This is a genomic window from Nocardioidaceae bacterium, from assembly GCA_018672315.1.
Lineage (GTDB): Bacteria > Actinomycetota > Actinomycetes > Propionibacteriales > Nocardioidaceae > TYQ2.
The window spans coordinates 3489179-3546849 of record CP076053.1 but is presented as its reverse complement, the minus strand read 5'-3'; the positions used below and the strand labels follow the sequence as shown (position 1 = coordinate 3546849).

At 71.0% G+C, this 57671-nt stretch carries 50 protein-coding genes, 1 tRNA gene, 3 rRNA genes and 1 pseudogene (1 of these 55 cut by a window edge); 43 read left to right on the top strand and 12 right to left on the bottom strand.

The genetic code is table 11. The features are described from left to right. From KLP28_16995 to cmk, 23 genes are all read left to right on the top strand, one after another. Positions 1–679, top strand: the 3' portion of a protein-coding gene (locus tag KLP28_16995; GenBank protein QWC87068.1) for an alpha-hydroxy-acid oxidizing protein. 386 nt of this gene lie to the left of the window's left edge; 679 of the gene's 1065 nt are visible here — the last part of the coding sequence; the start codon falls outside the window, past its left edge; its stop codon occupies positions 677–679. A 462-nt stretch (positions 680–1141) separates the two neighbouring features. Continuing rightward, positions 1142–2664: ribosomal RNA gene (locus tag KLP28_16990) — 16S ribosomal RNA — on the top strand. Positions 2665–3055: 391 nt separating this feature from the next. Beyond that, a 23S ribosomal RNA gene (locus KLP28_16985) occupies positions 3056–6174 on the top strand. A 143-nt stretch (positions 6175–6317) separates the two neighbouring features. Next, a 5S ribosomal RNA gene (rrf, locus tag KLP28_16980) occupies positions 6318–6434 on the top strand. The 16S, 23S and 5S rRNA genes sit together here, the layout of an rRNA operon. A gap of 383 nt (positions 6435–6817) precedes the next feature. Continuing rightward, a complete protein-coding gene (locus KLP28_16975; protein ID QWC85179.1) occupies positions 6818–7561 on the top strand; it encodes a hypothetical protein in 744 nt (247 codons plus the stop codon). Further along, entirely contained in the window at positions 7539–8609 is a 1071-nt protein-coding gene (locus KLP28_16970) for an HAD-IIA family hydrolase (GenBank protein ID QWC85178.1), read from the top strand. Before KLP28_16975 ends, KLP28_16970 begins: the two co-directional genes overlap by 23 nt. Before the next feature lie 93 nt (positions 8610–8702). Continuing rightward, positions 8703–8942, top strand: coding sequence for a hypothetical protein (locus KLP28_16965; GenBank protein ID QWC85177.1), 240 nt, complete (start codon positions 8703–8705; stop codon positions 8940–8942). A gap of 3 nt (positions 8943–8945) precedes the next feature. Next, positions 8946–9815 carry a TlyA family RNA methyltransferase gene (locus KLP28_16960; GenBank protein ID QWC85176.1) on the top strand — a complete coding sequence of 290 codons (870 nt, stop codon included), beginning with the start codon at positions 8946–8948 and terminating at the stop codon, positions 9813–9815. Positions 9816–9868: 53 nt separating this feature from the next. Continuing rightward, positions 9869–10819 (top strand): NAD kinase, encoded by a 951-nt coding sequence (locus tag KLP28_16955; protein ID QWC87067.1) that lies wholly within the window; start codon positions 9869–9871, stop codon positions 10817–10819. Further along, positions 10812–12524, top strand: coding sequence for a DNA repair protein RecN (gene recN / locus KLP28_16950; protein QWC85175.1), 1713 nt, complete (start codon positions 10812–10814; stop codon positions 12522–12524). Before KLP28_16955 ends, recN begins: the two co-directional genes overlap by 8 nt. Before the next feature lie 88 nt (positions 12525–12612). Further along, positions 12613–13845 carry a hypothetical protein gene (locus KLP28_16945; protein ID QWC85174.1) on the top strand — a complete coding sequence of 411 codons (1233 nt, stop codon included), beginning with the start codon at positions 12613–12615 and terminating at the stop codon, positions 13843–13845. After that, the gene (locus tag KLP28_16940; GenBank protein ID QWC85173.1) at positions 13842–14870 is read left to right on the top strand and encodes a copper transporter; all 1029 of its coding nucleotides are present in this window, start codon (positions 13842–13844) and stop codon (positions 14868–14870) included. The genes KLP28_16945 and KLP28_16940 overlap by 4 nt, the downstream gene beginning before the upstream one ends. Before the next feature lie 120 nt (positions 14871–14990). Then, on the top strand, positions 14991–16700 hold the full coding sequence (locus KLP28_16935; protein QWC85172.1) for a CTP synthase: 1710 nt from the start codon (positions 14991–14993) through the stop codon (positions 16698–16700). Between the two features lie 41 nt (positions 16701–16741). Next, positions 16742–17338, top strand: a complete 597-nt coding sequence (locus tag KLP28_16930) for an NUDIX hydrolase (GenBank protein QWC87066.1) — start codon at positions 16742–16744, stop codon at positions 17336–17338. Between the two features lie 59 nt (positions 17339–17397). Next, positions 17398–18315 (top strand): site-specific tyrosine recombinase XerD, encoded by a 918-nt coding sequence (gene xerD / locus KLP28_16925; protein ID QWC87065.1) that lies wholly within the window; start codon positions 17398–17400, stop codon positions 18313–18315. 299 nt (positions 18316–18614) lie between these two features. Next, positions 18615–19547 (top strand): ParA family protein, encoded by a 933-nt coding sequence (locus KLP28_16920; GenBank protein ID QWC85171.1) that lies wholly within the window; start codon positions 18615–18617, stop codon positions 19545–19547. Further along, positions 19532–19876: a hypothetical protein gene (locus tag KLP28_16915; protein QWC85170.1), complete on the top strand. Its 345-nt coding sequence runs from the start codon at positions 19532–19534 to the stop codon at positions 19874–19876. Before KLP28_16920 ends, KLP28_16915 begins: the two co-directional genes overlap by 16 nt. A gap of 55 nt (positions 19877–19931) precedes the next feature. Continuing rightward, positions 19932–20753, top strand: a complete 822-nt coding sequence (locus tag KLP28_16910) for a segregation/condensation protein A (GenBank protein ID QWC87064.1) — start codon at positions 19932–19934, stop codon at positions 20751–20753. After that, positions 20750–21355, top strand: coding sequence for an SMC-Scp complex subunit ScpB (gene scpB / locus KLP28_16905; GenBank protein QWC85169.1), 606 nt, complete (start codon positions 20750–20752; stop codon positions 21353–21355). The genes KLP28_16910 and scpB overlap by 4 nt, the downstream gene beginning before the upstream one ends. Next, the gene (locus tag KLP28_16900; protein QWC85168.1) at positions 21352–22143 is read left to right on the top strand and encodes an rRNA pseudouridine synthase; all 792 of its coding nucleotides are present in this window, start codon (positions 21352–21354) and stop codon (positions 22141–22143) included. Before scpB ends, KLP28_16900 begins: the two co-directional genes overlap by 4 nt. 132 nt (positions 22144–22275) lie before the next feature. Further along, positions 22276–22665 (top strand): chorismate mutase, encoded by a 390-nt coding sequence (gene aroH, locus KLP28_16895; protein ID QWC85167.1) that lies wholly within the window; start codon positions 22276–22278, stop codon positions 22663–22665. Then, positions 22658–23776 (top strand): prephenate dehydrogenase, encoded by a 1119-nt coding sequence (locus KLP28_16890; GenBank protein ID QWC85166.1) that lies wholly within the window; start codon positions 22658–22660, stop codon positions 23774–23776. Before aroH ends, KLP28_16890 begins: the two co-directional genes overlap by 8 nt. Before the next feature lie 82 nt (positions 23777–23858). After that, a complete protein-coding gene (gene cmk, locus KLP28_16885; GenBank protein QWC87063.1) occupies positions 23859–24515 on the top strand; it encodes a (d)CMP kinase in 657 nt (218 codons plus the stop codon). A gap of 17 nt (positions 24516–24532) precedes the next feature. Here cmk and KLP28_16880 read toward each other — a convergent pair whose 3' ends face one another. After that, complete coding sequence (locus tag KLP28_16880) at positions 24533–25465, bottom strand: SDR family NAD(P)-dependent oxidoreductase (GenBank protein ID QWC85165.1); 933 nt, start codon at positions 25463–25465, stop codon at positions 24533–24535. A 143-nt stretch (positions 25466–25608) separates the two neighbouring features. Here KLP28_16880 and der point away from each other — a divergent pair, with 143 nt between their 5' ends. After that, a complete protein-coding gene (der, locus tag KLP28_16875; protein QWC87062.1) occupies positions 25609–26970 on the top strand; it encodes a ribosome biogenesis GTPase Der in 1362 nt (453 codons plus the stop codon). A 125-nt stretch (positions 26971–27095) separates the two neighbouring features. Here the strand turns inward: der and KLP28_16870 are convergent, their stop codons facing one another. Then, positions 27096–27431, bottom strand: coding sequence for a Rieske (2Fe-2S) protein (locus tag KLP28_16870; GenBank protein QWC85164.1), 336 nt, complete (start codon positions 27429–27431; stop codon positions 27096–27098). An 811-nt stretch (positions 27432–28242) separates the two neighbouring features. Here KLP28_16870 and KLP28_16865 point away from each other — a divergent pair. The 3 genes from KLP28_16865 to KLP28_16855 all read left to right on the top strand — a co-directional run bounded on the left by KLP28_16865 (position 28243) and on the right by KLP28_16855 (position 31411). Next, positions 28243–28319 (top strand) — tRNA-Pro (locus KLP28_16865). A gap of 168 nt (positions 28320–28487) precedes the next feature. Then, entirely contained in the window at positions 28488–30152 is a 1665-nt protein-coding gene (locus tag KLP28_16860) for a carboxypeptidase-like regulatory domain-containing protein (protein QWC85163.1), read from the top strand. A 44-nt stretch (positions 30153–30196) separates the two neighbouring features. Beyond that, positions 30197–31411: an aminotransferase class V-fold PLP-dependent enzyme gene (locus KLP28_16855; GenBank protein QWC87061.1), complete on the top strand. Its 1215-nt coding sequence runs from the start codon at positions 30197–30199 to the stop codon at positions 31409–31411. Here the strand turns inward: KLP28_16855 and KLP28_16850 are convergent. Beyond that, positions 31404–31586, bottom strand: a complete 183-nt coding sequence (locus tag KLP28_16850; protein QWC85162.1) for a hypothetical protein — start codon at positions 31584–31586, stop codon at positions 31404–31406. The two genes, KLP28_16855 and KLP28_16850, sit on opposite strands and share 8 nt — an antisense overlap. 451 nt (positions 31587–32037) lie before the next feature. Between KLP28_16850 and kdpA the strand changes: the two genes are divergently transcribed. The 5 genes and pseudogenes from kdpA to KLP28_16825 all read left to right on the top strand — a co-directional run bounded on the left by kdpA (position 32038) and on the right by KLP28_16825 (position 39677). After that, positions 32038–33690 (top strand): potassium-transporting ATPase subunit KdpA, encoded by a 1653-nt coding sequence (gene kdpA, locus KLP28_16845; protein ID QWC87060.1) that lies wholly within the window; start codon positions 32038–32040, stop codon positions 33688–33690. Beyond that, complete coding sequence (gene kdpB / locus KLP28_16840; protein QWC85161.1) at positions 33687–35807, top strand: potassium-transporting ATPase subunit KdpB; 2121 nt, start codon at positions 33687–33689, stop codon at positions 35805–35807. Before kdpA ends, kdpB begins: the two co-directional genes overlap by 4 nt. 9 nt (positions 35808–35816) lie before the next feature. Continuing rightward, positions 35817–36434, top strand: coding sequence for a potassium-transporting ATPase subunit KdpC (gene kdpC / locus KLP28_16835; GenBank protein QWC85160.1), 618 nt, complete (start codon positions 35817–35819; stop codon positions 36432–36434). A 52-nt stretch (positions 36435–36486) separates the two neighbouring features. Further along, positions 36487–38982: pseudogene (locus KLP28_16830) on the top strand (DUF4118 domain-containing protein). After that, on the top strand, positions 38979–39677 hold the full coding sequence (locus tag KLP28_16825; protein ID QWC85159.1) for a response regulator: 699 nt from the start codon (positions 38979–38981) through the stop codon (positions 39675–39677). The pseudogene KLP28_16830 and the gene KLP28_16825 overlap by 4 nt, the downstream one beginning before the upstream one ends. On the opposite strand, the gene KLP28_16820 is transcribed toward KLP28_16825, so the two are convergent. From KLP28_16820 to KLP28_16800, 5 genes are read right to left on the bottom strand one after another with little or no spacing between them, the layout of a single operon-like run. Continuing rightward, complete coding sequence (locus tag KLP28_16820; protein ID QWC85158.1) at positions 39659–40411, bottom strand: class I SAM-dependent methyltransferase; 753 nt, start codon at positions 40409–40411, stop codon at positions 39659–39661. The genes KLP28_16825 and KLP28_16820 overlap by 19 nt on opposite strands. Further along, entirely contained in the window at positions 40408–41214 is an 807-nt protein-coding gene (locus tag KLP28_16815; GenBank protein QWC85157.1) for an ABC transporter ATP-binding protein, read from the bottom strand. The genes KLP28_16820 and KLP28_16815 overlap by 4 nt, the downstream gene beginning before the upstream one ends. Then, complete coding sequence (locus tag KLP28_16810) at positions 41211–42230, bottom strand: ABC transporter substrate-binding protein (GenBank protein QWC85156.1); 1020 nt, start codon at positions 42228–42230, stop codon at positions 41211–41213. The genes KLP28_16815 and KLP28_16810 overlap by 4 nt, the downstream gene beginning before the upstream one ends. A 22-nt stretch (positions 42231–42252) precedes the next feature. Beyond that, a complete protein-coding gene (locus tag KLP28_16805; protein ID QWC85155.1) occupies positions 42253–43422 on the bottom strand; it encodes an iron ABC transporter permease in 1170 nt (389 codons plus the stop codon). Positions 43423–43470: 48 nt separating this feature from the next. Continuing rightward, positions 43471–43983, bottom strand: coding sequence for a nucleoside deaminase (locus tag KLP28_16800; GenBank protein ID QWC85154.1), 513 nt, complete (start codon positions 43981–43983; stop codon positions 43471–43473). 48 nt (positions 43984–44031) lie between these two features. Between KLP28_16800 and KLP28_16795 the strand changes: the two genes are divergently transcribed. Then, on the top strand, positions 44032–44622 hold the full coding sequence (locus KLP28_16795; GenBank protein ID QWC85153.1) for a hypothetical protein: 591 nt from the start codon (positions 44032–44034) through the stop codon (positions 44620–44622). A 5-nt stretch (positions 44623–44627) separates the two neighbouring features. After that, on the top strand, positions 44628–45284 hold the full coding sequence (locus KLP28_16790) for a hypothetical protein (protein QWC85152.1): 657 nt from the start codon (positions 44628–44630) through the stop codon (positions 45282–45284). A 17-nt stretch (positions 45285–45301) separates the two neighbouring features. Here KLP28_16790 and KLP28_16785 read toward each other — a convergent pair whose 3' ends face one another. Continuing rightward, entirely contained in the window at positions 45302–46432 is a 1131-nt protein-coding gene (locus KLP28_16785; GenBank protein ID QWC85151.1) for a DUF3500 domain-containing protein, read from the bottom strand. Between the two features lie 87 nt (positions 46433–46519). Here KLP28_16785 and KLP28_16780 point away from each other — a divergent pair, with 87 nt between their 5' ends. Further along, entirely contained in the window at positions 46520–46840 is a 321-nt protein-coding gene (locus tag KLP28_16780; GenBank protein ID QWC85150.1) for an antibiotic biosynthesis monooxygenase, read from the top strand. Between the two features lie 37 nt (positions 46841–46877). On the opposite strand, the gene KLP28_16775 is transcribed toward KLP28_16780, so the two are convergent. Together KLP28_16775 and KLP28_16770 are read right to left on the bottom strand one after the other, a co-directional pair. Next, positions 46878–47909 carry a DUF21 domain-containing protein gene (locus KLP28_16775; protein ID QWC85149.1) on the bottom strand — a complete coding sequence of 344 codons (1032 nt, stop codon included), beginning with the start codon at positions 47907–47909 and terminating at the stop codon, positions 46878–46880. After that, a complete protein-coding gene (locus KLP28_16770; protein ID QWC85148.1) occupies positions 47909–49483 on the bottom strand; it encodes a DUF21 domain-containing protein in 1575 nt (524 codons plus the stop codon). Before KLP28_16770 ends, KLP28_16775 begins: the two co-directional genes overlap by 1 nt. A 124-nt stretch (positions 49484–49607) precedes the next feature. On the opposite strand from KLP28_16770, the gene KLP28_16765 reads away from it, so the two are divergent. The 6 genes from KLP28_16765 to KLP28_16740 are packed head-to-tail and all read left to right on the top strand — an operon-like array spanning position 49608 to position 55569. Continuing rightward, positions 49608–51431: a DUF429 domain-containing protein gene (locus KLP28_16765; protein QWC85147.1), complete on the top strand. Its 1824-nt coding sequence runs from the start codon at positions 49608–49610 to the stop codon at positions 51429–51431. Beyond that, complete coding sequence (locus KLP28_16760; GenBank protein QWC85146.1) at positions 51428–52120, top strand: endonuclease; 693 nt, start codon at positions 51428–51430, stop codon at positions 52118–52120. Before KLP28_16765 ends, KLP28_16760 begins: the two co-directional genes overlap by 4 nt. A 47-nt stretch (positions 52121–52167) precedes the next feature. Next, a complete protein-coding gene (locus KLP28_16755) occupies positions 52168–53742 on the top strand; it encodes a peptide chain release factor 3 (protein ID QWC85145.1) in 1575 nt (524 codons plus the stop codon). A 1-nt stretch (position 53743) separates the two neighbouring features. Continuing rightward, positions 53744–54343: a DUF4198 domain-containing protein gene (locus KLP28_16750; GenBank protein ID QWC85144.1), complete on the top strand. Its 600-nt coding sequence runs from the start codon at positions 53744–53746 to the stop codon at positions 54341–54343. Further along, positions 54340–54762, top strand: coding sequence for a DUF309 domain-containing protein (locus tag KLP28_16745; protein ID QWC85143.1), 423 nt, complete (start codon positions 54340–54342; stop codon positions 54760–54762). The genes KLP28_16750 and KLP28_16745 overlap by 4 nt, the downstream gene beginning before the upstream one ends. 60 nt (positions 54763–54822) lie before the next feature. Next, a complete protein-coding gene (locus tag KLP28_16740; GenBank protein ID QWC85142.1) occupies positions 54823–55569 on the top strand; it encodes a hypothetical protein in 747 nt (248 codons plus the stop codon). Between the two features lie 15 nt (positions 55570–55584). On the opposite strand, the gene KLP28_16735 is transcribed toward KLP28_16740, so the two are convergent. Beyond that, the gene (locus KLP28_16735; GenBank protein ID QWC85141.1) at positions 55585–56448 is read right to left on the bottom strand and encodes a Cof-type HAD-IIB family hydrolase; all 864 of its coding nucleotides are present in this window, start codon (positions 56446–56448) and stop codon (positions 55585–55587) included. Between the two features lie 41 nt (positions 56449–56489). Between KLP28_16735 and KLP28_16730 the strand changes: the two genes are divergently transcribed. Together KLP28_16730 and KLP28_16725 are read left to right on the top strand one after the other, a co-directional pair. Then, complete coding sequence (locus tag KLP28_16730) at positions 56490–57230, top strand: fused MFS/spermidine synthase (GenBank protein QWC85140.1); 741 nt, start codon at positions 56490–56492, stop codon at positions 57228–57230. A gap of 25 nt (positions 57231–57255) precedes the next feature. Beyond that, positions 57256–57660: an HNH endonuclease gene (locus KLP28_16725; GenBank protein QWC85139.1), complete on the top strand. Its 405-nt coding sequence runs from the start codon at positions 57256–57258 to the stop codon at positions 57658–57660. Positions 57661–57671: the final 11 nt, after the last annotated feature.

Below are 57671 nucleotides of genomic sequence, written 5' to 3'. Positions count from 1 at the left end.
CACCGTGACCGCCGACGTCCCCCGGCGCGCCGTCGCCGCGGGTGCCCGCGCATTGGTGCTCACCGTCGACACCCCGGTGGTGGCCCGCAAGGCCGACGAGCGCATCTGGGACGTCGCCGATCCCACGTGGTCGGGCGCCGAGATGCCCGGACGGGGGACGCCGAGCCGTGACGGGGAGACCGACCCGGCCCGGCGCAAGGCGAAGGATCTCGCGTGGGACGACGTCGAGGAGCTCTCGGCGCTCGGCGTACCCGTGGTGCTCAAGGGTGTGCTGCACCCTGGCGACGCCGCGCGGGCTGCCGAGCGGGGCGTGGCCGCCGTGTGGGTCTCCAACCACGGTGGTCGACAGCTGGACCAGTCCCTGTCGACGGCCCGCGCCGTGCGCCCGGTGGCCGAGGCCGTGCGGAGAGTCCGGGCGCGCACCGGGTCCACGACGCAGGTGTACGTCGACGGTGGTATCCGTACGCCCGCGCACCTGCTCGCGGCGTTGTGCAGCGGCGCCGACGCCGTGTTCCTCGGCAGGCCGGCGTACTGGGCACTCGCGGCCGACCCGCTCTCCGACGACGGCGTGCGACGGCTCCTTGCCGCGACACGCGCCGGGCTGGCTGAGGCGATGACGCTGCTGGGGGCCCCCACCGTGGACGTCCTGAGCAGCGAGCACCTCGCTGACCTGCACTGATGTGGCAACCACGGCTTCTTCGACCGCCCCACGTGCCGCGCTGTGAGCCAGCGCACCCGCCCCCGGTTTGCGTAGGCCGCCCCGCCCGTCCTAATGTTTCACCTGTCGCCGAGAGCGGCGGGACGCAAGGCCAGAAGGCCGGGCGGCCGGCCCGGAGACACAACCCGCAGCATCACTGCCGGGTCGGGTCGCTCCTCATGAGCGATCAGCCAGCGGGATGCAGCCAAGCAGGTGAAGCGTTCGGTTTGCGCCGGACGACGAACACCGGTAAGTTTGGTCGGGTTGCCTCGGATGGGGTCCACTGGTGGTGGGGTCTGGCGGGGTGTCTGATTCTTGAGAACTCAACAGTGTGCTAAAAGTCGACGAATTAGTTTGTATTTGCCTCGTCGGTTCTCGCTCTTTGGAGTGTTGATCGGCGACTGTTGTATTCGATCATATGCCGCGTTTGTGGTTATGGTTTTTTCAACGGAGAGTTTGATCCTGGCTCAGGACGAACGCTGGCGGCGTGCTTAACACATGCAAGTCGAGCGGTAAGGCCCCTTCGGGGGTACACGAGCGGCGAACGGGTGAGTAACACGTGAGCAATCTGCCCTTCACTCTGGGATAACCATCGGAAACGGTGGCTAATACCGGATATGACCACTCCCGGCATCGGGTGGTGGTGGAAAGTTCTGGCGGTGGAGGATGAGCTCGCGGCCTATCAGCTTGTTGGTGGGGTAATGGCCTACCAAGGCGACGACGGGTAGCCGGCCTGAGAGGGTGACCGGCCACACTGGGACTGAGACACGGCCCAGACTCCTACGGGAGGCAGCAGTGGGGAATATTGGACAATGGGCGAAAGCCTGATCCAGCAACGCCGCGTGAGGGATGACGGCCTTCGGGTTGTAAACCTCTTTCATCCATGACGAAGCGCAAGTGACGGTAGTGGAAGAAGAAGCACCGGCCAACTACGTGCCAGCAGCCGCGGTAATACGTAGGGTGCGAGCGTTGTCCGGAATTATTGGGCGTAAAGGGCTCGTAGGCGGTCAGTCGCGTCGGGAGTGAAAACACGAGGCTTAACTCCGTGCCTGCTTCCGATACGGGCTGACTAGAGGTATGCAGGGGAGAATGGAATTCCTGGTGTAGCGGTGAAATGCGCAGATATCAGGAGGAACACCGGTGGCGAAGGCGGTTCTCTGGGCATTACCTGACGCTGAGGAGCGAAAGTGTGGGGAGCGAACAGGATTAGATACCCTGGTAGTCCACACCGTAAACGTTGGGCGCTAGGTGTGGGACTCATTCCACGAGTTCCGTGCCGCAGCTAACGCATTAAGCGCCCCGCCTGGGGAGTACGGCCGCAAGGCTAAAACTCAAAGGAATTGACGGGGGCCCGCACAAGCGGCGGAGCATGCGGATTAATTCGATGCAACGCGAAGAACCTTACCTGGGTTTGACATATGCGAGAACCTGTTGGAGACAGCAGGCTCTTTGGACACTCGTATACAGGTGGTGCATGGTTGTCGTCAGCTCGTGTCGTGAGATGTTGGGTTAAGTCCCGCAACGAGCGCAACCCTCGTCTTATGTTGCCAGCACGTCATGGTGGGGACTCATAAGAGACTGCCGGGGTCAACTCGGAGGAAGGTGGGGATGACGTCAAATCATCATGCCCCTTATGCCCAGGGCTTCACGCATGCTACAATGGCCGGTACAAAGGGCTGCGATACCGTAAGGTGGAGCGAATCCCAAAAAGCCGGTCTCAGTTCGGATTGGGGTCTGCAACTCGACCCCATGAAGTCGGAGTCGCTAGTAATCGCAGATCAGCAACGCTGCGGTGAATACGTTCCCGGGCCTTGTACACACCGCCCGTCACGTCACGAAAGTTGGCAACACCCGAAGCCGGTGGCCCAACCTCTTTGAGGGGGGAGCCGTCGAAGGTGGGGCGAGCGATTGGGACGAAGTCGTAACAAGGTAGCCGTACCGGAAGGTGCGGCTGGATCACCTCCTTTCTAAGGAGCACATCTGGCATCGGCGTTCCCGTGTGGGGGCGTGTGGTGTCCAGGTTTCCCGCATTGCGGCAGCGAGTGTCTGTCGGTGCGGGGGGCTCAGTAGTGGAATCGTCGACTATTCACGTCGTGCCTCGTGTGGCGCGGTCTTGTCAGTACTACTCGTGCGGTTCGTCCGTGTGGGTGTGGAACCTCGGGGTCGTTCGTCCGGTGGGGTGGGTGTGGGCACACTGTTGGGTCCTGAAGGATCAGGCGTTTGTCTGGTGTTTCAGTGCGGGCCTTACGCATGTCGCTGATGTGGTGTGTGGGGGTGTCGTTTGTTGTTTGAGAACTTCACAGTGGACGCGAGCATCTTGTAGCAATATTTGTTTGATGTCTTTAGTGGTGTGTTGTTTGACAAGCTACTAAGGGCACATGGTGGATGCCTTGGCACCAAGAGCCGATGAAGGACGTAGGAGCCTGCGATAAGCCCTGGGGAGTTGGCAACCGAGCTGTGATCCGGGGATGTCCGAATGGGGAAACCCAGCTGGAGTCATGTCCAGTTACCTCTGCTTGAACACATAGAGCAGTTGGAGGGAACGTGGGGAAGTGAAACATCTCAGTACCCACAGGAAGAGAAAACAAGAGTGATTCCGAAAGTAGTGGCGAGCGAAATCGGATGAGGCCAAACTTGCATCGTGTGATAGCCGGCAGGCGTTGCGGTGTGAGGGTTGTGGGGCCGATTTGTCTGTGCTGCCGTACAGGCGCGGAGTAAGAAATCCAGGATGAGGTCGAACCGGGTTGGGAAGCCCGGCCGTAGAGGGTGAGAGCCCCGTAGACGTAAGTTCTGGACTCCGGATCGTGACCCCAAGTAACACGGAACCCCTGAAATTCCGTGTGAATCTGGCGGGACCACCCGTTAAGCCTAAATACTCCTTGGTGACCGATAGCGGACAAGTACCGTGAGGGAAAGGTGAAAAGTACCCCTGGCGGGGAGTGAAATAGTACCTGAAACCATGTGCCTACAATCCGTCGGAGCGCGCATTCGTGTGTGTGACGGCGTGCCTTTTGAAGAATGAGCCTGCGAGTTAGCGTTGTGTTGCGAGGTTAACCAGTGGTGGGAAGCCGTAGCGAAAGCGAGTCCGAACAGGGCGTTTGAGTAGCACGATCTAGACCCGAAGCGGAGTGATCTATCCATGGGCAGGTTGAAGCGCGGGTAAGACCGCGTGGAGGACCGAACCCACCAGGGTTGAAAACCTGGGGGATGACCTGTGGATAGGGGTGAAAGGCCAATCAAACTCCGTGATAGCTGGTTCTCCCCGAAATGCATTTAGGTGCAGCGTCGTGTGTTTCTTGCCGGAGGTAGAGCACTGGATGGTCTAGGGGGCCCACAAGCTTACCGAAATCAACCAAACTCCGAATGCCGACAAGTGAGAGCGCGGCAGTGAGACTGCGGGGGATAAGCTCCGTAGTCGAGAGGGAAACAGCCCAGACCATCAGCTAAGGCCCCTAAGCGGTGACTAAGTGGAAAAGGATGTGGAGTCGCAGAGACAACCAGGAGGTTGGCTTAGAAGCAGCCATCCTTGAAAGAGTGCGTAATAGCTCACTGGTCAAGTGATTCTGCGCCGACAATGTAGCGGGGCTCAAGTCATCCGCCGAAGCTATGGCATTCACACTCCCTTTGTTGGGATCATCGGCCCGGGTTTTCCTGGGTCCAGTGGTGTGGATGGGTAGGGGAGCGTCGTGTGGGGGGTGAAGCGGTCGAGTGATCGAGCCGTGGACGCCACACGAGTGAGAATGCAGGCATGAGTAGCGAATCCAATGTGAGAAACATTGGCGCCGAATGATCAAGGGTTCCAGGGTCAAGCTAATCTGCCCTGGGTAAGTCGGGACCTAAGGCGAGGCCGACAGGCGTAGTCGATGGACAACGGGTTGATATTCCCGTACCGGCAAAGCAGCGCCCATGACGAGGCCGGTGATGCTAAGTGCCCTGAACTCCACAGATCCTTCGGGACAGTTGGAGGGATGCGCACGACCCGATCCGGTAGTAGTCAAGCGATGGGGTGACGCAGGAAGGTAGCCAGTCCGTGGCGATGGTTGTCCACGGCTAAGGGTGTAGGGCGAGCAGTAGGTAAATCCGCTGCTCTTGTGCCTGAGACCTGATGGGGAGCCCGTATGGGTGAAGCTGGTGATCCTATGCTGTCGAGAAAAACCTCTAGCGAGCTGTGCGCCGCCCGTACCCCAAACCGACTCAGGTGATCAGGTAGAGAATACCAAGGCGATCGAGTGAACCATGGTTAAGGAACTCGGCAAAATGCCCCCGTAACTTCGGGAGAAGGGGGGCCGGATGCGTGAACACCCTCGCGGTGGTAAGCGTTGATGGCCGCAGAGACCAGGCCCAAGCGACTGTTTACTAAAAACACAGGTCCGTGCGAAGTTGAAAGACGATGTATACGGACTGACTCCTGCCCGGTGCTGGAAGGTTAAGGGGACGTGTTAGCAGCTTTTGGTTGCGAAGCGCAGAACTTAAGCCCCAGTAAACGGCGGTGGTAACTATAACCATCCTAAGGTAGCGAAATTCCTTGTCGGGTAAGTTCCGACCTGCACGAATGGAGTAACGACTTGGGCGCTGTCTCAACCATGGACTCGGCGAAATTGCACTACGAGTAAAGATGCTCGTTACGCGCGGCAGGACGGAAAGACCCCGGGACCTTTACTATAGTTTGGTATTGGTGTTTGGTTCGGCTTGTGTAGGATAGGTGGGAGACTGTGAAGCGCACACGCCAGTGTGTGTGGAGTCATCGTTGAAATACCACTCTGGTCGTACTAGATGTCTAACCTAGGTCCATTATCTGGATCAGGGACAGTGCCTGATGGGTAGTTTAACTGGGGCGGTTGCCTCCTAAATGGTAACGGAGGCGCTCAAAGGTTCCCTCAGCCTGGTTGGCAATCAGGTTTCGAGTGTAAGTGCACAAGGGAGCTTGACTGTGAGAGTGACACCTCGAGCAGGGACGAAAGTCGGAACTAGTGATCCGGCGCTGGCATGTGGAAGCGGCGTCGCTCAACGGATAAAAGGTACCCCGGGGATAACAGGCTGATCTTCCCCAAGAGTCCATATCGACGGGATGGTTTGGCACCTCGATGTCGGCTCGTCGCATCCTGGGGCTGGAGTAGGTCCCAAGGGTTGGGCTGTTCGCCCATTAAAGCGGCACGCGAGCTGGGTTTAGAACGTCGTGAGACAGTTCGGTCCCTATCCGCCGCGCGCGTAGGAAACTTGAGAAAGGCTGTCCCTAGTACGAGAGGACCGGGATGGACGAACCTCTGGTGTGCCAGTTGTTCTGCCAAGAGCACGGCTGGTTGGCTACGTTCGGAAGTGATAACCGCTGAAAGCATCTAAGCGGGAAGCACGTTTCAAGATGAGGTTTCCCACCCCTTGTGGGGTAAGGCCCCCAGTAGACGACTGGGTTGATAGGCCGGAGGTGTACAGCAGTGATGCCTAGCCGACCGGTACTAATAGGCCGAGGGCTTGTCACACATCACACCTCTAGGGTCATCAAATTGTGTGCTCGAGGAAGTGTTGCGCGTCCACTGTGTGGTTCTGGAACCACGAACGACCCCAGGGTCACCCCGGTTTTCCTCGGGTGTGGTCCGGGGGGCGTGCTCGAATTCCATAGTGTTACGGCGGCCATAGCGTGAGGGAAACACCCGGTCCCATTCCGAACCCGGAAGTTAAGCCTCACAGCGCCGATGGTACTGCAATCGCGAGGTTGTGGGAGAGTAGGACGTCGCCGGACTTCTTTTCAGTGTGGGTCACTCCGACGGGATCAACGGATCTCGACGGGGTGGCCCACACGCATTTGTGCGTGCAGTCGTTGGCCTAGGCTGACGACACGTCTGCTGAACCTCGAGGAGCACCATGCAAGAGCGTCCCCGCAACAGTGGCGACAAGCCCCGCCGGGGCAGCGGTCCCGGCCGACCCTCCGGATCGTCGGATGACCGGTCGGGTGATCGCGGCCGCGGTGGACGAGGCCCGTCGGGTCAGGGAGGACCGAGCGGCCGGTCCAGTGACCGACGTGACGGCCGCGGGGGCGCGCGTCGTCCGGGTGGCACGGACGACAGCTCCGCGCGCAAGAGTCGGGACTGGGTCGCCGAGCGCGACTCCGTACGCCAGCGCTCGGTGTCGAAGGAGGAGTACGACGGCCCGGAGATCCCCGAGGAGATCACCGGCAAGGAGCTGCCTCGCGCGGTGACCGCGCAGCTGCGAGGGATCCCCGAGAAGCTCGCTGCCCGGGTGGCCAGGCATCTGGCTGCCGCGGGTTCGCTCATCGACACCGACCCCGAGACCGCCTACAGGCACACCCTGGCGGCGCGCGCCCGGGCGTCCCGGATCGCCGTGGTCCGTGAGGCGTGCGGCGAGACGGCGTACGCCGCCGGTCACTTCGCCGAGGCACTGTCGGAACTGAGGGCGGCACGCCGGATGAACGGCGCCGCCGACTACCTACCCGTCATCGCTGACTGCGAGCGCGGCCTGGGCAGGGCGGAGAAGGCGTTGGACGTCGCACGCGACCCCGCCGTACGCAAGCTCGGCCCTGCCCTACGGATCGAGATGACGATCGTGGAGGCCGGCGCCCGGCGCGACCTCCGTCAGCTGGACGCGGCGCTGCGGGTGCTGGAGAACGCACCACTGCACTCCCAGAACCGTGAGCCGTGGCTCCCGCGGCTGCGGTACGCGTACGCGGAGACGCTTCTCGAGGCGGGCCGCGAGGAGGACGCGCTCACGTGGTTCCACCGCACCGAGGCGGTCGACGGTGAGCGCACCACGGACGCGTACGAGCAGGTCGCTGAGCTCGAGCGTCGGTTGCAGCCCGACGCCGCCGGCACCGAGGTGCTGCCCACCGATGACGACACCCGGGAAGACTGAGGCACCGGTGGCGGGCCACCGTGGTCTCACCGCGCTCGAACGTCCCCCGGCGCAGCACTACGACCTCGTCGCTCTCGACCTCGACGGTGTCGTGTACGTCGGCTCCGAGGCGGTTCCCCACGCCGCGTCCGCCCTCGAGGGCGCCCGCGGACTCGGCACCCGCACAGCATTCGTCACGAACAATGCCGCACGGACGCCGACGACGGTCGCCGAGCACCTCACGTCGCTGGGCGTGCAGGCGGGGCCCGAGGACGTCGTCAACTCCGCCCAGGCCGCCGCGCGTCTGCTGGCCGCGGACCACGCCGCCGGCTCACGGATCTTCGTGATCGGCGGCGAGGGACTCCTCGTCGCCCTGCGTGATCGCGGGCTCGAACCGGTCACGGCGGTGACCGACGACCCGGTCGCCGTCGTGTCCGGCTACGCGCCGGACCTGCCCTGGGAACGGGTGAGGGACGGCGCGATCCTCGTCCGTCGTGGCCTGCCGTGGGTGGCGACGAACACCGACGCCTCCGTACCCACGCCGCACGGACGAGGACCAGGCAACGGCGTCCTCGTCGGGGTCGTGGCCGACTTCGCCGAGCGCGAGCCGGTCGTCGCCGGAAAGCCGGAGCGTGCCCTCCTCGACGAGACCGTCGAACGGACGGGTGCTCAGCGACCGGTGTTCGTGGGCGACCGCGTCGAGACCGACATCGACGGGGCCCATCGGGCCGGCATGGCGGGCCTGCTGGTGCTCACCGGCGTCTCGGACCTGGCGTCCCTCCTCCGCATCGAGGCGGACTCGCGGCCCGACCTCGTCGGGGTGGACCTGCGGTGCCTCCTCGAGCCCCACCCCCCGGTGGAGGTGGCGGAGTCGCTCGATGTCGCCGTGTGCGGAGGAGTCGAGGTGCGCCACGACGACGGGTGGCGCGTTCCTGACCCCGACGGCGACGACGGCGGCCTCCTGCCTGCCCTGCGCGCCGTCACGGCCCTTGCCTGGGCCCGTCTCGACGCCGACCACGACATCGCCGACGTGGACGACCTCGCTGTCCGGTGGGGCCTGCCCGGCTGACCGCACCGCCCGCCGGACCTCGGCCCACGGCGCAACATCTAGTCTGATGCGGACCACCCCACCCTCGCGTACCACAGGACCAGGAGGACCGCCGTGGACGACTCCAGCACCCCCCGACCGGTCCCGCGCCCGCCGACGACGGCGGCCGACGACGCAGGTGGCGACGCAGGTGGCGACGCCGGTGGTGCCCAGGACCGACCGTCGGTCGTGGCGGATGTCGAGGCCTCCTTGGCTGCCTTGGCCGACCTGCCCGCCGAGGAGCAGGTCGAGGCCTACCGCGACCTCGAGACGTCGCTGCGCGAGTCGCTGCGCACCGCCGGCGGAGACGTCTGAGCTGTGCCGCGGCTGCTCCGCCTCGACGCCGAGCTCGTACGACGTGGCCTGGCGAGGTCACGCGAGCAGGCGCGTGAGCTCGTGCTCGAAGGACGCGTGAAGGTCGGGGGCACGACGGCCCGCAAGCCGGCGACCTCGGTCGGCACCGACGCGGACCTGGTCGTCGTCGACGACGGGCAGCAGCCGGCGTACGCCTCGCGTGGTGGGCACAAGCTCGCGAGCGCGCTGGCCGCGACGATGCCCCACGGGCTGCGGGTAGCGGGACGCCGGTGCCTCGACGCCGGTGCCTCGACGGGCGGCTTCACCGACGTCCTCCTGCGGCACGGTGCCGCGCGTGTGCTCGCTGTCGACGTCGGCTACGGCCAGCTGGCCTGGTCCCTGCGCACCGACGCCCGGGTCGAGGTGCACGACCGCACCAACATCCGGGCACTGAGCCCGCAGCTGCTCGGCGGTGACGCGGTCGACCTGGTGGTCGGTGACCTCAGCTTCATCTCGCTGCGGCTCGTGCTGCCCGCACTGACGTCCGTCACCGCCGTCGAGGGCGACCTCCTGCTGATGGTGAAGCCCCAGTTCGAGGTGGGGAAGGACGCGCTCGGCAAGGGCGGGGTCGTCCGCGACCCGGGACTGCGGGCCCAGGCCGTGCACGACGTCGCAGCCGCAGCCCAGGAGCTGGGGTGGGGGAGCAGGCAGGTGGTCACCAGCGGCCTGCCCGGGCCGTCCGGCAACGTGGAGTACTTCCTCTGGCTCCGCCGGGACGCACCTCCGCTCGACCGCGAGACCCTGATCGGCGAGGTCGAGGGTCTCGACCACGGCTGGATTCCTGCGGCGGCGCGCCCGCAGCTGTCGGCGCCGGATGAGAAGGTCATCCCGTGACGCCCAGCATCCCCGACCTCCCGCGCCACTCGCTGCACGGCGCGACGACCGACGTGCTCCCCGAGCCGGTCGGCTCGGGATCCGAGCCGCGTGCCGTGCTGGTCGTCACCCACGGGGGCCGACCGCGAGCCGTCGAGGTCGCCGCCGAGATGGGCCTGGCCCTGCTCGAGGCCGGCATCGAGGTGCGCGTCCCGGCGTCCGACCTGGCCGAGCTGGAGCTGCCCTTCGAGCCGGTCTCGGCCCCCGACGAGGACCCGGCCGCGGGGTGTGAGCTCGTCGTCGTGGTCGGCGGGGACGGCACGATGCTGCGTGCGGTGGAGCTGACCCGCGCCGCGCGCGTGCCGTTGCTCGGTGTCAACCTCGGGCACGTCGGGTTCCTCGCCGAGGCCGAGCCCGAGGACGTCGGCCCCACGATCGAGGCCGTGGTGCGGCGCGACTACGTCTCCGAGGAGCGGCAGACCATCGATGTGTCGGTCTACCGCGGTCAGGAGCTGGTCGAGACGCTGTGGGCGCTCAACGAGGCGAGCGTGGAGAAGGCCTCCCGCGAGCGCATGATCGAGGTCGTCGTCGAGGTCGACGGACGACCGTTGTCGCGGTTCGGCTGCGACGGCATGGTGTGCGCGACGCCGACCGGGTCGACGGCGTACAACTTCTCGGCCGGGGGGCCGGTGGTCTGGCCGTCGGTCGAGGCGCTCCTGGTCGTCCCGCTCAGCGCTCACGCGCTCTTCGCGCGACCGCTGGTCGTCGCTCCCTCCTCCGTCGTCGCCATCGAGATGGGACACGCCCACCTGGGCGAGGGCGTGCTGTGGTGCGACGGGCGGCGCACGATCGACCTGGTCCCCGGTGACAGGGTCGAGGTGCGCCGCGGGCAGCGTCCGGTGCGCCTGGTCAGGTTGCACGACGCACCGTTCACCGATCGTCTCGTGGCGAAGTTCGACCTCCCCGTCGACGGGTGGCGCGACCTCGGCCGCCACCGCGATCGGGTGGGGGAGTCCCGTGCTTGAGGAGCTGCGGATCACCGGGCTCGGTGTCATCGAGGAGTCGGTGCTCCCGCTGCACCCGGGCCTGACCGTCATCACCGGCGAGACCGGTGCCGGCAAGACCATGCTGATCACCGCCCTGGGCCTCCTGCTCGGGGGGCGCGCGGATTCCGGTGCGGTGCGGCGGGGGAGCCCGGTGGCGCGTGTGGAAGGCCTGGTGCGGATCCCCCACGGTGATCCAGAGACCGGGCTCGCCGCGCAGGTGGAGCAGCTCGGCGGTCTCGTGGAGGACGGCGAGGTCATCGTCACGCGTCAGCTCGCCGCGACAGGCCGCTCTCGTGCCTTCGTGGGCGGTGCTGCCGTGCCCGTCGCGCGTCTCGCGACCTTCGGGGACGCGCTCGTCACCGTGCACGGCCAGTCCGACCAGCAGCGCCTCACCCGGCCCGAGACCCAGCGCACCGCGCTCGACGCCTTCGCGGGAGAGCCGGTGGAGAGGGCGACTCGCGCGTACGCCGCGGCTTACACGGCCTGGACCGCGGCGCGAGCCGAGCTCGAGAACCTGCGCGAACGCAGCCGGGATCGTGCGCGTGAGGCCGACCTCCTGCGCTTCGGCCTCGCCGAGGTCGAGGACGTCGACCCCCAGGCGGGGGAGGAGCACGCGCTGGCCGCGGAGGAGTCCCGTCTGGGCAACGCCGAGACCCTGCGCACCGCTGCGGAAGGAGCACGATCGGCCCTGTCCGCGGACGACGAGGCCCCCGACGCACTCGGCGCCGTCGCGAGCGCCCGACAACACCTGGACGCAGCGGGGGTGCACGACCCCGAGGCGGCCGACCTGGCGGCCCGCCTGGCGACGGTCTCCTACGAGCTCGCCGACGTCGCCGCGGACGTGGCCGCGTACGCGACCTCGCTCGACGTCGATCCCGCACGCCTGGCTCACGTCTCCGAACGCCGAGCCGCCGTCGTCGGTCTGCTGCGCAAGTACGGCGAGACCACCGAGGAGGTGCTCGCCTGGAGCGGTCGGGCGGCGGCACGGCTGCTGGAGCTGGACGACAGCGACGAGCGGGTCACGCAGCTCGTCGAGCGGGTGGCCGCGCTCGAGACGGAGACCCTGGCCGCGGCCACGACTCTCAGGGAGGCCCGAGCCGACAGTGCTCCCGTGCTGGCCGCGCAGGTCCAGACCGAGCTGGCGGGCCTCGCGATGCCGGACGCGCGCGTCGAGGTCACCGTACGCGGCGAGATCACCCCCGACCGGCTCGCTCCCCACGGCGCCTGCACCGTGGAGATCCTGCTGGCGCCGAATCCGGGCGCGGAGCCTCGGCCTCTGGGCAAGGGCGCCTCGGGCGGCGAGCTGTCCCGGGTGATGCTCGCCCTCGAGGTCTGCATCGCGGGCACCCACCCGGTGCCGACCTTCGTCTTCGACGAGGTCGACGCCGGTGTCGGAGGGCGCTCCGCCGTCGAGATCGGCGCGCGCCTGGCTCGGCTGGCCCGCCACGCGCAGGTGGTGGTGGTGACGCACCTGCCACAGGTGGCGGCCTTCGCCGACAGCCACGTGGTCGTGGCCAAGACCTCGGACGGGTCGGTGACCCGGTCGGGGCTGACGACCCTCGCCGAGGACGATCGCGTCCGCGAGCTCTCGCGGATGCTCGCCGGGCTCGAGGAGTCCGACACCGCGCTCGCCCACGCGGAGGAGCTGCTGGCCCACGCCAGACGTGAGTCGACCACCCACTGACCCCTGGCACCGTCGTCGGCACATCAGGTGCGGGGCACGCGCTCGGGTCCGCGGGGCGGGTGCCACTGCGTGCGAGGATGACCGCGCCATGAAGCCGACCCCGAGAGCCTCCGACGCCGAGGGCGACGCCGGGGCGAGCGGCCGCGCCCGGGTCGATCGCCGGCCCCGTGCCGTCCTCGGACGCGTGCACGCCGGTGACATCGTCGTCGTCGACGAGACCGACCTGGACCGTGAGACCGCCCAGGCGCTGGTCGAGGCCGACGTCGCCGCGGTCGTGAACGGGTCCTCCTTCTTCTCGGGTCGCTACCCCAGCCTCGGTGCAGGGGTGCTGGCCGAGGCGGGCGTCGTGCTCCTGGAGGCCGTGGGAGGCGAGGTGGTCGCCCAGCTGCCGGAGGGCAGCCGGGCCCGTGTCACGGGCGACCGGCTGATCGCCGGCAAGCGCGCCTGGACCGGGAACCGCCTGACCCTCGAGGAGATCGAGCGGCGCATGGCCTCGGCGCGGACGGGTCTCGCCGCACAGCTGGAGACCTTCACCGCCAGCACCTCGGAGTTCCTGCGCCGCGAGCAGGACCTGCTGCTGCACGGCCTGTCCACTCCGTCGCTGCGCACGCGCATCCACGGGCGCCCGGTCGTCGTGGTCTCGCGCGGGTACGACCACCGCGAGGACGTCGCGCGCCTGCGTCGGTTCATCCGCGAGCAGCACCCGGTGCTCATCGGGGTGGACGGCGGAGCGGAGACGCTGGTCGAGGCGAGACTGCGACCTGACGTCGTGATCGTCGGCGAAGGTGGTCTCGGGCGCCCCGTCACCACGGGTGGCAACGACACCGGTTCCGTCTCCGACCGCACCCTGCGCAGGGCTCGCGACGTCGTGCTCCATGCCGATGCCTCCGGACGTGCGGCGGGCTCGGCCCGCCTCGAGCGGCTCGGCGTACGCCACCACGTGATGGCGACGTCGGGGACACCGGAGGACATCGCCCTGCTGGTCGCCGACCTCGCCGACCCGACCGTGATCATCACCGCGGGGAGCCACGCGACGCTCGAGGAGTTCCTGGACCGCCAGCGGTCCGGTCTCGCGAGCATCTTCCTGACCCGGTTGAAGGTCGGGGCACGACTGGTCGAGGCCCGGGCCGTGCCGGAGCTCTACGCCGGGCGCGTGCGCACCTGGCAGCTGCTCCTCGTCGTGCTGGCCGGCCTCGTGGCGCTGGTGGCCGCCTTCACGACGACTCCGGTGGGTCAGGAGATCGCGGAGGACCTGCTCGACCAGCTGCGCACCTGGTCGCAACCCTTGCTGGACTCGTTGCCCGGAGGACTCTCACCGTGATCTCGTTCCGCTACCACGTCGTCACCCTCGTCTCGGTGTTCCTGGCACTGGCCGTGGGCATCGCCCTGGGCGGTGGGCCGTTGCAGGGCGAGGTCGACGACAGCCTGGTCGGGCAGATCGAGGCCGACCGAGCCCGCAAGGCCACACTCAGCGACCGCATCTCGGCCCTGCGGTCGGACCTGCGCTACACCGACGCGTTCGCCGAGGCGCTGTCGCCGGAGGTGGTGGACGGGAGCCTCGAGGGCAACGCGGTCGCTGTCGTCACCCTCCCCGGCGCCAACGACGCCCTCGTGCCGGACCTCACCACCCTGGTCGAGCAGGCGGGCGGGTCGGTCGCCGCCACGTACCGCTTGTCCCCGGCGTTGCTCGACCCCGAGCAGCGACAGCTCGTCGACGAGCTCGGCAGGCAGCTCGTCGCCGGGGCGGAGGACGTGCAGGTCACGGGCGACCCCGCGGCGTACGAGCGGATGGGCCAGATCATCGGCCGCGCCATCGGCGTGCAGGGTGCACCGGAGCCGCTGGACGCAGGCGCGGAGGCCCTGCAGTCCGGCCTGGCGACGGCCGAGCTGCTGGCATCGGCCGGTTCCACCGACACCCGAGCCGACCTGGTGCTGGTCGTGGCTCCCCCCGGCATCGCCGAAGGCACCGCGGCAGCGGAGGACGACGCCGCCTCCTTCGAGCGGTCCGGTGCGGGCGAGATCCTCGCCTCGCTCCTCTCGGGTGTCGACGAGCAGGTCGACGGGGTCGTGCTGACCGGCCCGACGAGCGCTGCCGTCGACGACGGTGCCCTGCGGTCGCTGCTCGCCGACGTTGGTGCCGCGCGACGCGTGAGCACCGTGGACCCGGTGAACCTCACCACGGGCAAGGTCGCGCTCGTGCTGGCCCTCGCCGAGCAGGCCGCCGGCGGGGTGGGTCACTACAGCGCCGCCGGCGGGTCGGACGGTGCGCTGCCCGCGGCCTCCGACGCGACGGGCGACCTCGCCGGGGACGACACGAGCGACGACACGGGTGACGGGCAGGGCTGACCACCCCGGTGAGCGAGCGAGGGTGTCGCGGCGAGTGCCGCGGCCCGGTTCGTTGGTAGGGTGGAACCCCGTGAAGGTGGCTCGCCGGACGGCGTCCACCCGGACCACGACACGGGAGTCATGTTGGCCTCAGCGCAGCCGACCAAGCACATCTTCGTCACCGGCGGCGTCGCCTCCTCGCTGGGCAAGGGACTGACGGCGTCGAGCCTCGGGAGCCTGCTGAAGTCGCGTGGGCTGCGGGTCACCATGCAGAAGCTCGACCCGTACCTCAACGTCGACCCCGGCACCATGAACCCGTTCCAGCACGGGGAGGTCTTCGTCACCGACGACGGCGCCGAGACCGACCTCGACATCGGTCACTACGAGCGCTTCCTCGACACGAACCTCGCGGGCCGGGCCAACGTGACGACCGGCCAGGTCTACTCCGACGTGATCGCCAAGGAACGTCGCGGCGACTACCTCGGCGACACGGTCCAGGTCATCCCGCACATCACGAACGAGATCAAGGACCGCATCCGTGCGATGGCCTCGGACGAGGTGGACGTGGTGATCACCGAGATCGGCGGCACGGTCGGCGACATCGAGTCCCTGCCGTTCCTCGAGGCCGCACGGCAGGTCCGGCACGACGTCGGCCGCAACAACGTCTTCTTCATCCACGTCTCGCTGGTGCCCTACATCGGCCCGTCGGGGGAGCTGAAGACGAAGCCGACCCAGCACTCGGTCGCGGCGCTGCGGTCCATCGGCCTGCAGCCGGACGCGGTGGTGTGCCGCGCCGACCGACCGCTGCCCGAGGGCATCAAGAAGAAGATCTCGCTCATGTGCGACGTCGACGAGGAGGCCGTGGTCACCGCCGCGGACGCGCCGTCGATCTACGACATCCCCAAGGTGCTGCACGCCGAGGGCCTGGACGCCTACGTGGTGCGTCGGCTGGACCTGCCGTGGCGCGACGTCGAGTGGAGCACCTGGGACCAGCTGCTCGAGCGGGTGCACCATCCGGCCGAGCACGTGGTCGTGGGCCTCGTCGGCAAGTACGTCGATCTCCCCGACGCCTACCTCTCGGTCGCCGAGGCGTTGCGCGCGGGAGGCTTCGCCAACGATGCGAAGGTCGAGCTCCGGTGGGTCCCCTCGGACCTGTGCGCCACCCCCGAGGGCGCAGCCAAGCAGCTCTCCGACGTCGACGCGGTGTGCGTCCCGGGAGGGTTCGGCGTCCGCGGTCTCGAGGGCAAGCTGGGCGCCCTGACGTACGCCAGGACCCACCAGATCCCCACGCTCGGCCTGTGCCTCGGTCTGCAGTGCATGGTCATCGAGTACGCCCGGGAGGTGTGCGGCATCGCGGACGCCGGCTCCACGGAGTTCGACCCCGACACCTCCGCGCCGGTCATCGCCACGATGGCCGAGCAGGAGGCGATCGTGGAGGGGGCCGGCGACCTCGGCGGCACGATGCGCCTCGGGCTGTACCCCGCGACGCTCCTTCCGGGCTCCGTGGTCGCCGAGGCGTACGGGGAGACCTCGGTCGAGGAACGGCACCGGCACCGGTACGAGGTGAACGTGGCCTACCGCGAGCAGCTGTCGCAGGCGGGGCTCGTCATCTCCGGCACCTCGCCGGACGACCGTCTCGTCGAGTTCGTCGAGCTCCCGAGGGAGACGCACCCCTACTACGTGTCCACCCAGGCGCACCCCGAGTGGAGGTCGCGCCCCACGCGTGCCCATCCGCTGTTCGCGGGACTGGTGGAGGCCGCGATCAACCGGCAGAACGAGCTGCGCTTCCCGCTGGACGCCGAGGAGTCCGCCGGGTCCGAGACCGTCCCGGAGCCGGTCACCGCGTCGTGAGCAACCAGGAGCGCGACACGTCCGCCGCTGCGGCGGCGACCCTGCGGGGCGCCGAGGTGACCGACCGGGAGGAGACCTGGCCGGTGGTCTCCTCGCACACCCCGTGGCGCAGCGACTGGATCGTGGCGGTCCGCGAGTACACCGTGCACGCACCGGGGGATCCGGAGGACCGCATGTCGCGGGCCGTGCTGGAGCACCCCGGAGCCGTGGTGGTGCTCGCGGTCGACGAGGACGACCGCGTCGTGTGCCTGCAGCAGTACCGGCACGCTGTGGGACGACGGCTGGTGGAGCTGCCCGCCGGCGTCCGCGACGGCGACGACGAGGACCCGCTCGAGGTGGCCCAGCGCGAGCTGCGGGAGGAGGCCGAGCTCGCCGCGGAGCACTGGGAGCCCCTGCTCGAGCTCCTGCCCAGCCCGGGGATCCTCGCCGAGCGGCAGCACGTCTACCTCGCCACGGGCCTGAGCCACGCAGGACGCGGAGACTTCGAGCTGCGTCACGAGGAGGCCCACCTCGACGTCGTGATGGTGCCGGCCGACGACCTGGTCACGGCCGTGCTCGAGCGGCGCGTGACGGACGCGCCCCTGGTCGCGGCGATCCTCGCCTGGCAGGTGAAGCGGCTCGGCGGACCGGGGTCGTGAGCGTCCCGATCGACGACGCCCCGGCGCCGGCGCACGAGCCCGGGCGGATCGAGTCCGCGGTGCAGACCTGGCTCGCGCACCTCGGTGTCGAGCGCGGCCTCTCGGCGAACACGCTCGGCTCCTACCGCCGCGACCTGCGCCGCTACCTCGCCTACCTCGGCACGGCCGGCATCGAGGACCTCGACGCGGTCGACGAGCAGGTCGTCGGCGCCTTCCTGGCGCATCTCCGGGAGGGCGACGAGGCGCACCAGCCGCTGGGCGCCGCCTCGGCGGCCCGCACGCTCGTCGCCGTGCGCGGCTTCCACCGCTTCGCGGTGCGGGAGGGACTGGTGCGCCACGACCCCGCGGCCCCGGTCAAGCCGCCGACACCGACGAGGCGGCTGCCGAAGGCGCTCCCGCTGGCCGACGTCGAGGCGCTGCTCGCGGCGGCGTCGGCGCCGGACACGCCACTGGCGTTGCGGGACCGAGCACTGCTCGAGCTGTTGTACGGGTGCGGTGCCCGCATCTCCGAGGCGGTCGCGCTGGACGTCGACGACCTCGCCCTGGACAGCTCTGACGAGGCCCGACCCTCGGTGCTGCTGCGCGGCAAGGGCGGCAAGCAGCGGATCGTGCCGCTGGGTTCGTACGCCGTGGAGGCCCTGCGCGCCTACGTCGTGAGGGCGCGGCCGGGCCTGGCCTCGAAGGGACGCGGCGTGCCCGCCCTGTTCCTGAACTCCCGTGGGGGGCGGCTCTCGCGGCAGAGCGCCTGGACCGTGATCAGCCAGGCCGCGGAGCGGGCAGGCATCCGTGTCGAGGTCTCACCGCACACGCTGCGGCACTCCTACGCCACGCACCTGATCGACGGGGGAGCGGACGTGCGGGTGGTGCAGGAGCTGCTCGGCCACGCATCGGTCACGACCACCCAGGTGTACACGATGGTCACGGTCGACCGCCTCCGCGAGGTGTACGCGGCCAGCCACCCGCGGGCCCTGCACTAGCACGAGCGGCCCCGGGCGGGAATGGTCCGAACCGGGTCCTGTCAGCTCTTGCGCCGCGCCGAGCACATCGTGTATTGCACAGCGAAATGTCCGAAATGCCCACGAGTGGACGGCATGAGTCGACAGGTGGGTCTGAGTTATCCACAAGCTGCCGATGGCCCATGGTGTGATTCCGTCCGGCGCGGCGCGTCGCGCCGGCTGACCGCCGAGGTCGCCGTACTGTCCCGAGCACGAGGTCGATTTTGTCGACATGTCACTCCGGACCCGACGCCGGAACCCTCTCAGCTCCAGGAGCCCCCATGTACTCCACCGGCACCTACGGGGTCGGCACCGTCCTGCGCCGCCCCGCCGACGAAGCGCCCGCACAGATCCCGGGTCTGCCCCCCGAGCCCGTGATCGGTCCGACCGGCCGGCCGCTGCCGAACCTGCCGGAGCCCGCCCCGGTCTCGCGGCACGGCGACGCGCGGATCATCGCGATGTGCAACCAGAAGGGCGGTGTCGGCAAGACCACGACGACGATCAACCTCGGGGCGGCGCTGGCCGAGCTCGGGCGCAAGGTGCTGCTCGTCGACTTCGACCCCCAGGGCTCGCTCTCGGTGGGCCTGGGGCTGAACCCCCACGACATGAAGCTCACCATCTACAACCTGCTGCTGCAGCGGGACGTCTCGGTCTCCGACGTGGTCGTGCCCTCGGGCGTCGAGGGCATGGACCTCCTGCCCTCCAACATCGACCTCTCCGCCGCCGAGGTGCAGCTGGTCAACGAGGTGGCCCGTGAGCAGACGCTGTCCCGCGTGCTGCAGCCGGCTGTGGCGGACTACGACGTCATCCTGATCGATTGCCAGCCCAGCCTCGGCCTGCTGACCGTCAACGCCCTGACCGCGGCGGACGGCGTGATCATCCCGCTGGAGTGCGAGTACTTCGCCCTGCGCGGCGTCGCCCTGCTGAAGACCACGATCGACAAGGTCACCGAGCGGCTGAACCCGCGCCTGAAGGTCGACGGAGTGCTCGGCACGATGTTCGACGGTCGCACGATCCACGGCCGCGAGGTCATGGAGCGGCTGGTGCAGGCCTGGGGCGACGCGGTCTTCCACACCGTGGTGCGGCGCACGGTGAAGTTCTCCGACTCCACGGTCGCGGGCGAGCCGATCACATCCTTCGCGTCCGCCTCGCCGGGGGCGCAGGCCTACCGCGACCTGGCACGAGAGGTGGTGGCCCGGTGCCTCGCCGCGTGAGTCTGCCGGAGGCCGACGACCTCTTCCGCCCGACCGTCGTCCGCGACGCCTCTGTCGACCCCTCGGGGGAGAGCGGGCTCGACGTCGAGACGCGCGACCCGGCCGAGCCGAAGCCGACGGGGCGCGTACGCCACGACGAGAAGATGACCGTCTACATCTCCTCCGACGAGCTGCTCGACATCGAGGACGCCCGCATCGCGCTGCGCCGTCGCCACGGGTTGGCCGCGGACCGGGGGCGCGTGGTGCGGGCCGCGGTCGCGCTCGCCCTGGTGGACCTGGAGAAGCGTGGCGAGCACAGCGACCTGGTGACGCTGCTGCGGCAGCAGTGAGCTCGACGCCGTGACCACCCTTCTCGAGGCACCCGACGACGCCGACTCGCGGGAGATGTCACCGGTCGCCGAGGAGGCGGGCGGTTTCCGGGTCCATCTCGACGTGTTCGAGGGACCGTTCGACCTGTTGCTCAGCCTGATCGTGAAGCACAAGCTCGACATCACGGCTGTCTCGCTGTCGCGCGTGACCGACGAGTTCGTGGCCCACGTGAAGACCCTGGACGCGACGGAGGACCTGGAGGAGACGACGTCGTTCCTGGTCGTGGCGGCGACGCTGCTGGACCTGAAGGCCGCGCGTCTGCTGCCGCAGGGTGACGTCGAGGACGACGAGGACCTCGCTCTGTTGGAGGCGCGCGACCTGCTCTTCGCGCGGTTGCTGCAGTACCGCGCGTTCAAGGTCGTCGCCGGCGTGCTCGACGAGCGGCTGGCGAGAGAGGAGCGTCGCCACCCGCGCACCGTGGGGCTCGACGAGTGCTTCGCCACGCTGCTCCCCGAGGTGCTCATCGGGCTCGGCCCGGCCGAGCTGGCCCGACTGGCCGAGCAGGCGCTCGTGCCCCGCCCCGTCGAGGAGGTGTCCCTCACCCACATCCACGCGCCCACGGTCAGCGTGCGGGCGCAGGCCGACCTGGTGCTCGCACGGCTGCGTCGCGACGGCACGACGACGTTCAGGTCGCTCGTCTCCGGTGCCGACACCCCGACGACGGTGGCCCGCTTCCTCGCGCTGCTGGAGATCTTCCGGGAGGGCGTGATCGCCTTCGAGCAGCCGAGTCCGCTCGGCGAGCTGACGGTGCGGTGGTCCGCAGCGGCCGATGCCGACGTCGACCTGAGCGTCGACGAGTTCGAGGGGTCACCCGAGTCCGAGGAGGGCGCGTCATGACCGAACCGACCATGCAGCAGGAGCCGGCGGACGAGGCACCCGCAGGTGTCCCGGCCGAGCGTCTGCGCCCGGCCCTGGAGGCGCTGCTGCTCGTGGCCGAGGAGCCGATGAGCACCGCCACCGCCGCCACGGCGGTGCAGCGGCCCGAGGCGGAGGTGGCCGAGGCTCTCGAGGGGCTGTCCGCGGAGTACGACGTGCAGGGCCGCGGGTTCGAGCTGCGGCAGGTGGGCGGCGGCTGGCGCTACTACACGCGGGAGGCGTACGCCGAGGTCGTGGAGAAGCACGTGCTGGAGGGCCAGCAGGCGCGTCTGACCAAGGCGGCACTGGAGACGCTGGCGGTGGTCGCCTACAAGCAGCCCGTCACCCGGGCGCGGGTCTCCGCGATCCGCGGCGTCAACGTCGACGGCGTGATGCGTACGCTGCTGCTCCGCGGCCTGGTCGAGGAGGCGGGGACCGACGGCGAGCACGGCGCGTACGTCTACCGCACCACGACGTACTTCCTCGAGCGCATGGGGCTGACCTCGCTCGACGAGCTGCCGGAGATCGCCCCGTTTCTGCCGTCGATCGAGGACGTCGAGGCCCTGGATACCGTCGAGGCATGAACCCGCCCCCCACGTCGCAGCCGCCCGGCGGCACCCCCGACGACGACGGGCTCGTACGACTGCAGAAGCTGCTCGCCCAGTCCGGCGTCGCCAGCCGCCGCAAGTGCGAGGAGCTGATGCTCGACGGCCTGGTGGAGGTGGACGGCGAGATCGTCACGCGGCTGGGCACCAAGGTGGACCCGACGAGCGCGGTGATCAGGGTCGACGGGCGACGGCTGCCTCCGGTCAGCGCGCACGTCTACCTGGCGCTGAACAAGCCCCGGGGCGTGGTCTCGACGATGAGCGACCCGGAGGGGCGGCGCCACCTCGGCGACGTGGTGGCCGCCCGTCCCGAGCGCCTCTTCCACGTCGGTCGCCTGGACACCGACACCGACGGACTGCTGCTGCTGACCAACGACGGCGACTTCGCCCAGCGGCTGGCGCACCCCTCCTACGAGGTCGACAAGGTCTACGTCGCGGAGGTCGACGGCGAGGTGTCCAAGGCGGTGCTGCGTCGCCTCCGCGACGGTGTGCAGCTCGAGGACGGCCCCGTGGAGGTCAGCGATGCCCGCGTGGTGTCGGTGGCTGCGGCGACAGGCCGCCGCGACGAGCGCTCGATCGTCGAGCTCACCATCCACGAGGGCCGCAACCGCATCGTCCGCCGGCTGCTGGCCGAGGTCGGTCACCCCGTCCGCCGGCTGACGCGCACCGCGATCGGCCCCGTACGCCTCGACGGGCTGCGCAGCGGAGCGCTGCGGGACCTGAGCTCGGAGGAGCTCGGTGCGCTCCTGGACGCTGCATCCTTGTGAACCCTGCCGCGAGCTCTGCCGCGAGCCCTGCCATGGGACCTGCCGTGGCGTGTCGTCGCGGCCCGCGCTGCGCGTAGGGTCGTGCCCGACCCTGGGAGACCGACCCGGCTGAGGCCGGCCGAGGAGACGACGATGGCGATGCGCGCAGTCCGCGGCGCGACGCAGCTCGAGACCGACGAGCGCGAGCACCTGTTGGAGCGCACCACCGAGATGGTGCGCGACGTGATGGCCGAGAACGGCCTCGTCATCGACGACTTCGTCTCGATCATCTTCACCTCGACGCCGGACCTGACCAGCGAGTTCCCCGCGTACGCCGCTCGGCAGCTCGGGTTCACCGACGTGCCCCTGATGTGCGCCCGCGAGCTGGACATCGACGGGTCGATGCCACGGGTGGTGCGCATGATGGCCCACGTGGAGACCGACCTGTCGCGGTCGGACGTCACCCACGTGTTCCTCCACGGCGCCGCGGCACTGCGGCGGGATCTCCGCCGGGTGCACGAGGTGCCGGACACCGATGGCTGAGAGGCCGGCGCGCCCCGGTCCCGCCCCCGCCGAACGCATCGGTGTGCTGCGCGGTCCCGTGCTGGTGGTCGGTGCGGGTCTGCTCGGCACGTCGGTGGGCCTCGCGTTGACGAGGGTCGGCGTCCGGGTGCTGCTCGAGGACGTCTCGCGCGACCACGTCCGCACCGCCACGTCACTGGGTGCAGGACATCCGTGGCGTCCCGGCGAGGAGCCCCAGCTCGTCGTCGTCTGCGTGCCGCCGGACGTACTCGGCGAGAGCCTGGCGCATTGGCTCACCACGGTGCCCGGCGCCGTCGTCACCGACGTGGGCAGCATCAAGGGCAGGCCCCTGGCGGATCTCGCGGCCCGGGTCGACGGCACCGTGCTGGCGCGCTACGTCGGGTCCCACCCCATGGCCGGGTCCGAACGGTCGGGCCCGCTCGCCGCCTCCGACGCGCTCTTCGAGGGGCGCCCGTGGGCCGTGACCCCGCACGCGTACGCCGATCCCGCCGCCGTCGTGCTCGTCGAGGAGCTCGCCGAGGCATGCGGTGCCACGGTGCTGCGCCTGGGCCCCGACGAGCACGACCTCGCCGTGGCGCGCACCTCGCACCTGCCGCACCTGGTCGCCGCGCTGGTCGCGGGACAGCTCGCGGCGGCGCCCGAGGACCACCTCGCCCTATCCGGACAGGGGGTGCGGGACGTGACGCGTATCGCGGCCGGCGACCCCGGACTGTGGCAGCAGATCGTCACCTCCAACGCCGACGCCGTGCTCGACCTGCTCGGCGCGGTGGCCGAGGACCTCGAGACCCTGATCGGTGCCGTCAGGCAAGGCGACCGCGACGGCCTCGGCGTGGTCCTCGCGCGTGGCGTCGCCGGTGCCCGCTCGCTGCCCGGCAAGCACGGCGGGCGGCCCCGCCCGCTCTCCGCGGTACGGGTTGCCGTGCCCGACCGCCCCGGCGAGCTCGCGCGCCTGTTCGCGGACGTCGGGGAGATCGGCACGAACGTCGAGGACTTCCGCATCGACCACGACACCGGTCGTGCGTACGGGCAGGCCGAGGTGATGGTGGCCGAGGACGCCGTGGACTCGTTGGTCGACGGCCTCGGGGCACGTGGCTGGACCGCGTACGCCTGAGCGGCCGCGCCGACAGGGCGGAGGCCTGCCGGTAGGGTCGCCGCCCGTGGACAACGAGGCGGGGCCGGACCGGGTCGAGCATGTGGTGGTGGCCGTCGACGGCTCGTCGGGATCAGGCAAGTCGAGCACGTCACGCGGTGTGGCGGAGCGGCTCGGGCTGCGTTACCTCGACACGGGTGCCCAGTACCGCGCCGTGACGTGGTGGATGCTGCTCCGGGGCGTGGACGTGACCGACCACGACGCAGTCGCCGCTCGCGCCATCGAGCCGCGCGTCGAGTCGGGCACCGACCCGGCCGACCCGACCATCACCGTCGACGGCGTGGACGTCTCCGAGGCCATCCGCGCAGAGGACGTCACGGGCGCGGTCTCCGACGTGGCGGCGGTCGGCGCGGTGCGTACGCGCCTGGTCGCGCTGCAGCGAGCGATCATCGGCGACGGGGGCATCGTCGTCGAGGGACGCGACATCGGTTCGGTGGTGTGGCCCGACGCGGCCGTGAAGGTGCACCTGGGTGCGGACGTCTCCGCCCGCGCCGCACGTCGCGCTGCGGAGCAGGGGAGCGGCGACACCGACGCCACCGCCGCGGACCTCGAGCGCCGTGACGCGAAGGACTCGGGCCGCGCGGTCGACCCGGCGCGACGGGCGGACGGCTCCCACGACCTCGACACCACCGACATCACCCTGACGCAGGCCATCGATGCGATCGTCGCCCTCGTGGAGGACGCGCACGCCGCGTCCTGACGTCCCGACCCGGGTGGTCACGACTCCAACGCGGCCCTCACGTCGAGGGCGAGGCCGGTCTCGGTCTCGCAGACCCGCCACAGGGTGTCGATCGCCTTCTCGGCCGGACGGACCAGAGGCTTGCGCACCGGCGGCCCGCTCATGCCCAGCAGCGGTCCGTAGAGCCCGCCACCGACCGCATCGGGGTCCGTGGCCGCGCGCAGCTGCGAGAGTGCACCCGTGTCCTCGCTCATGCCGACGACCTTCACCCCGGCGTGCGAGACCTTCGCGAGGAGTCCCTCGTTGCCCGAGGCGACGGTGGTCGACTGCAGGTCGGAGTTGGTCAGCCCCGGGTGCGCTGCGACCGCGCGGGCATCCACACCGTGGGCGCGGAGGCGGGGCTGCAGTCCCTGTGCGAGGTGTCTCATGGCGAGCTTGGTGTTGCCGTACTGGGCCCAGGCGTCGTAGTCCGCGCGCATGTGCGGGTCCCCAGGGTCCAGTGCTCGGCCCTGGTGGGCCGCGATGCTGGAGAGGGTGACGACGCGGGCGCGGGGCGTACGCACCACCAAGGGCAGGAGATGGGACAGCAGGGCCCAGTGCCCGAGCACGTTGATACCGAGCTGGGACTCGAACCCATCGGCGGTGGTCGACTCGGGGATCGCCATGACGCCTGCGTTGAGGACGAGGTGGTCGATGCGGTCGTGCGTGCTGCGGACCTGGTCGGCGGCCTCGGCCACCGAGGCCAGGGCGCCCAGGTCGAGCTCGACGATCTCCAGCGAGGCGTCGGGATGGGCGGCCAGCACCTCGTCCCGGGCCGCCTTCGCCTTGTCCTGGTTGCGGGCGGCCATGACGACATGGGCGCCCTTGCCGGCCAGGGCCTTCGTGGTGGCCTTGCCCAGACCGCCGTTGGCGCCGGTGACCACGGAGGTGGTGCCGGTCAGGTCGGGGATGTCGGAGACGGACCAGGGCACGAGCAGCTCCTCGGTGGGGGGATGGGGGAGTGTGCGTACGAGCTCCTACCCGGGAAGACCGGCGTGAGCACCCGCTGTCGCCGACGTGGGAGAATGATCGTTCGGCCGTCGGCAGCTCCGGCGGCCGCTTGACGTACCAGCAGATGGAGCAGCGCATGTCCGAGACCAGCCACGCCGACGCCGCCACGGGTCCCGTGCCGGTGCTCGCGGTTATCGGGCGGCCCAACGTCGGCAAGTCCACGTTGGTCAACCGCATGATCGGTCGCCGCGAGGCGGTCGTGCAGGACGTGCCCGGGGTGACACGCGACCGCATCTCCTACGACGCCGTCTGGAACGGGCGGTCGTTCACCGTCGTCGACACCGGCGGCTGGGACCCGGACGCGCGGGGGCTCGCCGAACGCATCACCGCGCAGGCCGAGATCGCGGTCGGTCTGGCGGACGCCGTCCTCTTCGTCGTCGACGCCACCGTCGGCATCACCGACGCCGACGAGGGCGTCGTGCGCGTGCTCCGCAAGTCCGGCAAGCCGGTCGTGCTGGCCGCCAACAAGGTCGACGACGCCCGCACCGAGGCGGAGGCGTACGCGCTCTGGAACCTCGGACTGGGGGAGCCGTGGCCGGTCTCGGCGCTGCACGGTCGGGGGTCGGGCGACATGCTCGACGCGATCCTCGCCGCGCTGCCCGAGCCGCCCGCCGAGGAGATCGGCAAGCCGCGGGGACCGCGGCGCATCGCGATCGTCGGCAAGCCGAACGTCGGCAAGTCCTCCCTGCTCAACAAGCTCGCGGGGTCCGAACGGTCCGTGGTCGACGACGCGTCGGGCACCACCGTCGACCCCGTCGACGAGCTGGTCGAGCTCAAGGGACGGACGTGGCGCTTCATCGACACCGCGGGCATCCGCAAGCGTGTGAAGGAGGCCTCGGGCCACGAGTACTACGCCTCGCTGCGCACCAACGCCGCCATCGAGCGTGCGGAGGTCTGCGTGCTCATCGTCGACGGGTCGCAGTCGATCAGTGAGCAGGACGTACGCATCATCAACTCCGTGCGGGAGACCGGGCGGGCGCTCGTGATCGCGTTCAACAAGTGGGACCTGGTGGACGAAGAGCGTCGCTACTACCTGGACCGCGAGATCGAGCGGGACCTGGTGCAGGTGCAGTGGGCGCCGCGCATCAACGTCACCGCACGGACGGGCTGGCACATCGACCGGCTCGTCCCTGCGCTCGACGCGGCGATCGACGGGTGGGAGACCCGGGTCGGCACCGGTGCGCTCAACTCCTTCGTCGGGCGGCTCCTCGCCGAGCACCCCCACCCCGTGCGCGGCGGCAAGCAGCCCCGCGTGCTCTTCGCGACGCAGGCGCAGACCGCGCCCCCGACGTTCGTGCTGTTCACCTCCGGCAAACTCGAGCCCGGCTACCTGCGCTTCATCGAGCGCCGGTTGCGCGAGGAGTTCGGCTTCATCGGCACCCCGATCGACATCCAGCAGCGACCCAGGGAGAAGAGGAAGCGCTGATGCTCAAGGACTGGAAAGGCAAGCCCTGGACCGTCTGGGTGACGTGGCTGATCGTCATCTCGATGGTCGCGTTCTTCGCGCTCGACCTGCTGCTGGTGCTGGTCAGCTGAGTCACGACCGCCGGGTCAGTCGACGTACAGACCGTCCTTCTCGCGACGGGTCGAGCCGACCTTCAGCGGCAGCACGCGCGTGACGGACTTGAAGAAGAGCCCCAGCCCCGGGATCTTCGCGAAGATGCCCTGCGGCCCCTTCACCATCCGGCCGGACGTGACGTCGTAGTTGGCTCCGTGCCAGGGGCACACCAGGCAGCCGTTCTCCACCGACCCGCCGGCCAGGTCCGCGCCGAGGTGGCGGCAGCGTCGTGAGGTCGCGAAGTCGGCGCGGTTGGCCCGACCGACGGCCCACGAGCCGGCCGCCTGCACGGTGTTGTCCTTCGGCTTCTCGTACGGTCCGTCGCTCATGAGCACTCCTGGAGATCTGTGACGAGACGCGGTGCCTCGGTGGACTGCTCACTACCCTCCATGGCTCGGTCGATGCTGCTCGCGAGGGAGCGTTGCAAGCCTGAAGCGTTCGTCACCAGACAATGTGATCGCGTGACGGCCGTGCACCTCCGCCAACGGGATCAAGTACGGCTGCAGGTCCCCGTCGATGACGTAGAAGGCATCGATCTCCTCCGGCTCGTAGATTCGCCGTGGCGAGCCCGACGTCGAGATCCAGACGATCCAAGCGCCGTTGTCGCGTCTCGTCGCGGTCTTGACCTGGATTCTCGACAGACCCTCTGGGAGCGCCACGACAAGGTCGTACCGAGCCGGCTCGAGCGGCCACTCACCTGGTACCCGGCTAGCGTGAACCACGCGGCGGCCAGGAGAGGTCCCGCCTCCCGCAGATGAGCGAGCGAGGGCTCCTCCAAGGCCGACCGGGACCGTGCTCCGACGGTGCCTCGTGGGCTCGGAGTCTTCCGCTTCGGCATGTGCTCGACCGACAGACCGAGGGTTTCGGCACGAGAGCGGAGTGAGGCGATCACTCCTGCGTTCGCGGAGCGCAGGCCGAGTGCTCGAACGACCGCTCTCCACGAGCGAGACGATTCGCTGGCATGTCTCAGGTCGTCATCGGTGTAGGTGCGCGACGTCACGCGAGCACCGTAGAGAGCCCCACTGACACTCCTGTGTCATCGCGTCGCAGGTGATCTCGTGGCACGGGTCGCCGCTGACCACCGGTCGGCCCTCCGGTAGTGTGCTCCTCGCCCGGGAGGTACATGCCGACCGTGGCGTTCGGGCTGTAGCGCAGCTTGGTAGCGCATCCGACTGGGGGTCGGAAGGTCGCAGGTTCAAATCCTGTCAGCCCGACCATCGCCCTGGCGACGGAGTCACGTCGCCAGGGCTTCGTCGTCCCACCGATCCACGCCGTCGCGGGTCGAGGGCAACAGAGGGCGGGGACCTGACCAACCAACAGTGGGAACCGTGGCACGTTCTGCCCCGGCCGATGGCGAGCGAGCTGCGGCAGCTCTAGGCTGAGCCGTGCCCTCCGACCATGCCGCCTCGGCGCGTCGCCACCGTGTCCACCGGCTCGCGATCATCGCCCCCGTCGCCAGCCTTCTTCTCGTCGCAGGCCTCACCGCGATCTCACCGGGTGCAGGCGACGCGTCGGCGGCGGACGGCCGCAGGGAGATCCGGCAGGTGTGGCTCTCGACGGCTGATCGCCTCTTCGCCGCCGAGGAGCGGTGGCTGTTCCAGGACCAACAGGTCGGAGACCTGAGGTTCGACGAGGCCGACGACCCGGAACAGGGCGGCCTCGCCGGCAGCATCAGGGTCTCCATGACCGACCACGACGCGTACGACAACGCCGTGGGACACATCGACCTGTCCTTCTCTCCAGCAAGCTTCTCGCCGGGCCGGTACGGCGCCGGCGGGCGCCCCGGCGGCATGAGCGTCTCCAACGGCTCGAACCTGTGCTCGTCCGCCGGCGGCAGCTTCACGATCCACCGGATCGACCGCGAGACCCGGGCTCTCTGGCTGTCGTTCACGCTCTTCTGCTCCCACGAGCCGACGTACGGCGAGGTCAGGATCGGTGTCGACGCCCCGACCGCCGCCGGCGTCGTCGGTCCGGGCTTCGTACGTCTGCCCGACGCGAACCTCGAGGGTGCCAACCGCGTCGAGATGCCCTACGTGAACGGTGGTTCAAGCACTGCGATCCCGGTCTCCGATGTGGCCGTAGGACCCCACGGTGAGGATGCGCGACAGATCGTCATCTCGGCCTGGCGCTGTCGGATGGAGCCGGGCGAGGCGTGCTGGGCGTACGTGACCGCGGCGCCCAGGGACGAGGGGCAGCGCCGCTGGCGAACGGTCTCGCGGTGGAACGACGGGGCGACACTGGTCACACAGGTGCAGCAGGAGGCGTCCGCCGGTCACGACTACGGCATCTACCGTGCGGAGAACTACCTGGGCGACATCGGCGAGGCCGTCACCGGGCCGGAGGTGGATGCCACCGGATACGTCGACGCCCGTGGCACCGTCGTCGACGCGGTGCCCGGCCTGAGGCTCACCGGCCCTGCCGGTGAGCCACGACTGCAGGTGGGTCGATACGAGGACGTCGACAGGTGGCCCTTCCAGGATCTCGCACCAGGGCTGAGCTCGAGTTCAGCGCCACCATGCCTCGCCGGGTTCGCCGACGACTCGTGGTTCGAGGTGGGTGAGGTGGCGTACGAGCCGGGCGGCATGCTCCTGCAACGTCTCGCCGTCACCTTCGACGTGAGCTGTGAGCGGGAGTTCGGACGCTTTCGCGGCATGGTCGGTGTCAATGCCTCCGACCCACCCCCGGCCCTGCCGGGATACCTGAGCACCCCCGGGCCGCGCTGCTGGCCGAAGACGGTCCTCGGGTACTCGCGGATCGAGGCGCAGGCCAGCCGCAGGGTCTCCCCTCCCGGCGCGCGGGTCACCATCTCGGGCAGGCTCGTCTCCGATCAGACAGGCCAGCCCCTGGCCGGCGAGACGGTGAAGCTGGAACGCATGCGGAACAGGCTGGAGCGTTTGCCCACCCTCAGGGTCCGGACCGACGAGCAGGGCCGGTTCGCGGTGCGTCAGCGCGCCCGTGGACGCACGAGGATCACCCCCGTCTTCGCGAGGACCTGCGAATGGCGCGGCGACCACGGCGCGAAGGTCTGGTTCCGCGCCGCCGGCCGGTGACGCGCCGCGGCGTGACCGCCGTCCCGTGATACGACGGCCGCGTGATGAGCACCGCCGCCGACCTCGACGCCGCCGACCCGCTCGGGGCGTACGCCGAGCTCTTCGTACGCCCCGACAGCGTGCTCGCCTACCTCGACGGCAACTCCCTCGGCCGACCCCTGAAGGTCACCGCCGAACGGCTCGGCCGCTTCGTCGAGGGACCATGGGGTGAGCGCCTCATCCGGTCCTGGGACGAGGACTGGATGCAGCTGCCGCTCACGCTGGGCGACCGGATCGGGCGCGTCGTGCTCGGTGCCGCAGCCGGTCAGACGGTGGTCGCCGACTCCACGACCGTGCTGCTCTACAAGCTCCTGCGCGCCGCGGTGGCTGCGCGACCCGGGCGCGACGAGATCGTCTGCGACACCGAGAACTTCCCGACCGACCGCTACCTCGTCGAGGGCGTCGCCGCCGAGCGCGGTCTGACGGTGCGGTGGATCGAACCTGATCCGACGACCGGTGTCACGGTCGAGGAAGTGGCAGCGGTCGTGAGCGAGCGGACGGCCGTCGTGCTGCTGAGCCACGTGGCGTACAAGTCGGCCTTCGTCGCCGACCTGGCCGGCATCACGGCCGCCGCCCACGCGGCCGGCGCGCTGACCCTGTGGGACCTCTCGCACTCTGCCGGAGCGATCGAGGTCGACCTCGACGCCACGGCCGTCGACCTGGCCGTGGGGTGCACGTACAAGTACCTCAACGGCGGTCCGGGCTCGCCTGCGTTCGCGTACGTCGCCGCGCGGCACCAGGAGCAGCTGACCCAACCCATCAGCGGCTGGATGGGGCACGCCGAGCCCTTCGCCATGGGGCCCGCGTACGCGCCCGCCGACGGGATGCGGCGCTTCGTCTCCGGGACCCCACCCATCCTTGCCATGCAACCGCTCGGCGACATGGTCGACCTCATCGATCGTGCGGGCATGGCCTCGGTGGCCGCGAAGACGCGTCGCCTCACCGATGCCGCGATCGCCTGCGCCGAAGAGCACCTCGCGCCGCTCGGCGTCGTGGTCGCCTCACCGCGAGAGGCGGCCGTGCGCGGTGGGCACGTGCTGCTCGAGCACCCGGACATGCAGCGCGTCGTCGCTCACCTGTGGGAGCAGGGCGTCGTCCCCGACTTCCGGCACCCGCGCGGGTTGCGGGCCGGTCTGTCGCCGCTCAGCACGACGTACGCCGAGGTCGATCTCGCCGTGCGCGCGATCGGGGACCTGCTCCGCGACGCGCCCGCTACCTGAGCAGGGCCTGGCCACCCAGGCAGCACGTCAGGCCGAGCGCAGCAGTGAGGAGGGCGTCGTAGCGGGCTCGCCCCGTCCGACCCGAGGCCACGAGGACCACCGAGCGCAAGACCAGGCTCGTCCCGGCGACCAGGAGGAGGACGGCCAGGACCGCCGCCACGCCGGACGTGCTCACAGGAGCATCACGCGCATGAGTGCTGCCGTCCCCGCAGCGAGGGCCACAGCGCCCGCGACCAGGATCGCCCCGGTCGGGAACGGCAGCGGATCGGTGTCGTCGTCTCGGACAGGCCAGGTGCTCATGCCCGGACGCTAGGTCGGTGACGGCCTGCGCGGGAACCGTCCTGACGGTTCCTTGATGGCGAGCGCACAGGCATCCTGGCGTCGCTTCGAGCCCGCCCTCAAGGCCACGTCAACGCCGGGGCCCGTGCCGTCAAGGAAGCGTCAAGGTCGTCGGGTCGGACGCTCGCGCGGGCCTAGGAACGTCCCGTGTCCGATCTCGTCTTCCTCGTCCTGACCATCGTGTCGGTACTGGCGCTCGTGCAGCTGGTCGCCGTCATCGACCGTGTGCCACTCGACCAGCCGCCCCGCGCCCCGGGCGACGACGGAGCCGCCTCGTGAGCGCCGTGATGCCTGCCGTGGGCCAGGTCGCGGTGCTCGTGCTGGCACTCGCTCTCGCCGTCCCGCTGCTCGGTGCGCACCTGGACCGGGTCTACACGAGCGAGCGGCACCTGCTGCCGGAGCGTCTCGCGTATCGCGTGCTGCGGCTGGACCCCGAGGCCGACCAGCACTGGCGTACGTACGCCATGTCGGTGCTCGGCTTCTCCCTCGGCGGGCTGCTCCTCCTGTACGTTCTGAACCGCACGCAGCAGTGGCTGCCGCTGAGCATCGGCATGGAAGCCCTGCCGGCGGACGGCGCCTGGAACACCGCGGTCAGCTTCGTCACCAACACCAACTGGCAGTGGTACTCCGGTGAGGCGGCCCTGGGTCACCTGGTGCAGGCCTCCGGCCTGACGGTGCAGAACTTCGTCTCGGCCGCGAGCGGGATGTGCGTGGCGGCGGCCTTCGCCCGCGCCATGACCCGCTCCTGCGCCGGAGGCCGGATCGGCAGCTTCTGGGTCGACCTCATCCGCACCGTCGTCCGTGTCCTCCTGCCGATGTCGATGGTGGCTGCGCTCGCGCTCGCCGGGGCAGGCGTAGTCCAGAACCTCTCCGGTCCGCGGGAGATCCGCACGCTCACGGGTGGGTCCCAGCAGGTGACGGGCGGGCCGGTGGCCAGCCAGGAGGCGATCAAGGAGATCGGCACCAACGGCGGCGGCTTCTACAACGCCAACTCCTCGCACCCGTTCGAGAACCCGGCGCCGTGGACCAACCTGCTCGAGATCTTCCTGCTGCTGGTCATCCCCTTCGCCATGGCGTGGGCCTTCGGCCTCATCGTCCGCGACCGGCGTCAGGGCGGCACGGTGCTCGCGGTGATGGCCGGTCTGTGGCTGACCTCCGTCGCGCTGCTGACCTGGGCCGAGATGTCAGGTCCGGGGACGGTGCCCAGCCTCGCCGGCGCCGCGATGGAGGGCAAGGAGGTCCGCTTCGGCGAAGCGGGCTCGGCGCTGTTCGCCGCCTCCACCACCGCCACCTCGACCGGTTCGGTCAACGCGATGCACGACTCGCTGACGGCGCCGGGCGGTGGCGTGGCGCTGTTCAACATGCTGCTCGGCGAAGTCGCTCCCGGCGGCGTGGGATCAGGGCTCTACGGCATGCTCGTCCTCGCCGTGGTGACCGTCTTCCTCGCCGGTCTCATGGTGGGGAGGACCCCCGAGTACCTCGGCAAGAAGATCAGTCGCCCCGAGATGGTGCTGGTGGCCGCGTACGTGCTCACCATGCCGGTCCTCGTGCTCGCCGCCGTCTCCCTGGCACTCACGACCGGAGCCGGACTCGCCGGCCTCCAGGAGTCGGGACCCCACGGACTGTCCGAGGCGTTGTACGCCGTCACCTCGGCCTCGAACAACAACGGTTCCGCCTTCGCGGGCCTCATCAGCGGCACGCCGTTCTGGAACACGCTGCTGGGCGTGTGCATGCTGCTCGGCCGCTTCGTGCCGATGGTCCTGGTCCTCGGGCTCGCCGGCCGGATGGCCGCGCAGCGGACGCTGCCGGCCGGGCCCGGAACCCTGCCCACCCACGGGCCGCTCTTCGCGGCCCTCCTCTCCGGCGTCACCGTGGTCCTGGTCGGTCTGACCTTCGTGCCCGTGCTCGCCCTCGGTCCGATCGTGGAGTCATTCGCATGAGCACGCGTGTCAGCACCGCCACCGTCTCCCGTCCCTCCGACGGTCCGCCGGCCACGGAGCCGACACGGCTGGCGGTCCAGCTGCGGGAGAACCTCCCGGCAGCCGTACGCAAGCTGCATCCGCGAGAGCTGCTCGCCACGCCCATCATGCTCGTGGTCGAGCTCGGTGCGGCCACGACGACCGTGCTCTCGGTCCTCGACCCCTCGGTCCTGGGGTGGAGCGTCGCGGTGTGGCTGTGGCTCACGGTGCTCTTCGGCACCCTGGCAGAAGCGACGGCCGAGGGACGCGGCCGCGCACAGGCCGCCAGCCTGCGCGAGCTGCAGTCCGAGACCGTCGCGTGGCGTCTCCGCGGAGGCACGGACCGGCACCAGGACCCGATGGCGGATGACCTCCCGCTGGAGGAGGTGCCCAGCACGGCACTGAGACCGGGCGACGTCGTCATGGTGCATGCCGGCCAGCGCATCCCCGGGGACGGCGAGGTCGTCGCGGGCGTCGCCTCGGTCGACGAGTCCGCGGTCACCGGTGAGTCCGCGCCCGTCATCCGTGAGTCCGGCGGGGACCGCAGCGCGGTCACCGGAGGCACCGTGGTGCTCTCGGACCGCATCGTCGTGCGTGTCGTCGCCGAACCCGGGGCATCGTTCGTCGACCGCATGATCGCCCTGGTCGAGGGGTCGGAACGGCAGCGCACACCGAACGAGCGCGCGCTGTCGGTGCTGCTCGGGTCGCTGACGGTCGTCTTCGGTGTCGTCGTCGTCTCCCTCGCCCCGGTCGCCGACTACTCCGGCGCCGGTCAGTCGCTCGTCGTGCTGATCGCGCTGCTCGTCTGCCTCATCCCGACGACCATCGGCGCCCTGCTCTCCGCCATCGGCATCGCGGGCATGGACCGGCTCGTCCAGCGCAACGTGCTGGCCATGTCGGGTCGCGCCGTCGAGGCTGCGGGCGACGTCGACGTGCTCCTGCTCGACAAGACCGGCACCATCACCCACGGCAACCGTCGCGCCAGCGAGCTGCACCCCGTGGGGGGAACGAGCCCCGAGGAGCTGGCCCGAGCCGCCCTGCTCGCCTCACTCGCCGACGAGACCCCCGAGGGCCGCAGCATCGTCGACCTCGTCCGGGACCGGGGCGTGTCCGGCGACCTGCCCGACGACTCAGCGATGGTCGAGTTCTCCGCGGCCACGCGGATGAGCGGCGTCGACCTGCCGGACGGACAGCAGCTGCGGAAGGGGGCCGGAACCGCGGTGCGTGATTGGGTCCAGGCCTCCGGCGCGAGTCACGACGCCGCGGCGACCGCCGAGCTCGAGAGCGTCGTGGCCTCGATCAGCGCCACCGGAGGTACGCCGCTGGTGGTCGCCGCGAAGGACGGCACGGACGCTGCGGGCCGGCTCCTGGGTGTCGTGCACCTCAAGGACGTCGTCAAGCAGGGGATCCGAGAACGTTTCGAGCAGCTGCGGGCCATGGGCATCCGTACCGTCATGGTGACCGGCGACAACGAGGTCACCGCGAAGGCCATCGCCGCGGAGGCCGGCGTCGACGAGGTGCTCGCCGAGGCCACCCCGGAGGACAAGCTGGCCCTCATCACACGGGAGCAGGCCGGCGGACGCATGGTGGCGATGTGCGGCGACGGCACCAACGACGCGCCCGCGCTGGCACAGGCCGACGTCGGCGTGGCGATGAACAGCGGCACGGCGGCGGCCAAGGAGGCAGGCAACATGGTCGACCTCGACTCGGACCCGACCAAGCTCATCGCGGTGGTCGAGATCGGCAAGCAGCTCCTGATCACGCGTGGCGCGCTGACGACGTTCTCCGTGGCCAACGACATCGCGAAGTACTTCGCGATCCTCCCGGCGATGTTCCTCGTCGCCTTCCCTGCGCTCGACGTCCTCAACGTCATGCGGCTGTCCAGCCCGCAGTCGGCGATCGTCTCCGCCGTCGTCTTCAACGCCCTGGTCATCGTCGCCCTGGTCCCGCTCGCCCTGCGCGGTGTCGCGTACCGACCCGCGAGCGCCTCGGCGCTGCTGCGTCGAAACCTGGCGATCTACGGGGTGGGCGGACTCGTCGCGCCCTTCCTCGGCATCAAGCTGCTCGACCTCCTCGTCTCCCTCGTCCCCGGTCTGTGAGGCCCTGCCATGACTCTCCTGTCCTTCGCCCGTCAGTGCTCCGCCGGCCTGCGGGTGCTCCTGCTGATGACCGTCGTGCTCGGCGTGCTCTACCCGTTGACCGTCACCGGCATCGCGCAGGTCGCGTTCCCGTGGCAGGCCGAGGGCTCACTCGTCACCGCGACGGGGGAGCGCACCGAGGATCCCGATCGGGCCGTCGGATCGGCTCTGCTGGGTCAGGTCGTGGACGACGCAGGTCTCTTCATGCCTCGCCCCTCCGCCGCCGGTGAGGGGTACGACCCCCTGGCGACGTCGGGATCGAACCTGGGTCCGGAGAACCCGGAGCTCCTCGCCAGCGTCGAGGACCGCCTCGCCGGTCTCGCCGCTCGAGAAGGGGTCCGTGCCGAGGAGGTGCCCGCGGACGCCGTCACGGCGAGCGCCTCGGGCTTGGACCCGCACATCTCGCCCGAGTTCGCCGCCCTTCAGGTGCCCCGGGTCGCGGATGCCCAGGGTCTGAGGGAGGCCCGTGTCTCCGGGCTCGTCGAGGAGCACACGCAGGCGCGTACGTTCGGCGTGCTCGGCGAGCCCAGGGTGGACGTGCTGGGGCTCAACATCGCGGTGCGCGCCCTCGCCGACGACGCCGGCTGACGGTGGGAGGATCGACGCCGTGGAGGACCAGGTCGCGGGGACGCCGTCGAGGCGCCGGGGCAGGCTGACCGTCTACCTCGGCGCAGCGCCGGGCGTCGGCAAGACGTACGCGATGCTCGGCGAGGCCCGTCGACGGCTCGATCGGGGCACCGACGTGGTCGTGGCGTACGTCGAGACCCACGGTCGTCAGCACACAGAGGCGATGCTCCAGGGCCTGGAGGTGGTGCCCCGACGGATCATCGAGCACCGGGGGACCACCTTCACCGAGCTGGACCCCGACGCCGTCCTCGCGCGCCGACCGACCGTGGCGCTGGTCGACGAGTTGGCGCACACCAACGTCCCGGGAAGCCGCAACCCCAAGCGCATCCACGACATCGAGGAGCTGCGGGACGCCGGCATCGACGTCATCACCACCGTCAACATCCAGCACCTGGAGTCGCTCAACGACGAGGTCGAGCGCATCATCGGGGTCCGGCAGCGCGAGACCGTCCCCGACGAGGTCGTGCGGACCGCCGACCAGATCCAGCTGGTCGACATGGCCCCGGACGCGCTGCGTCGTCGGATGGCCCACGGCAACATCTACCGACCCGAGCGGGTCGACGCCTCCCTGGCCTCGTACTTCCGGGTGGGCAACCTGACCGCGCTGAGGGAGCTGGCCCTGCTGTGGCTCGCCGACCGCGTGGACGACGCACTGGGCGACTACCGGCGCGCCCACCGGATCGAGCACAGCTGGCCGACCAAGGAGCGGATCGTCGTCGCCGTCACCGGGGGCGACGAGTCGGCGACGCTGCTCCGTCGCGGCGCGCGGCTGGCCCAGCGCGCGGCTGGCTCCGACCTGATGGCGGTCCACGTGATCGCCGACGACGGTCTGCGCACCGCCGACTCCTCGGGGCTCACGCAGCTCCACGAGCTGGCCCGCGACCTCGGTGCGAGCGTGCACCCCGTGGTGGGCGAGGACGTCGCGGCCGCGGTCGTGGACTTCGCCGCCGGGGCCAACGCCACCATGGTGGTCGTCGGGGTGTCACGGCACCATCGCGTACGCCGGTTGCTGGCCGGGTCCACCGGTGACCGGGTGGCCTCGTTGGCGGGCAGCATCGACGTGCACCTCGTGACCCACGACCGGGCGGCGGGGCCCGGACTCCTCATCCGGCGCGGCCCCGCCCTCGGGATGCGTCGCCGCGTGCTCGGCTGGCTCGCGGCCCTCCTGCTCCCGCTGGTGCTCACCTGGGTCGTGCGCGGGACCACGGGACCGGACCAGCTCGCCCTGGCCGAGCTCCTCTTCCTCTCCGTCACCGTGCTCGTGGCGATGGTGGGTGGACTGGCTCCCGCGCTGGCCAGTGCCGTGACCGGGTTCGTGCTGCTCAACTGGAACTTCACCGAGCCGCTCGACCGACTCACGATCTCCCAGCCCGTCGACGTGGTGGTCCTGGCCGTCTACGTCGCCGTCGCGGTGGCGGTGGCCTCGGTCGTCGACCGTGCGGCGCGACGAGCGTCCGACGCCGTCCGCGCACGCACCGAGGCAGCGACGATGTCTGCGCTGTCGCGGTCCGTGCTCACCGGGCAGGACACCGCTGAGGCGGTGTGCGCCCGTGTCCGCGAGGTCTTCGGCCAGACCTCGGTCTCGCTGCTGTCCCGCGAGCCGGTCGAGGCGGGCGCCTGGCGCGTCACGGCATCGGCGGGGGAGTCGCCCCCGTGCGTCCCCGCCGAGGCGGACAACCGGCTGCGGGTGGACGACGGACACGTGCTCTGCTTGCGCGGAGAACCTCTGCGAGCCGGGGACCGACGCGTCCTCGAGGCCTTCGCGCTGCAGGCGTCCCTGGTGCTGGAGTACCGACGGCTCCGCGCTCGCGACGAGCGCGCCCTGGCGCTGGAGGGCGCGCAGACGACCTCCACGGCCCTGCTGCGAGCGGTCTCCCACGACCTGCGCACCCCGCTGGCGGTGATGCGGGCCTCCATCGACGGTCTCGGGCACCGGACCCTGGAGGCCGAGGACCGCGACGCCCTGCTGGGCACCCTGGCGGAGTCCACGGGGCGGCTCGAGAGCCTCATCGACGACCTGCTGGACCTCTCCCGGGTCCAGGCCGGCCTGCTCCTTCCCTCGGAGCGGGACTTCAGCCTCGAGGAGGTGCTGCCGGTGGCGGTCAGTGGGCATCTGCCGGGTGCCGTCAGCCTGGACCTCGACGAGACCTCACCGCTGGTGAGCACGGACCCCGGGATGCTAGGGCGCGTCGTCGCGAACCTCGTGGACAACGCCGTCCGGGTGTCGGACCCGGTCCCGGTCCGGGTGCTGGCGAGGGTGGACCGCGGTGTGATCGAGGTGCTCGTGGTCGACAGGGGACCCGGCGTCCCGTCTGACCGTCGGGAGCAGATGTTCGAGCCGTTCCAGCGCCTCGACGACTCCGGGCCGGGGGGGCTCGGGCTGGGACTGGCGGTGGCCAGCGGTCTCACCGAGGCGTTGGGCGGCACCCTCGCGGCCGAGGACACCCCGGGTGGGGGACTGACCATGGTGCTGACGGTTCCCTGCGACATGGCGGAGGTGAGGGCATGACCAGGGGAACGGCACGTCATCGCGTCCTGGTGGTCGACGACGAACCCGCCCTCGCTCGGGCCCTGGCCATCAACCTGCGGGCCGCCGGGTGGCAGGTGACCACGGCGGCGAACGGGGCCGCAGCCCTGGGGGCGGTCGCCTCGGCGCATCCCGAGGTCGTGCTGCTCGACCTTGGCCTCCCCGACATGGACGGCACCGAGGTGGTCGCCGGGATCCGCGGCTGGACCGACGTACCCATCGTCGTCCTCTCGGCCCGGCAACACGGCGACGACAAGATCGAGGCACTCGACCTGGGTGCCGACGACTACGTCACCAAACCCTTCGCCATGGACGAGCTGATGGCCCGCCTCCGGGCGGCCGTGCGACGGGGGAGGTCCGGCGTGCCCGAGGCAGAACCCACGGTCACCGTCGGCGACCTGACGATCGACCTGGCCCGCAAGAGGGTGCGACGCGGCGACGACGAGGTCAGGTTGACGCCCACCGAGTGGGCCTTCCTCGAGCTGCTGGCCCGCAACCTCGGCCGTCTCGTCACCCGCGAGCAGCTGCTGCGTGAGGTCTGGGGGCCGGCGTACAGCCAGGAGAGCCACTACCTGCGGGTCTACGCCGCACAGCTGCGTCGCAAGCTGGAGCAGGACCCTGCGCGCCCGCGACACCTCGTGACGTCGCCGGGCCTGGGCTACGTGCTGGAGGCCTGAGCGGTCCTCCCGGACACGAGGTACTGCTGCACCAGGTCGTGGCCGGGGGCGACCCCGTACGCCTCGTCGAGCTCGCGGATCTCGGTCAGGGGGGTCACGGTCACGTCCACCAGACCACCGGCCCGCACGGCCTCCGCCGTGTCGTCGATGGACGTCGCGTCGGCGAGCGGCAGCGCGGTGCGGGGACGGACGCCGTACATGCCGCCGAGGCCCTCCCGGCTCCATCGGGCGTCGACGACGGCGACGACCCCGCCGGGTCGCAGGAGACGCGTCCAGCGCTCGACCGCGACCACGGGGTCGCGCAGCGTCCACATCACGTAGCGGCCGACGACGGCGTCGAAGGAGCCCGGCTCCAGGTCGGGGTCGTGGGCGTCGCCGTGACGGAACGTCGCGGAGGACCCTCGCGCGGCTGCGTGTGCTCGTGCGATGGCGAGCATCTCGTGCGACCGGTCCAGGCCCAGCACGTCGTGCCCGAGGTCGGCCAGCAGCAGCGCGACGTGGCCGCTGCCGCAGCCCACGTCCAGCACCCGCGCCGGCGCTGCCGGAAGCGCCGAGGCCCACACGCGCGCCCACGCCCCGCAGTCGGCGGCGAACCGCTCGGGGCGCTGCTGGTAGGCGTCGTAGGAGGCTGCCCGGTCGTCCCAGTAGGCGTCGATGCGCTCCTGCAGGTCGACGTCGGTGCTGCTGCCGGCCATGGTGGCGCTGCCGGTGGTGGTCGGGTCGAGCGGGGTCATGCGGTCCTCTCCTGGGTGCGGGCCTGGCGCACCGGCCGGTCGGGGTCGAAGAGCAGGTGCAGGCGGCCGTCCACCTCGAGCGGGTCCACGCCGATGCCGTAGACAGGTTCGAGGACCTCGGGGACCAGGACCTCGCGCGTGGCACCGGATGCCGCCACGCCGCCCCCGCCGAGCAGCACGAGCTCGTCGCAGTAGCGCGCCGCGAGGTTCAGGTCGTGGAGCACGACGACGGTCGTCGTGGCGAGGTCGGTGGCAAGACGGCGTACGAGGCCCAGCACCTCGTGCTGGTAGCGGACGTCGAGATGGTTGGTCGGCTCGTCGAGCAGCAGGTGCGTGGTGCGCTGGGCGAGGGCGCGCGCGATCAGCACCCGCTGACGCTCCCCGCCGGAGAGCAGGGCGAACGGACGCGCGGCCAGGTGCGTGGCACCGACACGCGACAGTGCGTCCCCGGCGATGCGGCGGTCATCCTCGCCGGTCCGCTGCCACGTGCCGAGGTGCGGCGTACGCCCCAGCAGCACGGTCTCGGCGACGGTCATGACGCTCTCGCCACCGTCTTCCTGCACCACCACCGCGACACGTCGTGCCACCTCGACGGGGGAGAGATCCGCGAGGGGCTCCCCGTCGACCTCCACGGTGCCGGTGCGGCTGGTGAGGGCGCCGTGGAGCAGACGCAGCAGGGTGGTCTTGCCGCTGCCGTTGGGGCCGATCAGGCCGAGCACCCGTCCCGGTGGCGTGGCCAGCGAGACCGCGTCGAGCACGCGGTCGTGGCCGTACGCCCAGGACAGGCCGTGGGCCTCGATCACGACCCGGCCCCGAACCTGTCCACGATCTGCTCGAGGCCGTCCACGACCAGCGGCGACGGCGGCTCGGTGAAGTTGAACAGCTGCACCATGACCTGGTCCTCGCGCACCGCGGTGAGGTCCTCGGCACCGGGGAGGCCGGTCAGGGCGTCCTGCACGGGGCCCGGCTCGCCCTCGCTGTGCAGCAGCACGAGCACGTCGGGGTCCCGGCCGAGCAGCTCCTCGAGGGTCACCTCGACGACGCGCTCGTCCACGTCACCGAACACGTTCGTCAGCCCGGCCGCCTCCAGCTGGGGGTCGGCCATGCTGCGGTTGCCGTAGGCGTAGGTGGTGCCACCACCCACGGTCGGGTAGAGCACCGCGGCCGTCCGTCCCGTCCCGTCCTCGACCTCGCTGCGCACGGCCGCGAGCCGCTGCTCGAGGTCCTCGACGGCCTGGTCGGCCTCGGCCGGCCGGTCGAAGACACGGCCGTACGCCCTCATCTGCGACGCGACGTCGTCGAAGCCGGGGTCGTCGATCCCCTCCGCGCACAGGGCGGGTTCCTCGAGGAGCGGGATGCCGCTGGAGGCGAGGGTGGAGCGGGAGAGGTTCTCGACCTCACCGAGCACCAGGTCGGGCTCCTGGGCGATCACCACCTCGCGGGAGATCTGCAGGTGTCCCGCGGGATCGAGCTCGTCGGTGAGCGTGGGAACCTGGTCGAGCGCCGCCAGGGTCTCCTCGTCGTAGTACGCGGCGGGGTACTGGCCGGCGCGTGCCTCGACACGGTCGAGCACTCCCAGGGCGCCGAGGTAGGGGACCGAGGCGCTCTTGAGCAGCACGACACGCTCGGGCGGCTCCTCGAGCGTGACGTCGGCCCCGCAGTTCTCCAGGGTCACGGGGTAGCCGGCGGACGCCCCGGTGTCACCGGTGTCACCGGTGTCACTGGTGCCGGCCCCGGTCGACGACGTGCCGCAGGCGCCGAGCGTCAGCGCGGCGGCCAGGGCGAGTCCGGTGGTGAGGGTGCGGGGGATGCGCGTCATGGGTCTGCTCTCAGGATCGGGGTCAGGCGGCGCGCGCGTGGAGCCGGCGCACCAGGACGAGGAGGAACGGGGCACCGACCAGCGCGGTGAGGATGCCGATGGGTATCTCCTGGGGCGCCAGCAGCGTGCGGGCCGCGATGTCGGCCCAGACCAGGAGGATCGCCCCGAGCAGGGCGGCGACGGGCACGACCCGGGCGTGGGTGCCGCCGACCGCCCGGCGCGCCAGGTGGGGCACGACGAGGCCCACGAAGCCGATGCTGCCGGAGGCCGCCACGACCACGCCCACGCACAGCGCCACGACCACGAGCAGCTGGAGACGGAACCGGTCCGGGCGTACGCCGAGCGTGTGGGCGGTCTCGTCGCCCACGGAGAGGGCATCCAGGCGGCGTCCCCAGCCCAGGAGGAGCACGACAGTGCCCATCACGACCACGCCGACGACCGCGAGAGGCCAGTCCCAGCCGGCCAGGCCCAGGGACCCCAGCAGCCAGAAGAGGACCGAGCGGGCCCCCTCCGCCGAGCCGGAGGCGAAGATCAGGAAGCTCGTGAGGGCGTAGAGGGCGTACCCGACGGCCACCCCGGCCAGGAGCAGGCGCACCGAGGTCACCCGGCCCGCGGTGCGGGCCACGGCGAAGACGAGCAGTGACGCGGCCAGGGCTCCCAGGAAGGCGGTCACCTGCAGGGCGTACTCGGCCAGACCGGCGCCCACCCCGAACAGGATGGCCGCGGCGGCGCCGCTGGAGGCACCGGAGTTCACGCCGAGGATGTACGGGTCCGCCAGGACGTTGCGGACCATGGCCTGCAGAGCGACCCCGCAGACCGCCAGCCCGGCTCCGACGAGCACACCGAGCAGGACGCGCGGCAGGCGGACCTGCCAGACGATGGCGTCCTCCGCGGCGCTGATGCCGGCACCCGGCTGCCGGCCCAGCAGATGGTCGAGGACGATCCTGGCCACCGTGCCCGGCGGGACGGACACGGCGCCGACCCCCACGCCGACAAGGATCGTGGTCACGAGCACCGCGACGAGTGCGACCAGCCAGGTCGTCGTGCGTCGGCGGGACCGGTCCGTCCCGAGCGGGTCGGGCACCGGCTCGGCGAGCGGGCGGTGGGGAGCGGTGACGGCGGTCTCGCGCACGGACGAGTCCGTCACGACGACACCTCCGATCCGGTCCGTGGGCAGGGTCTTGTTGCACATTGTTCGCAACAAGCGCGCCCACCTTAGCCACGGGTCGTACGCCGGGACTCACCCGGTGGCTGCACCGTCGGCGTCCTCGACGCCCCAGTTGCGCGCATGGAGGGACCGGACCTCGGCCGCGAGGCGAGAGTCAGGACCGGCGACCGCGACCCCGGGAGCCACCTGCCCGGTCGCCAGCGGGGTGACCGGGCCCGGCGCGAGGCCCCACTCCTCGCGCCAGCTCGCGAGCTGCGCCGAGCTCGAGGCGAAGACGATGCGCCCCAGGCCCACCCAGGCGTGCGCGGCGCTGCACATGGGGCAGTGCTCCCCGGAGGTGTAGACCGTGGCGGCCGCCCTGCCGGGACCGTCGAGGTGGCGAGCCGCCCACCGGGCGAGCGCGATCTCGGGGTGCAGCGTCTGGTCTCCCTCGCCCACCCGGTTGTGGTCCTCGGTCAGCACCGTCCCGTACGCGTCCACGAGCAGCGACCCGAACGGGTCGTGCCCGGCCTCGAGCGCCTTGCCGGCGAGCTGCACACAGCGTTCGAGGTGTCGTACGTCGGTCCGTGTCAGGTGCTCGCCCACCCGGTCAGCCTAGGTCCGAGGACGGCCGGGGCCGGGCACACTGGCGTCGTGATCGACCCTCGGTTCGTCTTCCTCGGTGCGCTCCTGAGCCTCGCCGGGTCGACGCGCTACGCGTGGCTGACCTGGCGCGGCCGCACACAGCCCAACCGCGTCACCTGGTTCCTGTGGGCGCTCGCCCCGGCGGTCGGGTTCGCGGCTCAGGTCGACGAAGGCGTGGGTCTGCCCGCCGTGCTCACCGCCTCGATCGCTCTCGGGCCGGCGCTGATCTTCGCTGCCAGCTGGACGAACGCGGGTGCCTATTGGCGCGTACGCCGGGCCGATCTCGCCTGCGGCGCCGTGTCCCTGGTGGCCCTGTGGCTGTGGCTGGCGCTCGACCAGCCGGTCGCGGCCGTCATGGCCGCGGTGGTCGCCGACCTGGTCGCCGGGCTGCCGACGGTCTGGAAGGCGTGGGTCTTCCCCGAGACCGAGCACTGGGCGGTCTACGCCCTCGGCGGAGGCAACGGTGTCATCGCCCTGCTGAGCCTGGAGCGATGGACCGTGGCCGGAGCAGCGTTCCCGCTCTACATCGCCGTGCTGGGCACGGGGGTGGCGCTGGTCGTCACCCTGCGGGCCCCCGCCGGGCGGCTGGTGGGAGGGTGAGCGCGATGAACGACGCAGACCGCAGCGACCCCGGCGCCGTCGCCCGGCACCTCGCCGACCGGCTCGAGCAGCTCGGCCTCGCCGACCAGCTCGTCGCCGCGGGTCTGCCGTCGTACGTGCGCGACGAGACCGGCACCCCTCACTGGACCGACCCGGGCACGGGGCAACCGCTGACGGCCGAGCAGCTCACCGAGCTCGACACGCTGCTGCGCTCGCAGGGGGAGGATCCCGCTCACGCCGTGCCGCTGGAGCTGGTGCAGCTGTCGCGCCAGGCACACGTGCGCCGGGTGCTGCTCGAGAGCGCCTGGCACACCTACGACTCACTGGCAGCACTCCGCGACGCGGATCCGCGCGAGACGCGACTGGGGTGCATCCGGGCCGCGGCGGCGCACGAGCTGCTCCTGGTCAGCAACGGGCAGGTGCGCATGGTGCCGGCGTTCCAGCTCGACGCCCACGGCGAGCCGCGCGCCGACCTGGCACCACTGCTGCGCCCCCTGCTCGCCGCGGGCATGGACGCGTGGCGCGTGTGGGCGTGGCTGACCCAGCCCGCAGCATTGCTGGGGGGCGAGGTGCCCGAGCGCGCCGCCGCGGACCCCGACCTCGCCGCCGTGGCGAGGACGGCCGCCGTACGCCTCGGCGAGCAGGTCGCCCGGAACAGCTGATTGCGTCGGCGGCGCTGTCAGTGCGCCGCCGCCCGGTGAGCGGCGAGCACATCCATGCCGAAGTCGTTCGCCGGGTCCCGCCACACCGAGTGGGCGTGGTTGGCCTGACGCTGGGTGTTGTCCCACTCCAGCAGCAGCCCGGGTCCCTGTACCCGGTAGTACGTGGGAGCGCCGTCGGTCAACGGACCGGCCCAGGCGACGTGCACCGCGTCGAGCGCCTCGTCGTCGAGCACGGGTCGAGCCGCGGACGGCACGCGGCCGGTGTAGCAGTCCAGCACCGTACGCAGCTGGTCGCGCTGCGGTGCCGACAGGACGCTGCCGGGGACCCCCGCGGGGCTCTCTCCCAGCGCGACGATCTCCTTCTCCGTCTCGCTGAACGCCGCCTGCTCCTCGATGGAGTCGGAGAGGTCCTGCATCTTCTGCTGCTGCGCGGCGTCGCGGAAGCTCTCGGTGCGCCACACGCCGGCGAGGGGGATCCAGTTGTCACCCGCGCTCACCCTGGTGCGGTTGGCCGTGACGAGGTCCGGCGGCGCCTTGTCGAGCAGGACGGCCTCGCGTCGCAGGTCCGGCGGCAGGGAGCGTACGAGCTCCCGGGCGGCGTCCTCGACGCGCCCGAGAGGCCGGTTCACGGCCCCTCCCAGCAGGGGCGAGGACGCGGGATCGGCGCCGAGGAAGCACGGTGTGGCGGCGACGAGCTCGCCACCGACGACCAGGTTGTTGAGCGAGACGTGGTGGCCGCCGTACCGCCAGCCCCAGGCCCGGTCACCGCCCGGCTCGCCGAAGACGCGCAGGTAGTACAGACCGGGGTCGCGTCCGCGCGTGCGGTCGAAGAGCACACGGAAGTCCTCGGCGCGGTCGAGCACGTTCTCCAGGCCCATGATCGTCGCCACGGTGACGTAGCCCGCTTCGGACAGGCCGGTGGCGACCAGCCGCAGGGCGGCCCGCTGCTGGGCGGGACTCTGCTGGTGCACGGTGAGCCCGCCGTGGTCGGTGGGTGTGTAGAACCAGCGGCGACGTTCGGTGTCGCCGACGTCGTCGGACGGAGGGGTGCCGACCGCCAGGGCCCGCTGCTCCTCCCCGAGGGTGTCCAGCCAGGCGTTCGCGGCGTCGGCCATCAGCGAGGCGAGGTCGCTACGAGTCGCGGTCACGAGGCCTCCAGGCTGTCGACGAGCTGTGTTGTGTGCAACCTACTGCGGCATCTAGTGTGACCGCCACCACCTGACCCGAGGAGAGCCATGAGCACGCCCACGCAGGACAACCGCGAGCTGCTGACCGTCGTCGCCTACATGAACGCGGCTCCCGGCAAGGCCGACGAGCTCAGGGAGGGGTTGAAGGGGCTCATCGACACCACGCTCGCGGAGGAGGGCTGCATCAACTACGACCTCCACGAGAGCATCGAGAAGCCCGGCTGGTTCACCTTCTACGAGAACTGGGAGTCCGAGGCGCACCTCGACGCTCACCTGGCCGCACCGCACCTCGTGGAGTTCGCGAGCCGGATCCCCGAGCTGCTCGACGAGGACGGGCTCAGCGTCAACCGTGTACGCCGCATCGCCTGAGGGCCTGAGGGCCTGAGGGCCTGAGGGTCCCTGAGCCTCAGAGCTGCGCGGCGGGCGTCTGCTCGGTGGCGGCGCTCGCGGGCATCACCCGTGCGAGCAGGTCGGCCATGGTCACCACGCCGGACCCACGACCGTCGGGCCGCTCGACCAGGGCGATCTGGGCGCCCTGCTCGCGCAGCGCCACCGTCGCGTCGAGCACGGACATCGCGGGGTCCAGGCGCGGCAGCTCGCGCACGTGCTCCCCGACCGGGGTCTCCGCGGGGGAGGTGAGCGTGTCGCGCAGGTGCACGACCCCCTCGGGCGCGTGGGGTGAGCCCACGAGGATCCTCAGGTGACCCGACTCCAGGGCGGCGGCGTGCAGCTCCCCGACGGTCGACTCCGCCGACACGGCGGTCGGCTCGTCCTCGGTGAGGAGGTCTGCGAGAGGGGTCTGGGTCGACCCCAGGGCGCTGGCGAGCTGCCTGGACGCCTCGGCGTCGAGGTCCCCCGCCTCCGCCGAGTGCTCCACCAGCGCGCGCAGGTCCTCGGGATCCTGCTCGACCGCGACCTCCTCGACGGGCTCGACGCCCGATCGACGCACGAGGGCGTTGGCGGCCTCGTTGAGCACCAGCAGGGCGGGGCGCACCACGAACATGAAGGCGCGCATCGGGAGGGCGAAGATCGTCGCCGACCGCTCGGGGTGGGCGATCGCGATGGACTTCGGCGCCATCTCGCCGACGACCAGGTGCAGGAACGTCGTGATCACCAGGGCGATCGCGAACGCGATGGCGTACGACAGGCCGACCGGGAGGCCGAGCGCCTCGAACACCGGCTCGATCGCGTGCTCGATCGCGGGCTCGGTGACCGCACCGAGCGCCAGCGTGCAGGCGGTGATGCCGAGCTGGCTGCCGGCCAGCAGCACCGAGACCTCCGAGGAGTTGCGCAGCGCCGCGCGGGCCGCGCGTGACCCCGCCGCCGCGCTCTCCAGCCGGGTGCGCCTCGCGGCGATGGCGGAGAACTCGACGGAGACGAAGAAGGCGCTGAGCGCGATGATCAGGATCGTCACCGGGATGGCTGCGAGACCGTCCATCAGTGGTCCTCCTCCTTGTCGTGCTGCTCGTCGTGCTGCTCGTCGTGCTGCGCCTGGCGGCGGTCACCGGTGGTCGTCGTCGGTTGCTGTCTGGGGGCCTCGGCGAACCGGGTCGCGGGGTCGACGCTCGTCGGCGACAGCGGCGGGTCGAGGTCGGCCTCGGCGACGCCCTCGGGGACGACGAGGGTGAGCCGCACCTCGCTCGGGACGTGACGCTCGACCTCGAGCACCTCGACCCGCAGCGTCCGGGTCGGCGGGTCGTCGTCGTGGGCGAGCTCCGCAGGGTCGTCGGGGAGCCGCACGTCGACGTGCTCCCCGGCCGCGAGCAGCGCCCCGTACGCCGCGACGGCCATGCCGCCGACCGTCTGCGCCGCCCCGGCGGGCAGCTTGTAGCCGATCTCCCGCTCGACCTCGTCGAGCGGTGCGTCGCCGCGCACGGTCCAGCGTGACGGCGGCGCCGACTCGGCGCCGCCGGCGCCGGCGTGGTCCTCACCGTCGACCTCGAGGTGCGGGTCCTCGACGGGGTCGTGCTCGTCGGTGAGCTCGCCGACGACCTCCTCGACGAGGTCCTCGACGGTGACGATGCCGGAGAACCCGCCCCACTCGTCGAGCACGATGCACATCTGGTCGCTGGATGCCTCCATCTCGGCGAGAGCGCGGGGGAGGGTCATGAGCGTCGGGACGACGGTGGCGGTGCGCGCGAGGTCGGCCGCGGTGACCTCGCGGTCCTCGACGCGGGCCCGCAGGGCGTCGATGACGTGCACCACGCCCACCACGCCGCCGGTCTCGTCCAGCACGGGGTAGCGGGAGTGCCCGCCCTCCATCTCCGCCAGCAGCTCCTCGAGGCCGAGCGAGGCGGGGACGGTGTCGACGACCGACCGGGGCCGCAGCGCGTGGTCGACGCGGCGTGTCGGGAAGTCGAGCATCCGGTCCAGCACCAGGCTGAGCTCCTCGGGGAGCTCGCCGGCCTCCTCCGAGAGCGTCACGATGCGCTGCAGGTCGGCGGCGTTCGCCGAGTGTGCGACGTCGTGCACCGGCTCGGTGCCCAGCAGGCGGAGCAACGCGTTGGAGGAGGCGTCGAAGAAGGTGATCGGGTACTTCATGATGCTCATGTAGATCGAGGTCGAGCGCGCGAGGCGGCTGGCGACCGGGTACGGCGTGGCCAGCGCGAGGTTCTTCGGGTAGAGCTCGCCGAAGAGCATCTGCACGAACGTCGCCACCACGAGGATCCCCAGGGTGCCGATGGTCGCCCCGAGCGCGACCGGGACCCCGACGTCCTCGAGCAGCTCCCCGATCGCGTCGCCCACCAGCGGCTGAGCGACGTACCCGACCAGCAGGCCGGTCACCGTGATGCCGAGCTGGGCGCCGGAGAGCATGAACGACGTGCGCTCGGTGATCTTCAGCGTGCGCTGCGCGGTCGTGTCGCCGTCCCCGGCTCGCCGCTTCAGGCCGCTGCGGTCCACCGCCATGTAGGCGAACTCCTGGGCGACGAAGTAGCCGTTCGCCGCGATGATCAGCGCGATCACCGCCAGGCCGCCCAGCAGGGGCAGCACGATCTCCAGGAGCACGTCCATGCCCCAGATCCTGCCCGACGAGCCCCACCGCGGCGCGGCTAGCCCGCCTCGGGGCCCACCGCGGGCTCACCGCCGGCCCAGCTCGTCCTCGCCCGCGAGCGTGCCGGGCTGTCAGGCTGGGGGCATGCACTACGTCGGCATCGACCTGGCCTGGGGTGAGCGCAAGCCCTCGGGTGTCGCGGTGCTCGACGGCGACGCGCGTCTGCTGCACGTGGCGGCGGCCCAGTCCGACGAGGAGATCCGTGAGGAGATCGCCGCGTACGTCGAGGGGCCCTGCCTGGTCGGCATCGACGCCCCCGTCGTGGTGCTCAACGCCACCGGGTCCCGACCTGCGGAGCAGCAGCTGGGCAAGGACTTCCGACGGTTCGAGGCCGGTGCCCACCCCTCGAACACCGGCAAGCCGGAGTTCGCCCACGGCACCCGCGCCGGGCGCCTGTGCCGGGCGCTGGGACTCGACCACGACCCCGCGTCGACAGCGGACCGACGCGCCATCGAGGTCTACCCGCACGCCGCGACCGTGGCGCTGTTCGACCTGCCGCGCACGTTGAAGTACAAGAACAAGCCCGGCCGCGACCTGGAGTCGCTGCGCACCGAGATGCTGGCGCTGGTCGGGCTGGTGGAGACCGTCGTCCACGTCGACGACACCTGGCGAGGACTGCGTCGTCAGGTCGAGACCGCGGCTCGTAAGAGCCAGCTGCGCGTCGTGGAGGACCAGGTGGACGCGGTGGTGTGCGCGTTCGTCGCCCTCTTCGCCGACCGTCACCCCGCCGACACGACGACCTACGGGGACGCTGCGACGGGTGCGATCACCACGCCGTCGCCGGGGGCCTCGAAGGTGCTGCGTACGCCTCCTGATGGCGGTGACGGTGACGCCGGTCGCCGGTCGCGGGGGACCAGCGTGCCGCTGGCGGTGCAGACCTACGCGGAGCGTCAGCCGGCCCTGGTCCACGTCGGGCGGAGCTTCACCGACCTGGTCACCGACGTCCTCGACGAGGCGGGCATCAACTACCTCGCGGTGACCGGGCGCACGAAGTCGGTCACGTCGTTCGCCGAGAAGGCCGCGCGCAGAGGACCCGACGGCGCCCTGCTCCACCCGGACCCGTTGCACGACATCACCGACCAGATCGGCATCCGGGTCGTGGCGTACGTCAGGAGCGACGTCGAGGCCGTCGCCGACCTCCTCGCCGCCCAGCTGCACGTGCGCGAGGACCGCGACATCGGCGAGGAGACCGCGCAGGCCGGCCGTTTCGGCTACGCCAGCCGACACCTGCTGGTGGAGGTGACCGACCCCGACGCCGCCGCGCATGACGGCCAGGACGGCCAGGACCGCCGGCCCTACAGCCACCTGCGGGGGTGGACGGCCTCGGTGCAGCTGCGCACCGTGCTGCAGCACGCGTGGGCGGAGTTCGAGCACGAGGCCCGCTACAAGGGACGGGTGCCCGCCGAGCACGCGGGTGACCTCGACCGGCGCTTCACCCTCGCCGCGGGGCTGCTGGAGCTCGCCGACACCGAGTTCGAGTCGATCCGTGCGCGGTTGCGACCCGCCCAGGTCGACAGCGCGCGGTCCTCCGACGACGGCCCGGACGACCCCCGCCTCGACCCGCGGGAGCTCGCCGCCTTCCTGGCCGGGCAGTACGACGACGCCGGCTGGTCTCGCACGGACCACTACGGCTGGATCTCCGGGCTGCTGCTCGAGCTCGGCGTCACCGGTCTCGACGAGCTCGCCGAGGTGCTCCGCCGCCCCGAGCTGGTCGGCCTCAACGAGCGCCTCGGCTACCGCTACCCGCCGGGTGCGGTGCGTCGACTCGACGACGCCCTGCTCGCGGCGTACGGCGAGAGGTACATCGGCCTGACGGGCAACGCGCACCGGGTCGAGGCGCTGACGTCGCGGCTGGCGCGCAGCCGGACGCGTTCAGACGGCGAGGAGTCGGGTACGCGCGGGTCATGAGCCAGACCCTCGACCACCTGCTCGACGAGCACGGCCAGACCCACAGCGCCGAGGCCGACATCAACCTCCGCGACGAGCCGGCCCCGCTCTTCCAGCTGCTGGTGCTCACGAACCTCCTGGCGGCGAACCTCTCGGCGGACCTGGGCGTACGCACGGCCGCGGAGCTGCGAAAGGAGTTCCGCACCGCGCACGCTATGGCCGACGCGAGCACCGACGAGGTGCGCGCGGTGCTGGAGGAGACGCGGTTCCTCCGCAAGGACCAGACCGCCCAGCAGCTGCACGACACCGCCGCGCACGTGGTCGAGCGGTGGGACGACGACCTCCGCGGGATGCGCGAGGTCGCCGACGGCGACGCCGGACGGCTCGCCGAGCTCGTCGCCGAGTGCCCCGGCATCGGCCCGGTCGGCGCGCGCATCTTCGTGCGGGAGGTGCAGACGATCTGGACCGAGCTGCAGCCGTACGCCGACGAGCACGTGCTCGAGCTCGCCGCCGCCGCGGGACTGCCCGAGACGGCCGAGGACCTCGCCGAGATGCTCGGGGACGACGACCTGTCGGTGCTCGGAGCCGCACTGGTGCGGGCAGAGCACGAGGGCCAGCTCGACGAGGAGGGCATGGACCTCGACACTGAGCCCGAGGCGGACCACGAGGACGAGGACGCCCCGGCGGCGGAGAGCGAGCAGGAGGACTGACCGGCGGCGGTGGCGGTGGCGCGTGGGCGCGTACGCTCGAAGGCGCCATGGACGCCTCCGCAGACCGCCGCCCCCGCCGTACGTTCGCCGTCATCAGCCACCCCGATGCGGGCAAGTCGACCCTGACCGAGGCGCTCGCGCTGCACGCGCAGGTCATCAGCGAGGCCGGCGCCGTGCACGGCAAGGGCAACCGCAAGGCGACCGTCTCGGACTGGATGGAGATGGAGAAGGCCCGCGGCATCTCGATCACCTCGGCGGCCTTGCAGTTCGAGTACGACGGCCATGTCGTGAACCTCGTCGACACCCCCGGTCACGCCGACTTCTCCGAGGACACCTACCGCGTGCTCTCGGCCGTGGACTCCGCGGTGATGCTCGTCGACGCCGCCAAGGGGCTGGAGCCGCAGACGCTGAAGCTGTTCCAGGTGTGCGCGCACCACGGCATCCCCGTGATGACGGTCATCAACAAGTGGGACCGACCCGGGCTGGACCCGTTCGAGCTGATGGACTCGATCGAGCAGCAGATCGGTCTCAAGCCGACCCCGCTGACCTGGCCGGTCGGCATCGCCGGCGACTTCCACGGCGTGCTGGACCGGCGCACCGAGGAGTTCATCCGCTACACCCGCACCGCGGGCGGCGCGACCCGTGCACCGGAGGAGCGGCTCTCCGCCGAGCGTGCGCAGGCCGAGCACCCCGCCGACTGGTCCGAGGCGTACGAGGGGCACGAGCTGCTCGCGGTCGACGACGCCGACCACGACCAGGAGGGCTTCCTCGCCGGACGCACGACACCGGTGCTCTTCGCCTCGGCCCTGCTCAACTTCGGCGTCGCGCAGATCCTCGAGCGGCTGGTCGAGCTGGCTCCGCCGCCGCGGGCGACCGAGACCGTCGAGGGCGACCGGCGGTCGACCGATGCCGACTTCAGCGCCTTCGTCTTCAAGGTGCAGTCGGGCATGGACGCCGCGCACCGCGACCGGCTCGCCTACGCCCGGGTGTGCTCCGGTGTCTTCGAGCGCGGCATGGTCGCCACCCACGCCGCCACCGGGCGTCCGTTCGCGACCAAGTACGCCCAGGCCGTGTTCGGCCGTGAGAGGGCGTCGGTGGAGCGGGCGCTGCCCGGCGACATCGTCGGCCTGGTGAATGCGAACGCACTGCGGGTCGGCGACACGATCTACACCGGGGACCCGGTGACGTACCCGCCGATCACGTCCTTCTCGCCCGAGCACTTCGCGTCGTGCTCGGCGAAGGACTCGGGCCGCTTCAAGCAGTTCCGCAAGGGCATCGAGAGCCTCGACCAGGAGGGGGTCATCCAGGTGCTGCGCTCGGAGCTGCGCGGTGAGCACGCCCCCGTCCTGGCGGCCGTGGGTCCGATGCAGTTCGAGGTGGTGGCCGCCCGCATGGAGTCGGAGTTCCGCTCGCCGGTGCGGCTGGACGTGCTGCACTACCAGCTCGCCCGCGTGGTGCACCCCGAGCAGGCCGACGAGGTGCACGGCCTGCGCGACGTGGAGGTGATGGAGCGCTCCGACGGCACGCTGCTGGCGCTGTTCCCCGACAAGTGGCGGATGCAGGCGGTCGAGCGGATGCACCCGCACCTCGAGCTCGGCACGCTGGTCGCCGGACGCGGCTGAGGTGAGGCGCGTACGCGAGGTCGTCGTCGCCGCGGCTTGTGCCGTCGCGGTGACGGCGACGGTGGGCGCCTGCTCCTCGGACGTGGCGAGGGTCGTCGGGGAGTCCTCGGTGGGCGGGCTCGGACCGACCGCGGGGCCGGGCACGGGCGACCTGCTGGTCACGGGGCGTGTGCTGGACGACGGCGAACCACTCGAGGGGGCCACGGTGAGCGTGCTCGTCTACCCCGCGCGCCCGGACCCCGCCGCGACCGGACCGACGGTCTCGGTGGAGGTGCCGCGCGTGACGACCACGGAGTCCGGTCGGTTCGCGGTGACCCTGCCGGCGGCGGAGGTGCCGGGCGAGTACCTCGCCCCCCTGCCGGACGGATCGCCGCGCCTGGAGTTCGCCGTCGTCGTGGACGACGGGTCGCGCGTCTCGAGCTATCCGGAGATCGCGGCGCTCGTCGCCGCCGGTGGCTCCTCGCCCGAGCGGGTCTGGCGCTCCCCGGGCGGGACGGGCGAGGGCAGCGTGCTCCGCCTCACCGTCGACCTCGGTGAGCAGACCGCCACCGTGACGGACTCGGACGGCTCGAGCGAGACGACCGGGGTGCCCAGCCGATGACCGGTCGCGACCGGGACCCCCACGGCCGTCCCGAGCAGGCGCGACCACGCGACGCCCTGGGGCGACCGCTGGCGTACGGCAGCACCGGGGTGGAGCCGGTGTCGCTGCACGAGCGCGGCGTCGAGGAGACGCTGCGCGATGCCCGCACCCTGGTCGAGGGTGGCCGGGCGTTCTCCGCCCACGAGGTGTTGGAGCTGCGCTGGAAGGCGGGGCCGGCGCAGGAGCGGGACCTGTGGCAGGGCCTCGCGCAGCTGTGCGTCGCGCTGGTGCACCACGGTCGCGGCAACCCGAGGAGCGCGCGGCGCCTGCTCGACCGTGCGGCCGGTCGGTTGGAGGCGTACGCGGTGGGCGGTGGACCCACCTACGGCGTCGACCTCGCGGCCGTGCAGGGCTGCGCACGCCGGACCGTCGACGACTGAGGTGAGCACGACAGGCGCGCGTGCCGCCCGAGACCGGCGGTAGCGGCTAGTCTCCGGCCCGTGACCTCACGAACCCGACGTCGAGCGGGCATCACGACCCTGTCCGTGGCCCTGGCCGGCGTGCTGCTCACCGGGTCGGCCTGCACGAGTGATCCCGGTCCCCGGCCGACGGCCTCGTCGACGGCCTCGTCGACGGCCTCGCCGATGGCCTCGCCGACGGCCTCGCCGACATCCGATGGCTCGGGCACCGCCACGGCCCTGACCGCCGACAGGGAGGTGCCGCTCGCCGAGGACGGCTCCGTCTCGCTCACCGTCCCGGCGCTGGACGTGACGGGCGGGTCGGAGCGCGACCGCAGCTGCTTCGTCGAGCGGGACAGTGATCTGGGCGTCATGGACTTCTACCTCGACGCCGCCGTCGACATCGAGTCGCTCCGGATGGAGCTCATCGACCCGCGAGGCGTACGCCTGGTCGGTCGGCCGGTGCTGGTCCCGGCGGTCAACCGCGGGGGCTCGATCCCGTACGGCGGCACCGTGGACTGGGACGATCGTGCCGAGGTGCTCGGTGAGCAGAAGTTCATCGAGTGGAGCGCCCGTCAGTCCACGCGGTTCGCCTCCATCAGTGGCGGTGACTCCTACCTCGTGCTCATGCGGCTGCGTCCGACCGCGGACCGCGTGTCCTTCGACGGACTGCGGGTCGACTACGAGGTGATGACCCCGGACGACACCGAGCGGGTCGGGCCCCAGTTCACGGCCGAGGTGCCCACCGACACGCGCTGGCGCATCGTCGAGCGGTTCGGAGCCTGCTGATCCCGGCCCACGGGCTCACCAGCCAGGTGCGTCCGGGCGCTCCCCGTCGAGCAGGCGGGTGAGCGTACGCAGCACGCCGTCCTCGGTGTGGGCGGGGGCGCCGAAGCGCGCGCGGGCGCGCACCTCGTCGTGTGCGTTGGCCACCGCGAAGGTCCAGGTGCCCTCGGCCATCATCTCGGCGTCGTTGGGCGCGTCGCCGAAGACGGCCACCTGGTCGTGGGTGAGGCCGAGGCGCGTCCGCAGGGCGGCGACGGCCTGACCCTTGTGGGTGCCGGCCGCCATCACGTCGACGTAGTGCGGACCCGACACGACCACGTCGGCCTCGTCGCCGGCGACGGCGGTCAGCGCCGGGACCACGGCGCGCTCGGGCCCGGCGGCCGCGTACACGGCGACCTTGACCAGCAGCAGCTGCGCGGCGTCGGGGGCGGCCAGGAGCTCGGCGAGGGACGGCACGTCGGTCACCTCGGCGTAGTGCGGGTCCACGTGCACCCGGAAGTCCTCGTCGGTGCGGTCGACGTACGCGGTGTCCGATGCGCACACGATGACGCCGAGGTCCTCGGTCGCGGCCAGCTCGTCCATGGCCGCGACGATGCGCCGCACCGTCTCCAGCGGCAGCGGGGAAGCGGAGACCTCGGCCCCGCCCGCGGTCACGTACGCGCCGTTCTCCGCGATGAGGACGGCCTCGCCGGGCAGGTCGGGGAACATCTCGACGAGCGTCGCGTGCTGGCGTCCCGAGGCCGGGCAGAACACGACCCCGGCCTCGTGCAACCGCTCGAGCATCGCCGGCAGCTCCGGTGGGAGCTGCTTGTCGGCATCGAGGAGCGTGCCGTCCATGTCGCACACGACCAGGCGCAGGTCGATCGGGTCGGGGGAGATCACCGGGCAAGCCTGTCAGTCCCCGCGTCGGTCACGATGGGCGCATGGGTGGGAGCGCAGGAGCCGTCGACCGGTCGGTCGTGCCGGCCGAGACGGTGACCAGCTGGCTGGTGACCCTCGGCGGCAGGCCGCAGTCGCACGTGGATCTGGCGGACCCGACCCGGATCGCGTTCGACTACGTCCGCCGCGCCGCGGACGTGCTCGATGCGCTGGCACCGCCGGGGGAGCGGCTGGCGACCCTGCACGTGGGCGGCGCGGGGATGACGCTCGCGCGGTATCTCGCGGCCACCCGGCCCACCTCGCGCCAGGTGGTGCTGGAACCCGACGCGGAGCTCACCGCGCTGGTGCGCGCGCAGCTGCCCCTGCCGCGACGCAGCGGCATCAAGGTGCGCGAGGTCGACGGAGCCACAGGCCTCGCGGCGATCCGCGACGACTCGTTCGCGGCGTGCGTCGTCGACGCCTTCGACGGCGAGGGACGGACGCCGGCCGAGCTGCTGGGACCCGAGGCGGCGGTGGCGTACGCGAGGGTGCTCGGACCAGCGGGCACCCTGGTGGCGAACGTGCGCGACCGGCAGCCGCACCCGCTCGTCCGGGGGTTGGTCACGTCGTTGCGGGGCAGCTTCGCCGAGGTCCGGGTCGGCGCGGAGCCGGCGACCTGGAAGGGCCGGCGCGACGGCAACCTCCTGGTCGTGGCCGGCCCGGACGCCCGGGCGGCGCAGGCGCTGGAGGAGGCGGGAAGCCGACGGGCGGCGCCGTACCGGGTGGTCGCGGGGGACCGTCTCTGAGGTCGCCCGGCTAGCGTCGACGGCGGTGACGACCTCCGACCCGCGCCCCGATCGCTCCTCCCGAGCGCCGGACCGGCGTACGCGCCTGGAGCTGGCGCTCCTGCGGGACGGGCCCACGTGCGCCTGGTGCGGACGACCCTTCACCCAGAACCGACGACCCACCACCGAGCACCTGGTGCCGCGGGCCAAGGGCGGCCCGTCGTGGACCGAGAACGAGCTCGCCGCGTGCGCGCGGTGCAACCGGCTGCGTGGTCACACCTCCATCGCGGAGTGGTACGAGGAGTGCGTACGCCTCGGCTGGGACCCCGACCTCCCGCGCCTCCTGTCCTCGCTCGAACGCCTGACCGACGCGATCGGCGAGCGCGGGGGACAGCGACGGGCCCGCCCCTACCTCGCCCGCGAGCTGCGACGTCTGCGTCGCCTCGGCTGACCCGCCCACGC

Excerpts from the sequence above, each read along its gene's own strand:
- KLP28_16805 (QWC85155.1), bottom strand. The coding sequence starts at position 43,422 with ATGTGCAACAAGACCCTGCCCACGGACCGGATCGGAGGTGTCGTCGTG.
- kdpA (QWC87060.1), top strand. The coding sequence starts at position 32,038 with ATGCCTGCCGTGGGCCAGGTCGCGGTGCTCGTGCTGGCACTCGCTCTC.
- KLP28_16935 (QWC85172.1), top strand. The coding sequence starts at position 14,991 with ATGTTGGCCTCAGCGCAGCCGACCAAGCACATCTTCGTCACCGGCGGC.
- kdpB (QWC85161.1), top strand. The coding sequence starts at position 33,687 with ATGAGCACGCGTGTCAGCACCGCCACCGTCTCCCGTCCCTCCGACGGT.
- scpB (QWC85169.1), top strand. The coding sequence starts at position 20,750 with ATGACCGAACCGACCATGCAGCAGGAGCCGGCGGACGAGGCACCCGCA.
- KLP28_16910 (QWC87064.1), top strand. The coding sequence starts at position 19,932 with ATGTCACCGGTCGCCGAGGAGGCGGGCGGTTTCCGGGTCCATCTCGAC.
- KLP28_16825 (QWC85159.1), top strand. The coding sequence starts at position 38,979 with ATGACCAGGGGAACGGCACGTCATCGCGTCCTGGTGGTCGACGACGAA.
- KLP28_16970 (QWC85178.1), top strand. The coding sequence starts at position 7,539 with ATGACGACACCCGGGAAGACTGAGGCACCGGTGGCGGGCCACCGTGGT.
- KLP28_16820 (QWC85158.1), bottom strand. The coding sequence starts at position 40,411 with ATGACCCCGCTCGACCCGACCACCACCGGCAGCGCCACCATGGCCGGC.
- KLP28_16760 (QWC85146.1), top strand. The coding sequence starts at position 51,428 with ATGAGCCAGACCCTCGACCACCTGCTCGACGAGCACGGCCAGACCCAC.
- KLP28_16745 (QWC85143.1), top strand. The coding sequence starts at position 54,340 with ATGACCGGTCGCGACCGGGACCCCCACGGCCGTCCCGAGCAGGCGCGA.
- KLP28_16945 (QWC85174.1), top strand. The coding sequence starts at position 12,613 with ATGAAGCCGACCCCGAGAGCCTCCGACGCCGAGGGCGACGCCGGGGCG.
- KLP28_16790 (QWC85152.1), top strand. The coding sequence starts at position 44,628 with ATGAACGACGCAGACCGCAGCGACCCCGGCGCCGTCGCCCGGCACCTC.
- KLP28_16765 (QWC85147.1), top strand. The coding sequence starts at position 49,608 with ATGCACTACGTCGGCATCGACCTGGCCTGGGGTGAGCGCAAGCCCTCG.
- aroH (QWC85167.1), top strand. The coding sequence starts at position 22,276 with ATGGCGATGCGCGCAGTCCGCGGCGCGACGCAGCTCGAGACCGACGAG.
- der (QWC87062.1), top strand. The coding sequence starts at position 25,609 with ATGGAGCAGCGCATGTCCGAGACCAGCCACGCCGACGCCGCCACGGGT.
- KLP28_16920 (QWC85171.1), top strand. The coding sequence starts at position 18,615 with ATGTACTCCACCGGCACCTACGGGGTCGGCACCGTCCTGCGCCGCCCC.
- KLP28_16900 (QWC85168.1), top strand. The coding sequence starts at position 21,352 with ATGAACCCGCCCCCCACGTCGCAGCCGCCCGGCGGCACCCCCGACGAC.
- KLP28_16770 (QWC85148.1), bottom strand. The coding sequence starts at position 49,483 with ATGGACGTGCTCCTGGAGATCGTGCTGCCCCTGCTGGGCGGCCTGGCG.
- KLP28_16810 (QWC85156.1), bottom strand. The coding sequence starts at position 42,230 with ATGACGCGCATCCCCCGCACCCTCACCACCGGACTCGCCCTGGCCGCC.
- KLP28_16775 (QWC85149.1), bottom strand. The coding sequence starts at position 47,909 with ATGGACGGTCTCGCAGCCATCCCGGTGACGATCCTGATCATCGCGCTC.
- KLP28_16755 (QWC85145.1), top strand. The coding sequence starts at position 52,168 with ATGGACGCCTCCGCAGACCGCCGCCCCCGCCGTACGTTCGCCGTCATC.
- KLP28_16780 (QWC85150.1), top strand. The coding sequence starts at position 46,520 with ATGAGCACGCCCACGCAGGACAACCGCGAGCTGCTGACCGTCGTCGCC.
- KLP28_16855 (QWC87061.1), top strand. The coding sequence starts at position 30,197 with ATGAGCACCGCCGCCGACCTCGACGCCGCCGACCCGCTCGGGGCGTAC.
- KLP28_16890 (QWC85166.1), top strand. The coding sequence starts at position 22,658 with ATGGCTGAGAGGCCGGCGCGCCCCGGTCCCGCCCCCGCCGAACGCATC.
- kdpC (QWC85160.1), top strand. The coding sequence starts at position 35,817 with ATGACTCTCCTGTCCTTCGCCCGTCAGTGCTCCGCCGGCCTGCGGGTG.
- KLP28_16870 (QWC85164.1), bottom strand. The coding sequence starts at position 27,431 with ATGAGCGACGGACCGTACGAGAAGCCGAAGGACAACACCGTGCAGGCG.
- KLP28_16730 (QWC85140.1), top strand. The coding sequence starts at position 56,490 with ATGGGTGGGAGCGCAGGAGCCGTCGACCGGTCGGTCGTGCCGGCCGAG.